The 56,711-nt window shown below is 64.1% G+C and carries 54 protein-coding genes and 1 tRNA gene (1 of these 55 running past the window's edge); 23 read left to right on the top strand and 32 right to left on the bottom strand.

Annotated features, from left to right (window positions below; translation table 11 throughout):
• The 3 genes in view from ABE571_RS13700 to ABE571_RS13690 are tightly spaced (at most 49 nt apart) and all read left to right on the top strand, a layout consistent with a single transcriptional unit that may run on beyond the window.
• Positions 1 to 74, top strand: the 3' end of a protein-coding gene (locus ABE571_RS13700; RefSeq protein ID WP_346493840.1) for a TetR/AcrR family transcriptional regulator C-terminal domain-containing protein. 559 nt of this gene lie to the left of the window's left edge; 74 of the gene's 633 nt are visible here — the last part of the coding sequence; its start codon lies off the left edge, out of view; its stop codon occupies positions 72 to 74.
• Positions 75 to 123: 49 nt separating this feature from the next.
• On the top strand, positions 124 to 1,224 hold the full coding sequence (locus ABE571_RS13695) for an efflux RND transporter periplasmic adaptor subunit (protein WP_346483222.1): 1,101 nt from the start codon (positions 124 to 126) through the stop codon (positions 1,222 to 1,224).
• Positions 1,221 to 4,298: an efflux RND transporter permease subunit gene (locus ABE571_RS13690; protein ID WP_346472796.1), complete on the top strand. Its 3,078-nt coding sequence runs from the start codon at positions 1,221 to 1,223 to the stop codon at positions 4,296 to 4,298. Before ABE571_RS13695 ends, ABE571_RS13690 begins: the two co-directional genes overlap by 4 nt.
• Positions 4,299 to 4,521: 223 nt before the next feature.
• On the opposite strand, the gene ABE571_RS13685 is transcribed toward ABE571_RS13690, so the two are convergent.
• From ABE571_RS13685 to ABE571_RS13620, 14 genes are all read right to left on the bottom strand, one after another.
• The gene (locus tag ABE571_RS13685; protein ID WP_346493839.1) at positions 4,522 to 5,019 is read right to left on the bottom strand and encodes a hypothetical protein; all 498 of its coding nucleotides are present in this window, start codon (positions 5,017 to 5,019) and stop codon (positions 4,522 to 4,524) included.
• Between the two features lie 342 nt (positions 5,020 to 5,361).
• A complete protein-coding gene (locus ABE571_RS13680; protein WP_313211092.1) occupies positions 5,362 to 5,694 on the bottom strand; it encodes a hypothetical protein in 333 nt (110 codons plus the stop codon).
• A 228-nt stretch (positions 5,695 to 5,922) separates the two neighbouring features.
• Positions 5,923 to 6,360: an RHS repeat-associated core domain-containing protein gene (locus tag ABE571_RS13675; protein WP_346493838.1), complete on the bottom strand. Its 438-nt coding sequence runs from the start codon at positions 6,358 to 6,360 to the stop codon at positions 5,923 to 5,925.
• Between the two features lie 164 nt (positions 6,361 to 6,524).
• On the bottom strand, positions 6,525 to 7,109 hold the full coding sequence (locus ABE571_RS13670; RefSeq protein WP_346493837.1) for a hypothetical protein: 585 nt from the start codon (positions 7,107 to 7,109) through the stop codon (positions 6,525 to 6,527).
• A complete protein-coding gene (locus ABE571_RS13665; protein WP_346481925.1) occupies positions 7,106 to 7,546 on the bottom strand; it encodes a D-Ala-D-Ala carboxypeptidase family metallohydrolase in 441 nt (146 codons plus the stop codon). Before ABE571_RS13665 ends, ABE571_RS13670 begins: the two co-directional genes overlap by 4 nt.
• A gap of 286 nt (positions 7,547 to 7,832) precedes the next feature.
• The gene (locus tag ABE571_RS13660) at positions 7,833 to 8,150 is read right to left on the bottom strand and encodes a hypothetical protein (protein WP_137188916.1); all 318 of its coding nucleotides are present in this window, start codon (positions 8,148 to 8,150) and stop codon (positions 7,833 to 7,835) included.
• A 5-nt stretch (positions 8,151 to 8,155) separates the two neighbouring features.
• On the bottom strand, positions 8,156 to 9,049 hold the full coding sequence (locus tag ABE571_RS13655) for an RHS repeat-associated core domain-containing protein (RefSeq protein WP_346466355.1): 894 nt from the start codon (positions 9,047 to 9,049) through the stop codon (positions 8,156 to 8,158).
• Between the two features lie 14 nt (positions 9,050 to 9,063).
• Entirely contained in the window at positions 9,064 to 15,123 is a 6,060-nt protein-coding gene (locus ABE571_RS13650; protein WP_346493836.1) for an RHS repeat protein, read from the bottom strand.
• A gap of 329 nt (positions 15,124 to 15,452) precedes the next feature.
• Positions 15,453 to 15,569, bottom strand: a complete 117-nt coding sequence (locus tag ABE571_RS13645) for a hypothetical protein (RefSeq protein ID WP_346493835.1) — start codon at positions 15,567 to 15,569, stop codon at positions 15,453 to 15,455.
• Between the two features lie 608 nt (positions 15,570 to 16,177).
• Complete coding sequence (locus tag ABE571_RS13640; RefSeq protein ID WP_346481927.1) at positions 16,178 to 16,693, bottom strand: hypothetical protein; 516 nt, start codon at positions 16,691 to 16,693, stop codon at positions 16,178 to 16,180.
• A 132-nt stretch (positions 16,694 to 16,825) separates the two neighbouring features.
• Complete coding sequence (locus ABE571_RS13635) at positions 16,826 to 17,575, bottom strand: Arm DNA-binding domain-containing protein (RefSeq protein ID WP_346481928.1); 750 nt, start codon at positions 17,573 to 17,575, stop codon at positions 16,826 to 16,828.
• A gap of 111 nt (positions 17,576 to 17,686) precedes the next feature.
• Entirely contained in the window at positions 17,687 to 17,953 is a 267-nt protein-coding gene (locus tag ABE571_RS13630; RefSeq protein ID WP_346466349.1) for a hypothetical protein, read from the bottom strand.
• Between the two features lie 29 nt (positions 17,954 to 17,982).
• Positions 17,983 to 18,798 (bottom strand): RHS repeat-associated core domain-containing protein, encoded by an 816-nt coding sequence (locus tag ABE571_RS13625; RefSeq protein ID WP_346493851.1) that lies wholly within the window; start codon positions 18,796 to 18,798, stop codon positions 17,983 to 17,985.
• Between the two features lie 371 nt (positions 18,799 to 19,169).
• Positions 19,170 to 19,245: transfer RNA gene (locus ABE571_RS13620), tRNA-Thr, on the bottom strand.
• 162 nt (positions 19,246 to 19,407) lie between these two features.
• Here ABE571_RS13620 and treA point away from each other — a divergent pair.
• Positions 19,408 to 21,036: an alpha,alpha-trehalase TreA gene (gene treA, locus ABE571_RS13615; protein WP_346493834.1), complete on the top strand. Its 1,629-nt coding sequence runs from the start codon at positions 19,408 to 19,410 to the stop codon at positions 21,034 to 21,036.
• A 24-nt stretch (positions 21,037 to 21,060) separates the two neighbouring features.
• Here treA and ABE571_RS13610 read toward each other — a convergent pair whose 3' ends face one another.
• The 6 genes from ABE571_RS13610 to murJ all read right to left on the bottom strand — a co-directional run bounded on the left by ABE571_RS13610 (position 21,061) and on the right by murJ (position 30,127).
• Positions 21,061 to 22,941 (bottom strand): peptidase M61, encoded by a 1,881-nt coding sequence (locus ABE571_RS13610; protein ID WP_346493833.1) that lies wholly within the window; start codon positions 22,939 to 22,941, stop codon positions 21,061 to 21,063.
• Between the two features lie 220 nt (positions 22,942 to 23,161).
• Positions 23,162 to 24,112, bottom strand: a complete 951-nt coding sequence (gene ispH / locus ABE571_RS13605) for a 4-hydroxy-3-methylbut-2-enyl diphosphate reductase (RefSeq protein WP_123728670.1) — start codon at positions 24,110 to 24,112, stop codon at positions 23,162 to 23,164.
• 53 nt (positions 24,113 to 24,165) lie between these two features.
• The gene (lspA, locus tag ABE571_RS13600; protein WP_313211085.1) at positions 24,166 to 24,672 is read right to left on the bottom strand and encodes a signal peptidase II; all 507 of its coding nucleotides are present in this window, start codon (positions 24,670 to 24,672) and stop codon (positions 24,166 to 24,168) included.
• Positions 24,672 to 27,503, bottom strand: a complete 2,832-nt coding sequence (gene ileS / locus ABE571_RS13595) for an isoleucine--tRNA ligase (RefSeq protein WP_346493832.1) — start codon at positions 27,501 to 27,503, stop codon at positions 24,672 to 24,674. The genes lspA and ileS overlap by 1 nt, the downstream gene beginning before the upstream one ends.
• Positions 27,500 to 28,447 (bottom strand): bifunctional riboflavin kinase/FAD synthetase, encoded by a 948-nt coding sequence (locus tag ABE571_RS13590; protein ID WP_346493831.1) that lies wholly within the window; start codon positions 28,445 to 28,447, stop codon positions 27,500 to 27,502. The genes ileS and ABE571_RS13590 overlap by 4 nt, the downstream gene beginning before the upstream one ends.
• A gap of 75 nt (positions 28,448 to 28,522) precedes the next feature.
• Positions 28,523 to 30,127, bottom strand: a complete 1,605-nt coding sequence (gene murJ / locus ABE571_RS13585; protein WP_313219157.1) for a murein biosynthesis integral membrane protein MurJ — start codon at positions 30,125 to 30,127, stop codon at positions 28,523 to 28,525.
• A gap of 116 nt (positions 30,128 to 30,243) precedes the next feature.
• Between murJ and rpsT the strand changes: the two genes are divergently transcribed.
• On the top strand, positions 30,244 to 30,513 hold the full coding sequence (gene rpsT / locus ABE571_RS13580; RefSeq protein ID WP_019184515.1) for a 30S ribosomal protein S20: 270 nt from the start codon (positions 30,244 to 30,246) through the stop codon (positions 30,511 to 30,513).
• 184 nt (positions 30,514 to 30,697) lie between these two features.
• Here the strand turns inward: rpsT and obgE are convergent, their stop codons facing one another.
• From obgE to rplU, 3 genes are all read right to left on the bottom strand, one after another.
• Positions 30,698 to 31,750 (bottom strand): GTPase ObgE, encoded by a 1,053-nt coding sequence (gene obgE, locus ABE571_RS13575; RefSeq protein ID WP_313217598.1) that lies wholly within the window; start codon positions 31,748 to 31,750, stop codon positions 30,698 to 30,700.
• 194 nt (positions 31,751 to 31,944) lie between these two features.
• On the bottom strand, positions 31,945 to 32,205 hold the full coding sequence (gene rpmA, locus ABE571_RS13570; RefSeq protein WP_019184517.1) for a 50S ribosomal protein L27: 261 nt from the start codon (positions 32,203 to 32,205) through the stop codon (positions 31,945 to 31,947).
• A 15-nt stretch (positions 32,206 to 32,220) separates the two neighbouring features.
• On the bottom strand, positions 32,221 to 32,538 hold the full coding sequence (gene rplU, locus ABE571_RS13565) for a 50S ribosomal protein L21 (RefSeq protein ID WP_019184518.1): 318 nt from the start codon (positions 32,536 to 32,538) through the stop codon (positions 32,221 to 32,223).
• A gap of 295 nt (positions 32,539 to 32,833) precedes the next feature.
• Here rplU and uvrA point away from each other — a divergent pair, with 295 nt between their 5' ends.
• Both uvrA and ABE571_RS13555 read left to right on the top strand, forming a co-directional pair.
• Entirely contained in the window at positions 32,834 to 35,809 is a 2,976-nt protein-coding gene (gene uvrA / locus ABE571_RS13560) for an excinuclease ABC subunit UvrA (protein ID WP_121043407.1), read from the top strand.
• Positions 35,806 to 36,213, top strand: a complete 408-nt coding sequence (locus tag ABE571_RS13555; protein ID WP_265309403.1) for a thioesterase family protein — start codon at positions 35,806 to 35,808, stop codon at positions 36,211 to 36,213. The genes uvrA and ABE571_RS13555 overlap by 4 nt, the downstream gene beginning before the upstream one ends.
• A gap of 100 nt (positions 36,214 to 36,313) precedes the next feature.
• Here ABE571_RS13555 and ABE571_RS13550 read toward each other — a convergent pair whose 3' ends face one another.
• On the bottom strand, positions 36,314 to 36,763 hold the full coding sequence (locus ABE571_RS13550) for a copper chaperone PCu(A)C (protein ID WP_346483233.1): 450 nt from the start codon (positions 36,761 to 36,763) through the stop codon (positions 36,314 to 36,316).
• 34 nt (positions 36,764 to 36,797) lie between these two features.
• On the opposite strand from ABE571_RS13550, the gene ABE571_RS13545 reads away from it, so the two are divergent.
• From ABE571_RS13545 to ABE571_RS13530, 4 genes are all read left to right on the top strand, one after another.
• Positions 36,798 to 37,577 (top strand): enoyl-CoA hydratase/isomerase family protein, encoded by a 780-nt coding sequence (locus ABE571_RS13545; RefSeq protein ID WP_313217594.1) that lies wholly within the window; start codon positions 36,798 to 36,800, stop codon positions 37,575 to 37,577.
• 140 nt (positions 37,578 to 37,717) lie between these two features.
• The gene (gene tesB / locus ABE571_RS13540; protein ID WP_088432131.1) at positions 37,718 to 38,626 is read left to right on the top strand and encodes an acyl-CoA thioesterase II; all 909 of its coding nucleotides are present in this window, start codon (positions 37,718 to 37,720) and stop codon (positions 38,624 to 38,626) included.
• A gap of 1 nt (position 38,627) precedes the next feature.
• Entirely contained in the window at positions 38,628 to 39,143 is a 516-nt protein-coding gene (locus ABE571_RS13535) for a DUF2007 domain-containing protein (RefSeq protein ID WP_346464658.1), read from the top strand.
• A gap of 130 nt (positions 39,144 to 39,273) precedes the next feature.
• Entirely contained in the window at positions 39,274 to 40,479 is a 1,206-nt protein-coding gene (locus ABE571_RS13530) for an RNA polymerase sigma factor (protein ID WP_313217590.1), read from the top strand.
• Positions 40,480 to 40,537: 58 nt separating this feature from the next.
• Here the strand turns inward: ABE571_RS13530 and ABE571_RS13525 are convergent, their stop codons facing one another.
• On the bottom strand, positions 40,538 to 41,143 hold the full coding sequence (locus tag ABE571_RS13525; protein ID WP_265309406.1) for an EF-hand domain-containing protein: 606 nt from the start codon (positions 41,141 to 41,143) through the stop codon (positions 40,538 to 40,540).
• 154 nt (positions 41,144 to 41,297) lie between these two features.
• Here ABE571_RS13525 and ABE571_RS13520 point away from each other — a divergent pair, with 154 nt between their 5' ends.
• Positions 41,298 to 42,053, top strand: coding sequence for an arginyltransferase (locus tag ABE571_RS13520; protein ID WP_346493830.1), 756 nt, complete (start codon positions 41,298 to 41,300; stop codon positions 42,051 to 42,053).
• A gap of 37 nt (positions 42,054 to 42,090) precedes the next feature.
• The gene (locus tag ABE571_RS13515) at positions 42,091 to 43,296 is read left to right on the top strand and encodes an endonuclease/exonuclease/phosphatase family protein (protein WP_346493829.1); all 1,206 of its coding nucleotides are present in this window, start codon (positions 42,091 to 42,093) and stop codon (positions 43,294 to 43,296) included.
• 243 nt (positions 43,297 to 43,539) lie between these two features.
• Here ABE571_RS13515 and purT read toward each other — a convergent pair whose 3' ends face one another.
• A complete protein-coding gene (gene purT / locus ABE571_RS13510) occupies positions 43,540 to 44,727 on the bottom strand; it encodes a formate-dependent phosphoribosylglycinamide formyltransferase (RefSeq protein WP_346463944.1) in 1,188 nt (395 codons plus the stop codon).
• Positions 44,728 to 44,858: 131 nt separating this feature from the next.
• On the opposite strand from purT, the gene ABE571_RS13505 reads away from it, so the two are divergent.
• The 5 genes from ABE571_RS13505 to ABE571_RS13485 all read left to right on the top strand — a co-directional run bounded on the left by ABE571_RS13505 (position 44,859) and on the right by ABE571_RS13485 (position 47,534).
• Positions 44,859 to 45,728, top strand: coding sequence for an SPFH domain-containing protein (locus tag ABE571_RS13505; protein ID WP_088432124.1), 870 nt, complete (start codon positions 44,859 to 44,861; stop codon positions 45,726 to 45,728).
• Between the two features lie 87 nt (positions 45,729 to 45,815).
• On the top strand, positions 45,816 to 45,995 hold the full coding sequence (locus tag ABE571_RS13500; RefSeq protein ID WP_313212733.1) for an Arc family DNA binding domain-containing protein: 180 nt from the start codon (positions 45,816 to 45,818) through the stop codon (positions 45,993 to 45,995).
• On the top strand, positions 45,992 to 46,171 hold the full coding sequence (locus tag ABE571_RS13495) for a DUF4177 domain-containing protein (RefSeq protein WP_123728652.1): 180 nt from the start codon (positions 45,992 to 45,994) through the stop codon (positions 46,169 to 46,171). The genes ABE571_RS13500 and ABE571_RS13495 overlap by 4 nt, the downstream gene beginning before the upstream one ends.
• A gap of 1 nt (position 46,172) precedes the next feature.
• A complete protein-coding gene (locus ABE571_RS13490; protein WP_346466766.1) occupies positions 46,173 to 46,715 on the top strand; it encodes a PH domain-containing protein in 543 nt (180 codons plus the stop codon).
• 9 nt (positions 46,716 to 46,724) lie between these two features.
• On the top strand, positions 46,725 to 47,534 hold the full coding sequence (locus tag ABE571_RS13485) for a M15 family metallopeptidase (RefSeq protein ID WP_346493828.1): 810 nt from the start codon (positions 46,725 to 46,727) through the stop codon (positions 47,532 to 47,534).
• Between the two features lie 15 nt (positions 47,535 to 47,549).
• Here ABE571_RS13485 and ABE571_RS13480 read toward each other — a convergent pair whose 3' ends face one another.
• From ABE571_RS13480 to ABE571_RS13460, 5 genes are all read right to left on the bottom strand, one after another.
• Positions 47,550 to 48,224: a DNA-3-methyladenine glycosylase gene (locus ABE571_RS13480; protein ID WP_313217581.1), complete on the bottom strand. Its 675-nt coding sequence runs from the start codon at positions 48,222 to 48,224 to the stop codon at positions 47,550 to 47,552.
• 1 nt (position 48,225) lies between these two features.
• Positions 48,226 to 48,597 carry a DUF423 domain-containing protein gene (locus tag ABE571_RS13475; protein ID WP_313212729.1) on the bottom strand — a complete coding sequence of 124 codons (372 nt, stop codon included), beginning with the start codon at positions 48,595 to 48,597 and terminating at the stop codon, positions 48,226 to 48,228.
• A gap of 103 nt (positions 48,598 to 48,700) precedes the next feature.
• The gene (locus ABE571_RS13470) at positions 48,701 to 49,780 is read right to left on the bottom strand and encodes an SRPBCC family protein (protein ID WP_346493827.1); all 1,080 of its coding nucleotides are present in this window, start codon (positions 49,778 to 49,780) and stop codon (positions 48,701 to 48,703) included.
• Positions 49,781 to 50,093: 313 nt separating this feature from the next.
• Positions 50,094 to 50,735: a response regulator transcription factor gene (locus tag ABE571_RS13465; RefSeq protein WP_019184539.1), complete on the bottom strand. Its 642-nt coding sequence runs from the start codon at positions 50,733 to 50,735 to the stop codon at positions 50,094 to 50,096.
• Positions 50,735 to 51,931 carry a sensor histidine kinase gene (locus tag ABE571_RS13460; RefSeq protein ID WP_088432115.1) on the bottom strand — a complete coding sequence of 399 codons (1,197 nt, stop codon included), beginning with the start codon at positions 51,929 to 51,931 and terminating at the stop codon, positions 50,735 to 50,737. Before ABE571_RS13460 ends, ABE571_RS13465 begins: the two co-directional genes overlap by 1 nt.
• Positions 51,932 to 52,069: 138 nt before the next feature.
• On the opposite strand from ABE571_RS13460, the gene ABE571_RS13455 reads away from it, so the two are divergent.
• From ABE571_RS13455 to ABE571_RS13435, 5 genes are read left to right on the top strand one after another with little or no spacing between them, the layout of a single operon-like run.
• A complete protein-coding gene (locus ABE571_RS13455; RefSeq protein ID WP_088432114.1) occupies positions 52,070 to 52,666 on the top strand; it encodes a GNAT family N-acetyltransferase in 597 nt (198 codons plus the stop codon).
• 15 nt (positions 52,667 to 52,681) lie between these two features.
• A complete protein-coding gene (minC, locus tag ABE571_RS13450; protein ID WP_346493826.1) occupies positions 52,682 to 53,464 on the top strand; it encodes a septum site-determining protein MinC in 783 nt (260 codons plus the stop codon).
• A 35-nt stretch (positions 53,465 to 53,499) separates the two neighbouring features.
• Positions 53,500 to 54,309: a septum site-determining protein MinD gene (gene minD, locus ABE571_RS13445; RefSeq protein ID WP_088432112.1), complete on the top strand. Its 810-nt coding sequence runs from the start codon at positions 53,500 to 53,502 to the stop codon at positions 54,307 to 54,309.
• Positions 54,310 to 54,311: 2 nt separating this feature from the next.
• Positions 54,312 to 54,572: a cell division topological specificity factor MinE gene (minE, locus tag ABE571_RS13440; RefSeq protein WP_017355894.1), complete on the top strand. Its 261-nt coding sequence runs from the start codon at positions 54,312 to 54,314 to the stop codon at positions 54,570 to 54,572.
• A gap of 47 nt (positions 54,573 to 54,619) precedes the next feature.
• The gene (locus ABE571_RS13435; protein ID WP_313217576.1) at positions 54,620 to 55,105 is read left to right on the top strand and encodes a hypothetical protein; all 486 of its coding nucleotides are present in this window, start codon (positions 54,620 to 54,622) and stop codon (positions 55,103 to 55,105) included.
• A 206-nt stretch (positions 55,106 to 55,311) separates the two neighbouring features.
• Here ABE571_RS13435 and ABE571_RS13430 read toward each other — a convergent pair whose 3' ends face one another.
• Positions 55,312 to 56,550, bottom strand: a complete 1,239-nt coding sequence (locus ABE571_RS13430; protein ID WP_313212725.1) for a DUF819 family protein — start codon at positions 56,548 to 56,550, stop codon at positions 55,312 to 55,314.
• Positions 56,551 to 56,711: the final 161 nt, after the last annotated feature.

Below are 56,711 nucleotides of genomic sequence, written 5' to 3'. Positions count from 1 at the left end.
TCGACGCCCGCTTCGAGCAGGGGCTGGGCCTGATGCTGGATGGCATCGCACTGCGCCTGTCCCGCGCATCCTGATTGCCCCATTCCTTTCTTTTCCCGCTGTTCCGACCCGGAAAGCCACTCCATGCGTGCACCCTCCTTCCGCAGTTTCTCCCTGATCCTGGTCGCTGCGCTGCTGTCCGCGTGTGGCGGCAAGGACGACAAGGCCTCCGCCGAGGCCGCGGCCGCCAGTTCGGCGCTGCCGGTCTCACTGGCGCCCGCGCAGCAGCAGACCATGGCGCGCACGGTACTGGTCTCCGGGCCGGTAACCGCCTATGAAGAAATGCAGCTGGGCGTGGAGATCAGCGGCCAGCGCGTCACCGCGTTGCTGGTGGATGTGGGGCAATGGGTCAAGCAGGGCCAGGTGTTGCTGCAGGTGGACCATCGCACGTTGGACAGCGAGCTGGCGCAGGCCGACGCCTCGTTGCGGCAGGCGCAGGCCTCGCAGGAGCTGGCCCGCATGAACTACGAACGCAGCGCCAAGCTGGCCGCCCAGCAGCTGATCAGCGAAAGCAGCCTGGATGAGCTGCGCGCCTCGCGCATCAATGCCGAAGCGCAGACCGCCACCGCCCGTGCCGCGCGCGACGCGGCCAAGCTGCGCCGCGATTTCGCCGACCTGCGCGCACCGGCCGACGGCCTGATTTCCAAGCGTCTGGTGCAGCCGGGCCAGGTGGTTTCCGCCGGTACCGAACTGCTGCGCCTGATCCGCGACGGCCGCCTGGAGTGGCGCGCGGAACTGCCGGAGAACCAGCTGGCGGATGTCGCCGTGGGCAACACCGTGGAGCTGCCGTACGGCGGCCAGGTCGTCAGCGGCCGCATCCGCGCGGTCACCCCGGGTGTCGATGGGCAGACCCGCACCGGCACCATCTACGCCGACCTGCCCACGCCCGGCCCGCTCAAACAGGGCATCTATGTGGATGGCCGCATCGTCACCGGCGACGGCCCGGTGCTGACCATCCCGACCGCGGCGATCGTGCAGCGCGATGGCCACAACTACGTGTTCACCGTGAATGACAAACAGCAGGCCACCCGCCACCGCGTCAGCACCGGCCAGGCCGTCAAGGGCCGTACCGCGATCCTTGAAGGATTGAAGGCGGGCGATCAGGTGGTGGTGGATGGCGCCGGTTTCCTCGGCGAGGGCGACCGCGTGCGCGTGGTGGCCGATACCAAGGCCGCCGCCCGATGAACATCTCCGCCTGGGCGATCAACCGCCCCCTGCCCGCGCTGCTGATCTTCTTCGTGCTGTGCGTGGCCGGCCTGTGGGGTTTCCATCAGCTGCCGGTGGCGCGCTTTCCGGACATCGCCTTCCCGATGACCACCGTCACCGTCACCCAGCCGGGCGCCTCGCCCAGCCAGCTGGAGGCCGAGGTGACCCGCAAGGTCGAGGACTCGGTGGCGACGGTCAACAACGTCAAGCGCGTGATGTCCTCGGTCAGCGAAGGCGTCAGCACCACCACCATCGAGTTCCAGCTCGAGGCCGATCTGGCCACCGCGCTGGATGACACCCGTGATGCGGTCACCCGCATCCGTACCGATCTGCCGCAGGACATCCAGGAACCGGTGATCTCCAAGGTCGATATCGGCGGCTCGCTGATGACCTACGCGCTGGTCGCCCCGCACATGACCACCGATGAGGCCAGCTGGTTCGTCGACCGTGATATCTCGCGTGCGATGTACGGCGTACCCGGTGTCGCGCGCGTCACCCGCGTGGGCGGCGTGCAGCGCCAGGTACGGGTGGACCTGGATCCCAATGCCCTGATCGCGATGGGCATCACCGCCGGCGATGTCTCCCAGCAGCTGGCCCGCATCCAGGTCGAGCGTGCCGGCGGCAAGACCGAGGTCGAAGGCGCGCAGCAGACCATCCGCACGCTGGGTACCGTCGGTGACGCACAGGCGCTGCGCGACTACTCCATCGCGCTGCCGGACGGGCGCGCGGTGCGGCTTTCCACGCTGGCTACGGTGACTGATGGCGCTGCCGATCCCACCGAGGCCGCCCTGCTGGACGGCAAGGGCGTGGTGGCCTTCTCGATGTCGCGCACGCGCGGCTCCAGCGAGGTCAAGGTGGAGGCCGGCGTGCATGACGCGCTGGACAAGATCAAGGCCGAGCATCCGGGCATCGACTTCCGCCTGGTCACCACGGCGATCGACGAGACCCACCGCTCCTACGATTCCTCGATGACCATGCTCTGGGAAGGTGCGCTGCTGGCACTGCTGGTGGTGTGGCTGTTCCTGCGCGACTGGCGCGCGACCTGGGTGTCGGCGCTGGCGCTGCCGCTGTCGATCATCCCGACGTTCGCGGTGATGTACTTCTTCGGCTTCACCCTCAACATCATCACGCTGCTGGCGCTCTCCGTAGTGGTCGGCATCCTGGTGGACGATGCGATCGTGGAGATCGAGAACATCGTGCGCCACCTGCGCATGGGCAAGCCGCCGCTGGAAGCTGCACGCGAAGCGGCCGGCGAGATCGGCAACGCGGTGATCGCCACCTCGCTGACCTTGGCGGCGGTGTTCGTGCCGGTCGCCTTCATGCCCGGCATTGCCGGCAAGTTCTTCCGCGAATTCGGCTGGACCGCCGCCACCGCCGTGCTGTTCTCGCTGCTGGTGGCCCGCCTGCTCACCCCGATGATGGCCGCCTACCTGCTCAAGCCACATGGCGAGGAGAAGCCGGAATCCAGGCTGATGACGTGGTACCTGGGCTGGGTGGACGCCGCACTGCGCTATCGCGGCCGCACCCTGTGGCTGGCCACCGGGTTGTTCGTCGCGTCGCTGGCGCTGGTGCCGTTCATCCCGGCCACCTTCATCCCGCAGTCCGATCTGGGCCGCAGCAACCTCAATCTCGAGCTGCCGCCGGGCACGCGCCTGCAGGAGACCGTGGCCGTCGCCGAACACGCGCGCGGACTGCTCAAGGACATGCCCGAACTCAAGCAGGTCTATACCGCCGTCGGCAGCGTGCTCGACCTGGGCGACCCGGGTGCGACCGGCGTCGGTGAGCCGCGCAAGGCCACCCTGGTGCTGGACTGGGGCAGCGCCGACGGGCGCGACCGCGACCAGCGCGTGCTGGAACGTGAGGCGCGTGAACGCCTGGCCGATCTGCCTGGCGTGCGCGTCAGCTATGTCAGCTCCGAGCCCGGCAACCTGCTGCAGCTGGTCCTCTCCGGTGACGACCCGCAGCGCCTGCAGGATGCCGCCACCGCACTGGAGCGCGACCTGCGCGGCATCCAGGGATTGGGCAGTGTCACGTCCACCGCCTCGCTGCTGCGCCCGGAACTCCAGATCGTGCCGAATCCCGCCCGCGCCGCGGACCTGGGCGTCGCGACCGCCGATATCGCCGAAGCCGCCCGCATCGCCACCGCCGGCGATTACGAGCAGCGCCTGGCCAAGCTCAACCTGCCCGACCGGCAGGTACCGATCCGGGTCGGCTTTGCCGAAGCCACGCTGGCCAACCCGGGCCTGATCAGCCAGCTGCGCGTACCCGGCCGCAATGGCCCGGTGCCGCTGGCGGCGGTGGCCGACATCCAGCAAGGCAGTGGCCCGTCGCAGATCTCGCGCTACCAACGCCAGCGCAACGTGACCCTCACCGCCGAGCTCAACGGTCGCCCGCTGGGCGATGTGATGACCGAAGTGCAGGCGCTGCCGGGCGTCAAACAGCTGCCGCCGGGCGTGACCTTCCTCAACACCGGCGATGCGGAAGTGTTCGTCGAATTGTTCATCGGCTTCATGCTCGCCATGGCCGCCGGGTTGATCTGCATCTACATGGTGCTGTTGCTGCTGTTCAACCACGCGCTGATGCCGGTCACCATCCTCGCGGCGGTGCCACTATCCGCCGGCGGTGCGTTCGGCGCCCTGCTGATCACCCAGAACATGCTCTCGCTGCCGGCGCTGATCGGCCTGCTGATGCTGATCGGCATCGCCACCAAGAACTCCATCCTGCTGGTGGACTACGCCGTGATGGCCGAAGACGAGCACGGCATGAGCCAGCACGACGCGCTGATCGATGCCTGCCGCAAGCGTGCACAGCCGATCATCATGACCACGCTGGCGATGGGCGCAGGCATGATGCCGATCGCGCTGGGCTTTGCGGGTGACTCCAGTTTCCGGGCCCCGATGGCGATTGCCGTGATCGGTGGCTTGATCACCTCCACGCTGCTGAGCCTGATCGTGATTCCGGCGGCCTTCACCGTGGTGGATGATGCGGGGGATTGGCTCTCGCGGAAGTTCCGGCGGCGGTCGTCGCATCCCGTGGGGAGTGGTGCGGAGTGAGGTGACTGGCTGCTTCGCCACAAACAAGTAAGCCCCGGCCTTGGCCGGGGCTTTTTGCTGCATCTGGTGTCCGGGGCAGAAAATTGAGCCTGCTGCCAAGCTGAAGCTGGCTGCATCACCTGCTGCATAGATACGGTTGCACTTCAAAATACAGCATGTACAGATGCGCCATTCGCCATCAAAGTCTCATCGACAAACTTATGGCAAGGCACTTACGAGCATGTCAACGGCGCAGCTCATCTGTGATGTCAGACAGAAATCTTTGCAACCCAACCGGATCGTCTTCTCCAGGGTCAAAATCCTCGATCATTCGATCCATGACACTGTTCAAACCATGAAGACGGTCGATTACCTCGCGCATGAAATCTCGCTCTGCCGCAAACAGTGTCACGTCCTGATCGAGGCGAACCACCCAGTTGAACGAGGACGAAAACAGGTAGTGATCGCGCAGAAACCGCTCACCTTCCATCCAATACCGGCGCAGCGAGTCAAGATCGGGCTCCACGCTGCATTCTTCTTTGCCGGCAGCCAGGTCTTCAAAGGACGCAATCCCTATTGCGCCAGATGAGCGGGACTGCCGTATATGCACATCCAACCAAGCATTCCAAACGTCTGTCGGGGCAAGATCCGCATAGCAATTTCTGTCAAATGCAATCCCCGCCCAGCCATTAGCAATAATCGGATTGTCTGGCGGTTGCGCATCCGACAGAACCGAGAGCAACTTCAGCTTCCGCAAACAACCAGTCATCATATCTAGTCCCACCCCACCCCCCGTGATGAGTCTTCGTTTTGCTGGATGTTCCCGCCACGATTATCTAAAGGCAAAGTGATAATGCAAGGGATAGGCATCTTAAGTGCCTGCCGCCCATCCGGATCAGTGAACCTGTAAGGATTGCCATTCGCATACCGATAGCGATTGAACTGATCAACCGGCTTCTGATAAGCCGTCACCGCGCCCACGCACGGGCAAGTTCACTGAAACCGCATGCAGCTAAGATGCGTTCGTCCTTGCCCTTCATTATCTTCAGAAATGCGCTATTCATCATTATCTGAAGAAGCAGGCTCAGCCCCAGATAACGATGCTACCGTCGGGCCCGTTAAGCTGCATGGCCTCCGGCCCGGAGTATCCGTCGTCCGTCAAGTCGACGGTGAGAAATTTATCGCCCGAAAACATCATGGTCATTTTGACGTCATCGACCAGGCAATCGACCAATTTCAATCGGAGCGACGCATGTGTCAGTGCGCCCATCCGCACGCCGCAGGAGAGCGTGTATCCGTTATAAATATGAAGCGACCATCCATCATCAGTTCCAACCCGAAGCTGCTCATCCTCGACGGTCAACGTTACATACTTGCCTTTTAGATGTTGAAAAGTGTCTGATCGATGCTCGTTCATGTGACGTTTCTCACGCTACTTGATTGGAAAATGCGACTTGGAATTGGGCAGGGTCTTTCCTGAATATGGATCAACACCTTGCTTACCTGCGTTCTCATATTTGATGTAGCCCGCCGGCGACAATACCCGCCCCCACGTTGCCTTGGCTAAAGCGCTGATCGTACTCGTCGCGATGTTGGCAATGTCCCATACGATCTCGACAATGCGACCGTCAGGGTCTTTGAACTTTTACAGATTGCCATTCGCATACCGATAGCGATTGAACTGATCAACCGGCTTCTGATAAGCCGTCATCGGATCAACCGACAGGAACATCCCTAGCTGCGGATCCATGTACCGCTGCTGCATGTAAACCAGACCTGTTGCCGAATCGCTCACATGCCCGGTGTAGCCAGGCCCATCCTTGACCTGCCCACCCAACTCGTCACCATACGGCTCAATCCGGCCGCGCTCGACAACGCTGCCTGTGCGATCCGTGACAGCGACCGGGCTGCCCAACGCATCCACATGCGTCCAGCTAACACCTGTCGAGCTGCGGGTCGCCAGCAGTCGACCACCTGCATAGATGTACTCCGAGGCGCCCTTTCCTCGTCGCTCTTCGTGCACCACCTTTCCGGCCAACGAATACATCGCGCGCAGGCGTTGCCCCTGGGCATCGTGCGCCACCGCACTCCGCCTATAGGAATTGTAGGCCTAGCGCTCCGCCTCCTCCTTCACTTCACGCAGCCTATTGCCAAAGTTGAAGTCGGACTTCCGCCCATTGCGTAGCTGGAGATGGCCTTGAACATCCCAGGCCAGTCCAGTCACTAGACTTGCCTGGAACACCTGCCCTACGTGCTTGGACCGGAATACAGGACAACGCCATGCACACGCAAGTTCGGATGCACCTCGCATTCCTTGCTTTCATCGTGGAAACACGCTTGTGGAAGCCCAGCCATGTCCATCTCGAAGACCACTCTGGAGCGGTTGACGAAGTTCGCATAGCGCCTGCCGTCTTCATTTCCCGTGACAAGACGACCGTCCGGATAGGCAGCCTTCAGCGCCACCAACGTGGAGCCAACACCAACTCCCTTCTCATCTAACAATCCCTCGGAGATGGTCCGCAGCTTCTCTATCCTGCCTTGGTCGAACCAGCATTCGACAACCAGACCATCGGGTAACGAGACATCCATGACTATGTAATCGTCTCCTTCCTGCATAACCGAACGTTTAATGATGGGATTGCCGGCTGCGAAAAGCTGGTCCTTGGTCATCCCAATACGCAGGCCCGCAAGGGAGCCACTGCTGGCATCAATGCCTGCCACCAAGGGGACAGCTTCAGTAGGCGTCTGCTTGGCCAGATCCCTTACGTCGGAGGGAGCAGGGCTGCATGCCACTAGCATCATGAGCCAAGCTCCGCCGGAGATGATCTTCATTTTTTGGGTTTCCAGTCAGTGAAACGTCCCTGCGTTCCATCCTGCTTAAGATCCACATGAACGCCGCGGCCATCAGTATATTGATTGACCCGGTTGAATTCGCCGGAACCATGGGCCGCATCAGCGGTCCGCTTAGCTGTGCTCCCATTGATCCGTGCGTCTGCCGCGTTGTCCTGTAAGTGCTGGCTCCGACTAGCGCCACCCACCGTTCGGTTTTGCTCCACCGTTCTTCGGCCACTAGTCGCTTCGACATTCTTGCCGGATTTATCACTGAAGTTGAGCAGTTTGGTCGTCACTTCAGATCCGGCAAAGGCCGGGTCCACAACTGATAGCCCATTGCTGCTTTCTCCAATCGCCTGGCGACTAAAGGCGAGTCTAGGGGATTGATGCCGCACTTTGCTGCATTCGCTCTTGCAAACTAAAGCTCCAAGCTTCATGTCTTCGAGCTATTTGGTCAGGGTCCGACCCTGCTCAGTCATAAGTGCTCTGGAAGCCAGGCTTCCGAATGCGCCCCTCAACACCCATACGGATGCAAACCTTCCGCAACGAGCAGCATTGATGCTTGCGACGATCGGCTCGCAACGAATCCCTCACCAATCAATGAGTTCCACGCCGCCCCAAACAAAAAGCCCCGACCAAGGCCGGGGCTTTCTGCTGTATCTGGTGCCGGAAATAGGAATCGAACCTACGACCTACCACATGCGCACCAGGTACAAAGCGTACCTAGGCTCGTTCAAGGTTGATCTCGAATATTTCGCCATCTTCAATGTACAGCACGACATTTCTGTCGGAAGCCAAGCGAATGTCAAGGATCCAGACCTGGGGAGCACCTTCCAAAGCCTCGCATAACCCTGCGGTAGAAATGCGAGAACCTTGTTCAGAGAGCTTTTCTCTTAGTACATCGAGCGACGGAGCTTTCAATTCTCCAGATGGAACATCCAAGGAGGACAGCTCCCAGATATCCTCCGGGCTGAAGTGCCCTCTGAGCACCTGGCTGACTTTTGATCCGGTTATCGGAAAACCCCATTCGTCAGTATTCATCGCGATCAGCCTCCATTGAGTGGCCGGGCCTTCGCCCGGGATGGTGTCCCACCAGTACCGTTAGACTCGTAAGGATGCTCATGGGGACTTGTATGGCTTCCAGGTCTCCCATGGTCAGTAAAGTCGATTGTCTTGACCGGCCTGCCCTGCCCATCGAACTCACGGGCCTGGTCATACTTTCCGTTTCTGCCTTCTTTCTGTCCCAATTGAGTATGGGGCCCGCCCGCATCAGGATCAGGCGCTGGCTCGCCACTAGGCTTGGTTGGCAGCGCTCGATCAGGAAATCGATTCCCCGAGGCGCCCTCAGACGCTATCGATCCATCGCCCTGAAGAGCTGGTTGCTGCGGGGTCGACTCGGACTTCTGGAACACCCCCCTTACAGCGCTTTCCAATTTATTGCCGAGATCTGCACGCTGTTCTGAACTTGTCGTAGCGTAATAGGTGGTTGCGACTACGATCGGGATAACCACGATAGGGATGAGAAGCGTGGCACTCTGCCCGTCTGGATCCGTGAACTTGTAAGGGTTCGAGTTCGCATACCGGTATCGGTTGAACTGACCCACCGGCTGCTCATACGCCGTCACAGGGTCGATCGAGAGGAACATCCCCAGCTGCGGATCCATGTACCGCTGCTGCATCTGGCTTAGTCCAGTAGCAGCATCACTCACATGCCCCGTATACCCCGGGCCATCAGCAACCGGCGCACCTACGACAGCGCCATAAGGCTCGTAACTGATGCGCTCGATCACTTTGCCGCTCGCATCGCTCTTGGCTACTACCGAGCCCAAGGCATCGGTATGGATGTAGGTGACCGTTTGTCCCTGCGCCTGTAGCGACGCTATTGCGAGCCCACACAGAACCAGCGCCGTCAGGCCAGTCAGCCTCAGCAGCCGGTGCAATATCGCTCCCCGCATCATGGGATCACCTCGCCCGGCTTACGTGGCGGCTGTCCCGGATCGCCGTCGCCCGGGTGTGGCTCTTGTTCGAACGTGCCGGTATAGGGCTGCGACCACCCCGAACAGCCTGCTGCGTTGCACGCGCGCACGATGTAGCTGGGCGCACAATAGCTGGCCGAGTACATCGGCGATGTCACCGATGTCGCCGACCCCGAATAGAGCAGCCTGAGCCCACCAGGCGCGCTCAGCTCGTATCGATCTGCATATGGCGATGACGACCAGCTGACCGTGCACAGGGAGTACTCGCTGTTATGCGGCCCCGCGTAGTAGTTGCGTTGATGCGCGTAGCCCACATTCGTGCCGCGGGGCGGCTTCAGGACCGTCACTACCTTGGTAGCTGAGTAATTTCCGCAGCCAGAACCGTTGCACGCCTTTACCCGATAACCGTACTTGCCGGAGGTGGCAGGATCGCGGGCGATACTTGTGGCGGCCGTGTCCTGCTGCGCGCTCCACGCCCCACCGTCGATGTTCTGTTCCAGCACATAGGTGCCTGCGGTGGCTACAGTGGTCCAACTAACCGTATAGGCAGCACTGGTGCCGGTCGGAGCGGTAAGGGTCGGCGTGCCACTCGGCTTCAGCAGTACTGTGGTGGCCGCCGTCGGCGACCAGGTGCCACAACCGCCATCATTGCAGGCCTTTACTCGATATCCGTAGGTGCCATTTCCCTTACCACTGAAGGCAATGCTGCGCTCGTTCGTAGACTTCACTGACGACCAAGCGCCCCCGTTTGACTGCTGCTCGATCAAGTAGCTGGTTGCCGTCCCTACACTCGCCCAAGAGAGCGTATAGGCGCCGTTGGTGCTGCTTCCCGGAAGAGTCAGAGAGGGCGCACTGCTGGGCGGCAGAGTTACCACCGTGGAGACGGATGCCGAGTAGCTACTGCATCCACTGGTATTGCATGCCTTCGCACGGTAGCCATAGGTGGCCGAACCACGACCGGTGGTGGCCCAGCTCAAGCCGGCGGAGGTTTGCGCGCTTTTCCACGCAGCCCCATTAACACTTTCCTCCAGCTGATACGACGTTGCCGTAGACACAACGGGCCATGTAACCATCCATGCCCCGGTATTGTTAGTCGCTGGCGTCGTGAGGATTGGCCCAACCGGAGCACGCAGTACTGTAGTTGTTTTTTCCGCCGACCAGCCGCTGCAACCACTGCTGTTGCAGGCGCGCACGCGGTAGCCATAGGCGCCATTGCCCCTGCCTGTGGCAGCGTAAAGGGTGGCCGCCTCCGATTGCAGCTGAATCCAGCTTTCACCGTTGATCCTTTCCTCGAGTACATACTCTACCGAACCCGGGACGGCATTCCAGGTGACCTGGTATTCGCCGCTCCCGTTGTTGGTGGGCAAAGAGATTGCCGGAGCCGCCGCGGGCGGCAGCAGCACAATCGTAGTCACGGTGTTCGACCAAGGGCTGCAGCCGGCCGCATTGCAAGCACGAACCTGATACCCGTGACTTCCCGTCTGCTTGCCGGAAACCGCGAGCGACTCTACCGTCGTCGCCGAGATGTTGGTCCAGGCTCCGTCCCCCAGGCGCTCCTGCGGTTCGTAGCGTGTGCTGCCCGCCACTGTCGACCAGCTCACCGTATACGCACCCGTACCGCTATTGGTCGGTGCCGTGATGGCAGGCGCGGAGGCAGAAGGGTAGATAACAGTCATCGCGTGCTCTACTGACCAGCCGCTGCAGCCGGAGGCATTGCATGCCCGCCCCCGGTACGCATATGCACCAGCCGCGCGACCAGTCAATGAAACGCTGGTGCTACTGGCGCCATGAACGGATCTCCATGCAGCTGAGCCCGCACGCTCCTCGATATCGTAACGCGTGGCGCCGGCAACGGCCGCCCACGAGACCGTGTAGCTTCCGTTGAGACCCGCCGCAGGTACAACCAGCGCGGGCGCACTTGACGGTATCGGTAGAACTTGAACCACCAGAGCAATGCTCCAGCCGCCGCAGGTTGAACCCTGACAAGCCCGGACTCTATAGGAGCGGGCCCCAGTGGAAGCGCCCGTCACGGTGTAGGAGGCAGCCGGACCGCTGTAAACCGCTGTCCATGAGGCACCTCCGTTGATGGAGCCATGCAGCTCGTAGCGACTTGCATTGCCAACGCTGGTCCAAGCCGCTGTGTAGGTGCCGGTAGCTACAGTGGCTGGGCCACTTAGAGAGGGAGTCCCAAGGACCACCAGACTCTCCAACTCGGCGACCAAACTTCCGCCAAGACTGATGTACTCCAGCTCTTTCCCGGTTCGCTTGTTGTGCTGGCGACGCAGCACGCCATCATTTCCGTAGAAGGAAAGAATGTCGCCCAATGCTGCACTGTAGCTGCCAACGCGGCGACCTTGCGCATCGTAGGCGTAGCTCTCTCGACCCGCACCGTCCCTCAGACGATTGCCGTAGTCGAAACTGAAAACATCGCCGTTCTTTTTTGCCAAATTTCCCTGCGCATCATAGGCGATACCGATGACGGCACTCCCGTCATCCAGATTCACCGTCGTCATTCGATTACGTGCGTCATACCAGTAATTGTGCTGCTTTACACCACCGAGTTTGGCGCTGCGAATGTTGTCCAGTACGTCGTAGGTGTATCGGTACGTACCATCCCCACCGAACGACGAAGACTTCGCATAAGTCAGGCGATCCAGCGCGTCATACTGCATCTGCCTGGATTTGGCAGGCTCGACAGCGTCCACCGTAGCGGTGACGTTACCGTTGCTGTCATAGCTGAAGGTTGTATCGAGGACGGTTGTATCAATTGCTCGTGCCGGCATGCCCCGTGCGTTCTGAACCATGTTGCGCACGATGCCATTCCCATAAGTGAATGATCGCAACCCCCCGTTCGGGTAATAGCGAGCTCCTGATGCGTAAGGTCCCGCCTGCGTCGCCTGCCCCAACGCATTCGGCGCCAGAGCGATGACCTGACCGCTTGGATACTGCAGGCTGGCCAGCGCCGCGTTGCCGTTGTAGCCATAGCCCATTGTCCATATGCCCACGCCCTGCTGCTGCATCGTTTCACCGACTATCAGCCCGCGCTTGTTGTAAGCATAGGTATTGATGACCTGCCGACCGCCACTATTCGCTGTAACCACCTGCGATGGCTTGCCGTCTGCGGTGTAGCTCCAGTCCTGGCTGCCGTTGCCGTCCGGGAAACTCAGCCGACTGAGCCGGTTGCGACTGTCGTAGCTGCGATCCACACGCCGTCCAGATGATTGCGCGACCGATGTTTCGCAATCACTCAAAGAGGTCAATGTCAATCCCGCAGCACTCCAAAACAGATTGCCTGCCGGGTCGTACGTCATGACCGTTGCGCCGGATTCGGGCTCCACTGATTTGCAAAGCTGTTGGAAGCTGTCGTACACGTACGAACGCGTCAGCGAGGTACTGCTGTCAGCGTTACGCCGCTTGATCGAGAGAACCTTGCCGAACCGGTCGCGTGCAATTTCGGTAAAGGCTCCAGCGGGATGCTCGATACGAGTCGGGGCGTCATAGTTTGGATTGTCAAACACCTGATGGCTGGTAACTGACTTCTGACCACGCGGATTGGTCGTTCGCACGCGCAGCCCCGACAAGTACTCAGTCACTGTCGTCAAGAGCCCCAGCTCGCTATCGGCGGAAATGGATGTTGGCCGGCCGAGCGCATCGAACTCACTCCATTCGCCGGCGGTCGGGCTCGCGCTGCTGCTGGGGTAAGACTGGAACGTGGCTCGCCCAGCATGATCATATGTGAAGCGCTGGTAGCGCTCCGTCTCCGCCAAGGTTGCATCAAGCTCACGGGTCAGCACCGGGCGCCATAGAGCGTCGAACCATGTGAACCTGCGATGGTTCCCGGTGCTGCTGGTCAGCCGCCAGTGTCCCGATGCGATGCCATGCTCCACCGCGTGCACCCGCTCAAAGACCTGTGTCGTCGGATTCCAGGCTACGCTGTCGCCCGCTCCATGTGTCTTCGCGGTGATGCGCCCCATTGCATCGTAGTCGTAGCTGGTCTGGTAACCCTGTTCATTGGTGACGGCGCGGATCCAGCCATTGTCATCTACGCTGGCACTGAGCGAAGTGCCATCTGCAAATCCAATGGACTGAGGTGTCCCGCGCTTCCAGTTGTTCAACGCTGTGCTGTTACCACGCCCGTCGACGAAGCTGGCAACACTGCCATCGGGGTGGTAAGTCAGCGATTGAACGAGCTTGCCGAATTGGTGCTTCTGCTGCGGCATGCCCAGTACGTTGAAACTCGTTTGGGATTCCACCAGCCCCGTGTTTACGTTGGTGGTCTTGGCAGTCTGTCCTAACAACCAACGCGCCGTATCATCGTAATAGGCGGTCACGTCGGTTCGACTGTCGCCCAGCGAGCTACTGCGCACTACCTGCAGCGGGCGGGCCTTCGCATCAAACGAGGACACGTTCCAAGACATGGTAACGCCATCACGCGTAATCACCTTCTTCGCCAACGGACGCACCAGCACGGATGACTCGTCATTCCCACCCCAGCGCGAGCCATAGCGGTCGGGAAACGGCATGGAGTTGGCCTGGGCGGAAGTTACATATGTCAGATCCTCCTGCTCAAGCTTGGTACCGTTGGCCGCCACCGTACTGCGCCCCAGTAGTTTGCCCTCATCGCGCGAGTAGACCGTTCCGTAGTGCTCCAGCAGGACGCTGCCATCCGGCTGCACGACGGCGACGCTCTTTCCACCAGTACAGGCGGTGCAGGGCGGGACCACACCTGACCAGAGGGCCGTTTCACCGTTGGCACCTTCATAGCTCCAGACCAGAGGCGCCGGCAGTCCGGGACCTTCGATGGTCTTACGCGTCAGCCCCAGTACATCGAAGTGTATTGGTACGGCCAGATGGTGGACCATGGCAGAGTTGTTTTCTGCCGAGCCGCTGACCGCTTCACCTTGGCAAAGAACGCTTGGCACACCGTCGCGATAGTGACGCTGATGATCAAAGCGGAAGGTGCCTACAGCTCCGGATGGGTGCTTCATCTGTACGCTGTAACTCTTGGGTGACAGCGGTGCGACGTTTCCACAGCCCGGGCCTGGATCTTCGGTCCAGGTCATGTATGAAACGCGCATATCCGACAGATGGTTGATTTCCCATGCCGCCTGGTCGGGCTGCACGATGCGTTGCAATAACTCGCCGTTGTAAGCGTAGATCCAGCTTCTACCATGTGCGCTGGCACTGGCGAGTCGATTGTTAGCATACTGGAGCGTTATGGCTCGGCCATCGCTCGCAGTGATGCTTGTGGGGTGGCCATTGCTGTTGTAAGCAATCGCGACCGAGTTTCCAAAACGATCTTCAATTCGGCTGGCAAGCAGAAAAACCTCGACGCGGGGCCGCGCACCGCCATTCTTGACGTCCTGCCCCATGTTGCCTGCGTAGCGTGTGGTCCCGATGTTGAACGTGTAGGTGATGCCATCGGTTGTCTGCAGTACGAAGCCCTCGCCCTCATAGCCAGCAACCATTGGCGTGCAGGTGATCGAATCCAGCGCACTGGTCGTCCATACACTTGCCTGGCGGTTGTCTGGTTTGAATTGTGCAGGCGGCAATGCGATGAGCGATCGAGCCCCTTGGCCAGGAAGATTTACCGAGTACCCGGACCAGATATCTTCTATGCGATGTGGTGGAAGCGTATAAGGATAGAAAATGTCCGTACAGCGTGGTTTGCGCATGCCAACCGTGACGTTCCATCCGTAAGCTGAGTCAAAGACACCCGAGATGTAGGGAACGTCGATGTTCCAGTCGCCGACTCCTCCGTAAATATGCGGAGCTATACCCGCAAGCGGCGTTGGCCTGATGACCAGCTTCCGGGTCAGCTTCACCGGAAGCGTGTTGGTGCCAGGAATATCGATGTCGGTTTGCTCAAACGCGACGCTCTGATCGAACATATTGATCGCGTCGCCAAACAAATCCGACTTCAGCGCACCAACCTGCTCGGCCGTGCGCAAGCGCTTGTCGTACTCCTGATAAGGCTGCATCGCCTGGGCATATGCGGCTCCGACGCTGCCTCCCATCAACAGCGTAGCCAGACCCACGCGTACAGCTCCCTTGACCGCGCTATGGCAGCCTGACTTCCTGTCCTGCATCCGTACATCCCCTGTTATCGGCGACGCCGATATTCACCTAACTTTCACCCCTGTCAAGCGCGGCGATCTCTCCGCTTCGATAGCTCTTCCGAGCAAGCCCCGAGTTCAGACGCGCTGCACTGAGACGAGCCAATTGGAGTTGACGCCATACGTCCAAGCCATGACGATCCCCAAACAAAAAGCCCCGACCAAGGCCTGGGCTTTCTGCTGTATCTGGTGCCGGAAATGGGAATCGGACCTACGATCTACACATTACGGACCAAGCCGAGTGAACCGTGCTAGCGATTGACCGGCTGCTCATACGTCGTCACCGGATCCACCGACAGGAACACGCCCAACTGCGAATCCATATACCGCTGCTGCATGTAGCTCAGGCCAGTGGCAGAGTCACTCACATGCCCCGTATACCCCGGGCCATCAGGAACCGGCGCACCTATGACAGCACCTTAAGGCTCGTAAGTGATGCGCTCGATCACGTTGCCATTGGCATCACTTTTGGCTACAACCGAGCGTAGGGCATCGGTATGGATGTAGGTGACCGTTCGTGCGCTTGCGGTTGCACAGCAGCCAGACTCAGCAACAGCACAAAGCATAGCGATGCGTCTACGGCACCAAGCTTCCGAACTGGATCCTTAAATCTCCCGAAGCGGGTGGACACGCCGCTTGCAGTTTCCCCGATCCTGCGCATCCTTCCAATCCCTGAAAGAGCTTGAAGCAAGGCAGGGTATTCATAGCACAGGAATAACGCGCCATGAATCCAACGGGGCGATTGAGGCCACCCACACCATCCTGACGTGAGCAACGCCCTTGGCGCTAAGCGCCGGCGAGGCCGAACCGGATCGAGGTGCCGATGTCAGTCCGGGGTGCGTCGAACGGACCTGAGGTTGCCGGCCGCTGGCCGGCACTACCACCAAGCGAGCCACAAACAAAAAGCCCCGGCCAAGGCCGGGGCTTTTTGATGTATCTGGTGCCGGAAATAGGAATCAAACCTACGACATACGCATTACGAATTACTGAAAAAGAACAACTCATACGGATGAAATGCGTCGCTATCCACGTACTTACCGATACGCCCGTTATCGGAAATGACAAAGAATGCCCTGATGGGTCGCATGAACACATCATCGGCAATCGGACAGGAACTCGTCATCTCGCTCCAGGACACATCTAGCGGATACGCAAATCGGAAAAACGATCGAGATGAAAAATCCACCCACTCGCTTTGCCCAATATACTCAATCACTGCGAAACTCTTGGCACCTAGATCAATAGACAGCCGCTTGAAGTCGAGGAACTCCTGCTCAGTAAATAGGACGCCCCCGGGCCGGTACTCCATATTTGATTGGCATCGGATTTCAGGACCGTCGCGATTCACAATGAAAGCCTGATCAAGCAACCCCGCCCAATAACTTACCAAGCTTTCTAGATTCAACCAGTATTTCTCTAGGTAATAAATATCCAGCTCATCGAGAGAAACCTCGCCGTATCCCACAATGCCGCTTGACTGAAAGTCGATCATCACTCCACCCCCCGAACCTACTTAAGCGCATCGATTCTTATCTGTAAATTTGGCCAGACTTGTTGATGTCAATAGTCGCCACGCCAGTAGTTTTTGACGTGTGGCTTCCTATGACTATTCCGTCCGGGATTCTCACCCGACCGCCAGAGGTCTTAGTGCCGCCATCGGTGATTGCATCAAATAGCTTGCCTGCGTCTCCTTCCACCCGCCCTTGGCACGGGCCGCCCTTGGCACGCGCCCCCCTTTACCCGCTCCAGCTTTCCAGCTGCATCGATCAGATGGTCCGCGCTCCACCTTGCGGCTTGCTGCTGATCGGTGATGAATGCCCATCAAAGGATTTTTGTCGATCAGCTTCCACTCAACTGCACGAGACAAGGCAGACCGCAGGCAAGCAAAGTCGCGCGCTGCGGTAGCCTTTGTGACGGCATCGGGGCCAGTTATACGCCCGCGCCACCAGCGCTCCATCGTGGGCACATCAATCTCGATAATTTGACGGCGTAACAGCCACGGAAACACGGATCGGATGCGATCCGGGTACTGGCGACCACCCTTGAGTTCGGCAACCGCCCAAGGCTCGAAATGCTCGTTGAGGAGCGTTTCGAGCGTGCAACTAGTGGGCTTGGATTTTGCGAGCGTCGGCAATCCGGACTGAACGTATTCAGCGACTGCTTGCCGGGCTTGATCGCGGGCTTGATCAAGTGACAGATGCTCGACCGACCCCAAGGTACGACGCTTACCGTGCGCCCAAGTCACGATCCAAGCCTTGTGCCCAGAGGGCTGCACGCGCAGGATCAGGCCGCGAACCTGGGCATCCCTAAGCTCATAGGGGCGATCCCGGGGCTCCGACGTAAGGACGATGCGCTTGGTGAGGACGGATGACATCGGGCGGAGGGTCCGTAAGTGGCGATAAGGCCAACTTAGGACAGGATGCGAGGCGATGTTTGGATGCGGAGCGTCCGCAGCGCTCTACTCCTCCAAATAACGAGTTTAAGCTCACTCATTCATCAGACCTGTGCCTGAGTCCGGCCCGATAAAATCAATCAACGCTTCGATTTCCAGCCCACGCTCATTAGGTTCATCGTCCAATTTCAGGCCAGTATCGGAGAGCTCTCGAACAAGCGCATCAACCAACCACTCCCGATCATTGCCATCGAATAAACACTCGTCGCCCTCCAGCTTCTCAAATGACAGATCACGGCCATTTTTGGCGCAAATCTCCACAAGCAGCATGCGCAAATGCAACGGCACCTTTCCACTCATTTCACTTCACCTTTGGGTCTCTCACACCATTACTTTCGTGGAATTGTAGTTATCACTTTTCCATCACCGTTCAGAACAACCTTGGCATCCCTCCCCGTGTATACCGTCTTGCCTCCGGCCTGCTCCGCTACCTTTAAGGGCTCTCTAACTGCCGACAAAATTGCTTTTGGAGATACACCCCTGCCGCCATCACGTGAAATCGCCTGATTCAGACCGTGCTTGGTGTATCCCGTTATCCTCCCAGCAACTGCGCCGGTCCCTGTCACTCCCGCAGCGCCAGCCCCGATTTCGGTCGCGGTAGCTACAGCAGCAGGATTGGCTAGCGCTGCCATGCCCACCTCAACTACCACGGGGGCAAGCATTACACCTGTTACGGCAATCGCAAAGGGCTGTAACGGCTTGTACACATCGCCATTGCCAGCCTCCATGTCCTTACGATGCTGTTCGACAAAACGCTCTGCTGCTTGTCGCCCATCCGGATCAGTAAAGCGATACGGATTGCCGTTCGCATACCGATACCGATTGAACTGCCCCACCGGCTGCTCATACGCAGCCACCGGATCAACAGACAGGAACACACCCAACTGCGGATCCATGTACCGCTGCTGCATGTAACTCAGCCCAGTAGCTGCATCGCTCACATGCCCTGTGTACCCCGGTCCATCCGTGACCTGACCGCCTACCACGGCACCGTAGGGCTCGTAGTCATAGCGCTTGATCACGTTGCCGTTGGCATCGCTCTCGGCCACTACCGAGCCCAAGGCGTCGGTATGGATGTAGGTGACCGTCGTCTGGGCGATTGCGGATGGTGGCATGCCAAGGCCAATCAGCAACACACAGAACATCCAGGCGCCTACCGCACCCAGCTTCCGAATTCGATCCTCAAATCCCCTGAAGCGGGTCGACACACCGCCTGCAATTTCCCCGAACCTGTGCATCCTTCCAATCCCTGAAAGAGCCTTGAAGCAAGGCTGGGTATTGATAGCACAGGAATGATCCGCCATGAATCCAACGGGGCGATTGAGGCCAACCACTCCATCCTGACGTGAGCAACGCCCTTGCCGCTAAGCGCCAGCGAAGCCGGATCGGATCGAGGTGCCGATGTCAGTCCGGGGTGCGTTGAATGGACCTGAGGTTGCCGGCCAGCGGCCGGCACTACCACCAAGCGAGCCACAAACAAAAAGCCCCGACCGAGGCCGGGGCTTTTTGCTGTATCTGGTGCCGGAAATAGGAATCGAACCTACGACCTACGCATTACGAATGCGCCGCTCTACCAACTGAGCTATTCCGGCGAGGTCGTGAATTCTAGGGGGTGCGGACCACTTTGGTCAATCAGGGAAGCGGCCGCATCGGCAAACGGCCGCGCCCCAATGACCTCGAGCGACCTGCCCCGGAAGTACCAGCCCTTGACGCACCAGCCTCTACAGTGAATCCCCCACCTCCGGAGGCATCCCATGCGCCCCTGTCCCCGCTTGGCCGGTCTGCTGCTGTCATCCCTGTTGTTCAGTGTCCCCGCGCTGGCACAAGGCACGGGGCCGATGCCGCAGACGCCGGACCAGCAGTGGCAGCCGCTCTTCCAGCAGGTCCAGGGCGCACACCTGTTCAAGGATCAGAAGACCTTCGCGGATGCAGTGCCCCACCAGCCCAGCGCTGCCCTCCTCACCCAGTGGCAGCGCGCGAGGACTGGGCCCGGGTTCGACCTGGCAGCCTTCGTAGCCGAGCACTTCACCGTGCCCGGCGACACCCAACCCTACGTGCCACCCGCGGGCGAGACACTGCGCGCGCACATCGATGGGCTATGGCCGGTGCTGACCCGCACCACCGGCACCGTGGATCCGAACGGCTCGCTGCTGCCGCTGCCCAAGCCCTACGTGGTGCCCGGCGGTCGCTTCCGCGAGGTGTACTACTGGGACAGCTACTTCACCCTGCTCGGCCTGGCCTCCAGTGGCCGCTGGCAGCAGGTGCGCGACATGGTGGACAACTTCGCGTTCCAGCTCGACAGCTACGGCCATATTCCCAACGGCAATCGCAGCTACTACCTGAGCCGCTCACAGCCGCCGTTCTTCAGCCTGATGGTGGACCTGCTCGCTACCCACGAAGGCGATGACGCCTACCGCCGTTACCTGCCGCAGCTGCGCATCGAGCATGCATTCTGGATGCGCGGCGCGGAAACGCTGGCAGCGGGGGAGGCGCGCGAACGCGTCGTGCGGCTGGCGGACGGGCAACTGCTCAACCGCTACTGGGACGACCGCGCGGTGCCGCGTACCGAATCCTGGATGGACGACCTGGCCACGGCTGCGCAGGCACCGCAGCGCACGCCCTCACAGATCTATCGCGATCTGCGCGCCGGCGCGGAGTCCGGCTGGGATTTCAGCTCGCGCTGGCTCGCCGAGCCGCCTGCATTGGCGAGCATCCACACCACCGCGATCGTGCCGGTGGATCTGAACAGCCTGCTGTTCCATCTGGAAACGACCGTAGCCCGCGCCAGCAGGGCTGCCGGCGATCGCAGCGCTGCGCGCGCCTTCACCGGACTGGCGAAGGCACGTCAGCACGCCATCAACCAGCTGCTCTGGGATGACCAGCAAGGCTGGTACGTGGACCGCGACCTGGAGCGTGGCCAGACCCGCCCTGCCCTGACCGCGGCGGCGTTGTTTCCCTTGTGGCTGGACGTCGCCGGCCGCACGCAGGCCCGCCGTACCGCCCAGGCAGTCGATTCGCAGCTGCTCCGCGACGGCGGGCTGCTGACCACCACCGTGGCGACCGGTCAGCAATGGGATGCCCCGAATGGCTGGGCACCGTTGCAGTGGGTCGCGGTAGACGGGCTGCAGCGCTATGGGCAGGACACCCTCGCCCGCCGGATCGGCACGCGCTTCCTGCGCACGGTGCAGACGGTGTATGACCGCGAGGGCAAGCTGGTGGAGAAATATGTGGTGGACGGTTCGGCCACCGGCGGCGGTGGCGGCGAGTACCCGCTGCAGGACGGTTTCGGCTGGAGCAACGGCGTCACGCTGGCCCTGCTGGATCGACTGTGCGCGCCGAAGCGGGTATGCAACAGTGCAGAGGAGGTGGAGACCGCAGACTGATCCGGCGGCCTCCACGCAGCGCACTCACCGCGCCTTCCACATCTCCGCCAGACGATCCGGCTTGCCTGCGATGCGCTCCAGCGAGGGGTACTTCAGCCCATCGTGGTAATCCAGCGTGACCGTATCGATGCGGTCGAAGCTCTTCACCAGCAGCGTCAGCGGCGCCTTGTCGCTCTTGGCCGCGGTGATCGCCTCCTTCAACTGCTCGGCCTTGAACACGCGGCCATTGAGCGCGACCACGCTCATGCCGGGAATCAGGCCGGCATTGAACGCCGGGCTGTCCCACAGCACGTCGCCGATGTAACCGGACTCGCTGACGGACAGGCCAATCGAGTAAAGCAGGTTGCTGTTCTTGCCGCGGGTTTCCTGCGCCTTGAACGCTTCGTTCGGCGTATCGGTGTAGACCAGCTTCCAGCCGGCCGCTTCCAGACCGCCGGTCAGCGGCCCGTGCCCGTCCAGGCGCTCGCGCAGGAAGCTGGCCCAGTCGAACGGCGCCACGCCATTGAGCGTGCTCACCACCTCTTCGAAGGTGTACGGATGGACGTTCCAGTCACCGTCGTTCATGCCGAAGAACGCCTTGGCGAAATCATCCAGGCCGCGCTTGTTGCCGGTCAGCGCGCGCAGCTTGCCCTCCACCTCCAGCCACACCATCTGGCCGCCGGAGTAGTAGTCCTCGCTCATCTGATAGTTGCGGAACGCCAGCGCGCGGCGCTGGGCGATGGTCGGGTCGTTGGTGGTGTCCTGCAGGTTGCGCCAGGCCAGGCCGGGGCGACCGCGGTCGTAAGTGCCCGCCACATTGGCCAGCACGTCGCGGGTCTGCTGCGGGCTCCACAGCCCGGAGCGCGCGGCCAGCACCTGGCCCCAGAACTGGGTCTGGCCTTCGTACAGCCACAGCAGGCTGTCGCCCATCGGCACGTTGAAGTTGGCCGTGGTCAGATCGGCGCCACGACGGTACTTGCCGTTCCAGGAGTGATTGAACTCGTGCGGCAGCAGATCGCGGCCCAGCCAGGTCTTGTCCCACTCGGTGAAGTAGCCGGTGTCGCCGCTGTTCTCACTGGAGCGCTGATGCTCCAGGCCGATGCCGCCAAGCTTGTCGGTCAACGCCAGCAGGAACTCGTAGCGGTCGAAATGGCGTGCGCCGTAGAGCTTGTACATCTGCTGCACCAGCGCGCGATGCGCCTGGATCTGCTCGGGCTTGGCCGCCAGCGATTTGGCCTCATCGGCGAAGACATTCAGGTGCACCGGCACCTTCGCACCGGGATCCAGATCAAAGCGCTGGAAGTGGCGCCCGGCGAACAGGGGCGAGTCGACGAGGTGGTCATAGCTGATCGGCTTGAACACCACCGTGTCCCCCTCGCGGCGCTCGGTATCCAGCGCGGTGGCATATGACCAGCCCGGCGGAAGAGTGACGGTGGCCTGCGCCTGGATGTTGCGGGTGATCACCCCGGCCGGGTACAGCGAATTGGCATTCCACTGCAGGTTGAGCATGTCCGGGGTCATCACCACGCGGCCCTGGGCGCCCTGCGAAGAGAGGAACTTGAACTCGGCCACCACTTCGCTGGCGCCCTGCGGCACCTGCACGGTGAAGGCATAGACGTCGTACGGATCACGCGTCCACTGCAGCGGCGTGCCGTTGGCGGTGACGACCAGGCCGGCGAGCTTGTCGATCGGGCCGCTCGGTGAATGCGCGCCGGGCAGCCACTGCGGGTACAGCAGGGTCAGCGGGCCAGGCTTGGCCGGCACCGTGGCCTTGACCTTGAAGATGCGTCGCCCGATGTCGCGCGCGTCCACGTCGATGCGCAGCAGGCCCGGGAAGGCCACGTCCTGCGGCGGCGGTGTCTGCGCCTGCACGCCGGTGGCGGACACGGCCAGCAACACGGACAGGGCAATGGCACGCATCTTCATCAGGCAGGCTCCGGCGGGGGAAGCTCTTGATCCTAGCCCTCCGCCTGCGCCCTGCCCCATGGCCAAAGGTCATGCGTCGCGTTGCGGCCATGATTGGCACAGCGGCGTGCAGTGACGTTCTGTCTGCCGGTCGGGATCAGGGCCAACCGGGGTGCGCTGCCGGCCAGCGGCCGGCACTACCGGGGCAGCGCCATGGCATGCGTGGCGGAATGCTGCGCGGTCAGTCGACCAAGCGCAGCCGCAATTCCTTCGGCAGCGCGAACACCATCGATTCGGGCTCGCCCTCCAGTTCACCGACGCCGGTAGCGCCGAGCTCCTTCAGGCGCGCGATCACACCATCCACCAGCACCTGCGGTGCCGAGGCGCCCGCGGTCAGGCCGATGTGCTTCTTGCCGGCCACCCACGCCGGATCGATCTCGTCGGCACCGTCGATCAGGTAGGACTCCACGCCATCACGGCGCGCCAGTTCACTCAGGCGGTTGGAGTTGGAGCTGTTGGGCGAACCGACCACCAGCACCAGATCACAACGCTTGGCCAGATCGCGCACAGCGTCCTGGCGGTTCTGAGTGGCGTAGCAGATGTCGTCGTTCTTCGGGCCCTGCATCGCCGGGAAGCGGGTGCGCAGCGCGTCGATGATGCTGCGGGTGTCATCCACCGAGAGCGTGGTCTGGGTGGTGTAGGCGAAGTTCTCCGGCTGGTCGATGACCAGCGTGGCGACGTCTTCCACATCCTCCACCAGGTAGATCTGGCCGGTGCCGCGCTCGCGGCTCCACTGGCCCATCGTGCCTTCCACTTCCGGGTGCCCGGCGTGGCCGATCAGCACCACGTCGCGGCCGGCGCGGCAGTGGCGGGCCACTTCCAGGTGCACCTTGGTGACCAGCGGGCAGGTCGCGTCGAACACCTTCAGGCCACGGCGGTCGGCTTCCTGGCGCACGGCCTGGGACACGCCGTGGGCGCTGAAGATCACCGTGTTGTCGTCCGGCACTTCGTCGAGCTCCTCGACGAAGATCGCGCCGCGGGCCTTGAGGTCATCGACCACGAACCGGTTGTGCACGACCTCGTGGCGCACGTAGATCGGCGCACCCAGGGTCTCGATCGCGCGCTTGACGATCTCGATCGCACGATCGACACCGGCACAGAAACCACGCGGATTGGCGAGCAACACATCCATCGGTCAGATACTCCGGCCGGCGTAAGCCGGGTTGTTACGGATACAGGAGGGAATTATCCCGCTTTTTTGGCCGCCTTGCCGTCGAACAGGCCGAACAGGGCGATACCCACCGCGCCGACCACGATCGCCGAATCAGCGATGTTGAACGAGGGCCAGTAATGGTCCCCGATATGCCACTGGATGAAGTCGACCACGTGACCGTGCATCAGGCGGTCGATCACGTTGCCGATCGCCCCGCCGATCACCAGCGCGTAAGGCACGGCGCTGCGCCAGGCACCGCGCGCGGTGCCCCACATCCAGTAGGCCATCAGGCCGCTGATGCCCACTGCCAGTGCGGTGAAGAACCACAGCTGCCAGCCACCGGCATCGCTCAGGAAGCTGAATGCCGCACCGGTGTTGTAGGTGCGGTACCAGTTCCAGAAGCCCTCGATGACCACCACCGGCTCGTACTCGGGCAGGCTGGACAGCACCCAGGCCTTGCTCCACTGGTCGGCGATGATGATCGCCGCCGACAGCAGCAGCCAGATCAGCGCGTTCGGACGCGGACGGGCGGCGGCCATCAGAACCACCGCCGGTCTTCGCCGGCACCGTCGATGTTGGTCACGCAGCGGCCACACAGTTCCGGGTGCGCCGCCACCGAGCCGACATCGGCGCGGTAGTGCCAGCAGCGCACGCACTTCTGCTTGCCGGTCGGCTGGGCGCTGACGAACACCTCGTCGGTGGTCGCCGGGCGCACCTGCACGTCACCGCTGATCAGCAGGAAGCGCAGCTCCTCGGCCAGCGGCTGCCAGCGCGCGGCGGTCTCGGCATCGGCGGCGACGGTGATCTCCGCTTCCAGCGCCGCACCGATCGCACCGTTGGCACGCATCGGCTCGAGCACCTTGGCAACCTGCTCGCGCAGGGCCAGCAGCTGATCGAAGTCGGCGGCGTTGAGCGGTGCATCGGCCGGCAACGGGGCCAGGCCTTCGTACCACGTGGCGAACAGCACGTTCTCCTTGCGCTCGCCCGGCAGGTACCCCCACAGCTCATCGGCGGTGAAGCTTAGGATCGGCGCGATCCAGCGCGTGAACGCTTCGGCGATGTGGTACATCGCGGTCTGCGCCGAGCGGCGGCCGCGCGAGTCCACCGGCATGGTGTACAGGCGGTCCTTGGTGACATCCAGATACACCGAGCCCAGATCCACGCTGCAGAAGTTCAGCAGCAGCTGCACGATCTCGGCCATGTTGTAGCCGGTGTACGCCGCCTTGATCTTCTCCTGCACCTCGAAGGCGCGGTGCACGATCCAGCGGTCCAGCGCGACCATGTCGGCCGGGGCCACCAGGTGCTGGGCCGGGTCGAAGCCATCCAGGTTGCCGAGCAGGAAGCGCGCGGTGTTGCGCAGGCGCCGGTAGGCATCCGCGTTGCGCTTGAGGATTTCCTGCGACAGCGACATTTCATTGCTGTAATCGGCCGAGGCGATCCACAGGCGCAGGATGTCCGCGCCCAGGGTCTTCATGATGTCCTGCGGCTCGATGCCGTTGCCCAGCGACTTGGACATCTTGCGGCCCTTCTCATCCACGGTGAAGCCATGGGTGAGGCACTGCTTGTACGGGGCCTGCTTGTCGATGGCCACGCCGGTCAGCAGCGAGGACTGGAACCAGCCGCGGTGCTGATCCGAGCCTTCCAGGTACAGATCGGCCGGCTTGCCGAAGCCACGCGCCAGCAGCACGCCTTCATGGGTCACGCCCGAGTCGAACCAGACATCCAGGATGTCGGTGACCTTCTCGTACTGCGACGCTTCCTCGCCCAGCAGCTCGGCGCTGTCCAGCGAGTACCACACGTCGATGCCTTCGGCCTCCACGCGGTCAGCAACCTGCTGCATCAGCTCGACGGTGCGTGGGTGCGGCTCACCGGTTTCGCGGTGGGTGAACAGCGCGATCGGCACGCCCCAGGTGCGCTGGCGGCTGATGCACCAGTCCGGGCGGCCATCGACCATCGAGCCGATGCGCGCCTTGCCCCAGCTCGGGAACCAGCCGACGCTGTCGATCGCGGCCATCGCGTCGCGGCGCAGGTTGGCCTTGTCCATCGAGATGAACCACTGCGGGGTGGCGCGGAACACGACCGGGGTCTTGTGGCGCCAGCAATGCGGGTAGCTGTGCACGATCTCAACGAAGGCCAGCAGCGCACCGGAGGCGCGCAGTACATCGATGATCAGCGGCTGCGCCTTCCACAGGTGCACGCCGGCCAGCTCGACATCGCCGGCCGGCGGGGTCGAGGACAGGTACACGCCACGGCCGTCGACCGGGTTGATCTGGCCGGCGTTGTACTTGTCCATCAGCCCGTACTGCTGGCTGACCACGAAGTCTTCCTGGCCATGACCCGGGGCGGTATGCACCGCACCGGTGCCGTCTTCATCGGAGACGTGGGCGCCGTTGAGCAGCGGGATGTCGCGCTGGGGGTAGAACGGATGGGCCAGCAGCAGGTTTTCCAGCGCGGCGCCGGTGGCACGACCGTGCACGACCAGACCGTCCACGCCGTAGCGCTGCAGCGAACGCTCGGCCAGCGCGGCGGCCAGCACCAGCCAACGACGCTTGCCGTTGTGGGCCGGGCCTTCGGCCAGCACGTATTCGATCTCCGCACCGAGCGACACCGCCAGCGAGGCCGGCAGCGTCCACGGGGTGGTGGTCCAGATCGGCACCGCCACCTCGACATCAGCCGGCAGCGTCACGCCGAAGCGTTCGGCCAGCTGCTGCGCGTCACGCGAGACGTAGGCCACGTCGATCGCCGGCGAGGTCTTGTCCTGGTATTCGATTTCGGCCTCGGCCAGCGCCGAGCCACAGTCGAAGCACCAGTGCACCGGCTTGGCCCCGCGCACGATGTGACCGTTGGCGAACACCTTGGAAAGCGCACGGATTTCGTTGGCTTCGAAATCGAAGCTCAGCGTCTTGTACGGGTTGTCCCAATCGCCGATCACGCCCAGGCGCTTGAAATCGCGGCGCTGCAGTTCGATCTGCTCTTCGGCGAACTCGCGGCACTTCTGGCGGAACGCGACCGCATCGAGCTTGACGCCGACCTTTCCCCACTTCTTCTCGACCGCGATCTCGATCGGCAGGCCGTGGCAATCCCAGCCCGGCACGTAGGGCGCATCGAAGCCGGCCAGGTAGCGCGACTTGACGATGATGTCCTTGAGGATCTTGTTGACGGCGTGGCCGAGGTGGATCTGGCCATTGGCGTAGGGCGGGCCGTCGTGCAGCACGAACAGCGGGCGGCCCTGCGCGTTGTCGCGCAGGCGGGCGTAAAGGCCCTCGTCCTCCCAGCGCGACAGAATGCCCGGCTCGCGCTTGGGCAGGTCGCCGCGCATCGGGAATTCGGTTGCCGGCAGATGAAGGGTGGCTTTGTAGTCCTGGCTCACGCAGTGGCTCGCAATCTGTGTTCGGAAAGGATGTGACGGGCCTGTTCGGCGTCACGGTGCATCTGGTCGGTCAACGCAGCCAGATCGTGGAACTTTTCTTCATCGCGCAGTTTGGCGACGAACTCGACATCGATGTGGCGGCCGTACAGGTCGCCCTGGAAATCAAACAGGTGCGCTTCCAGCAGCGGCTCCACGCCATCCACGGTGGGACGCGTACCGAAGCTGGAGACCGACGGCCACGGCTGGTCGAACACACCGTGGACCCAGGTCGCGTAGATCCCCGACAGCGCCGGCGTCTTCGGAAAGCGCAGGTTGGCGGTCGGGAAGCCCAGCGTACGGCCCAATTGGCGGCCGCGCACTACCCTGCCCCCAATCGTATACGGCCTGCCCAGCAGATCGCCGGCATGGCTGAAATCACCGGCGCGCAGCAGCTGGCGGATGCGGGTGCTGGAGATGCGCTCGCCATGCAGGTCGACCGGCTCGATCTCACCGGCACTGAAGCCACGCTCGCCGCCCATCGCCTGCAGCAGGGCCAGATCGCCCTTGCGGCGGTTGCCGAAGCAGAACTCCGGCCCGATCCACACTTCACGCGCGCTCAGCCGGTGCACCAGCAGCTGCTCGACGAACGCCTCGGCCTGCATCGCGGCCATGCGCGCATCGAAGCGCAGCAGGCCGACCGCATCCACGCCGAGCTCGCGCAGCATGGCGACCTTGTCGCGGGCCAGGGTCAACCGCGGCGGCGGCTCACCCTGGGCGAAGTATTCGCGCGGCAGCGGCTCGAAGGCCACCGCCACGGCGGCCACGCCCAGCGCGCGCGCGCGCGAAACGGCGTGGCGCACCAACGCACGATGACCCAGGTGCAGGCCGTCGAATGCGCCGATGCAGACCACGCTTCCGTGCGGGAACAGTTGCCCGCCTTCGACGCTTCTAAACAGCCTGCTCATCTACGTGGAATGCGACCCACCAGGGCCGATGCTTTGCAAGAGATAGCCATGAAGTATAGCCGGGCTGCCCCCGGATCAATGCTCCCGCAGGTGGCGCGGACGGAAGCCCATGGCGACCAGGGCCACCAGATAGGTCAGACCGCCACCGCCGACCAGCAGCGCGAGGTTGCCGATCCGGTGCCATTTATCCATGCCGGTGAAGTCCGCCATCCCGTAGCGCAGGCCCAGCAGCACCGCCACCATGGCCAGGCAGGCCAGCCCCAGCTTGGTCGCATAGCCGCCCCAGCCCGCCTTGGGCTGGTAGACATCGGTCTTGCCCAGCCAATACCAGAGCAGGCCAAGGTTCAGATAACTGGACAGCGCGCTGGCGATACCCAGCGCGAGATGCAGGCCCGGCTGCTTGCCCAACGCGACCCAGACACCCTGCGCTTTCAGCGCCTCCGGCACCATCACGTGGTACAGCACGGCCAGCAGGATGAAGTTGAAGACCATGTTGGCCACCAGCGCGACCACACCGGCGCGGACCGGGGTGCGGGTGTCCTGGCGGGCATAGAAGGCCGGCAGCACCACCTTGAGCAGCGCGAAGGCTGGCAGGGCGAAGCTCAGGCCGTACACCGACAGCGCGGTCATGCGGGTATCGAACGCGGTGAAGCGGCCGTACTGGAACACGGTGGCGATCAGCGGCTCAGCCAGCAGCAGCAGGCCCAGCATGGCGGGGATGGCGATCAACAGCGTGGTGCGCAGGCCCCAGTCCAGCGCACTGGAGAAGCCGGCCTTGTCGGTACTGACATGGTGGCGGGCCAGCGCCGGCAGGATCACCGTGCCCAGCGCCACGCCGAACACGCCCAGCGGCAGTTCCAGGAAGCGGTCGGCCAGCGACAGCCAGGACTGCGAGCCGTCGGTCAGCTTGGCCGCGATCACCGTATCCAGCAGCAGGTTGATCTGCGCGATCGAGGAACCGAACAGGGTCGGCACCATCAGGGTCAGCACCTTGCGCACCCCCGGGTGCTGCCAGCCCCAGCGCGGCAGGGTCAGCAGGTTGATGCCCTTCAGCGACGGCAGCTGGAACAGCAGCTGCAGCAGGCCGGCGGCCAGCACCGCCCAGCCCAGGGCCAGGATCTGCTTCTCCGGGGTGCCCCCCAGCCGTGGGGCCAGCCACAGCGCACCGGCGATCATGCACAGGTTGAGGATCACCGGGGTCAGCGCCGGCATCGCGAACTTCTGGAAACTGTTGAGCGCCCCGCCGGCCAGCGCGGTCAGCGACACGAACAGCAGGAACGGGAAGGTCAGCCGGAACAGGTCCACCAGCAGGCCGTGCTTGGCCGGGTCGGTATCCACTCCGCTGGAGAACAGGGTCGCCAGCTGCGGCGCGAAGATCAACGCCAGTGCGGTGACCAGCAGCAGGACGCCGCCCAAAGTGCCCGCCACGCGCGACATCAGTTCGCGCAGTTCGGCATGCGAGCGGGTTTCCTTCACCTCCGTGAACACCGGGACGAACGCGGTGGCGAACGAGCCCTCGGCGAACAGCCGGCGCAGGAAATTGGGCACCCGGAAGGCGACCCAGAAGGCGTCCGTCACCGCATTGGTGCCGAACGTGGTGGTGATGACCAGGTCGCGAACCAGCCCCAACACCCGCGAAATCATGGTCATGCTGCTGAAAGACAGCAGGCCCCGCAACATCCTTGGTGAACTCACCCGTGTTCCCTCTTGACAATTGACTTGACGTACATTTTTCGAGCCATCATACTTTCCAGCTTGCTGTTCCCATTACACCGATTTTTCAGGAAACCACCACTGTGGCCAATATCAAGTCCGCCAAGAAGCGCGCCAAGCAGACCGTCGTGCGCAACGCGCGCAATACGGCTCAGCGTTCGATGCTGCGCACCGCTGTCAAGAAGGTGATCAAGGCTCTGGATGCCAATGACGCCGCCGGCGCCGAGGCAGCCTTCGCTGTTGCCCAGCCGATCCTCGACCGTTTCAGCTCGCGTGGTCTGATCCACAAGAACAAGGCTGCTCGCCATAAGAGCCGCCTGACCGCGCGCATCAAGGCCATCAAGGCCGCCTGATACGGCGCTGCGGGTGTCGTAGAGCCACGCCCCGCGTGGCTTCGATCCAGCCGCAGAAAAAAACCCGGCCCCGGCCGGGTTTTTTGTTGCCTGCGATCTGCGACGTCCAGACCGGCTGGCGGCGACGGCGGCACCACAGAAAAACCCGGCCGGAGCCGGGTTTCTCAGGGGCGCGCGGGTGCGCTCAGTACGCATCGCGCGCTTGCGCCTCGTCTTCCTTCTGGCGATCAAAGAAGGCCATGATGTTGTTCATGATCGGCCAGGTGCCTTCACGGCCGAGGGCCGAGACCAGGTACCACGGCTGGGTCCAGCCCAGCTCGGCAACGATCTTCTCGGCGGCGGCCTTGGCCTCGTCCTCGAACATCAGGTCGGCCTTGTTCAGCACCAGCCAGCGCGGCTTGTTCAGCAGCTCCGGGTCGTGCTTTTCCAGCTCACGCTCGATCGCCCGGACCTGCTCGATCGGCGAGACACCTTCCACACCACCTTCCATCGGGGAGATATCCACGAGGTGCAGCAGCAGGCGGGTGCGCTGCAGGTGGCGCAGGAACTGCGCGCCCAGCCCAGCGCCGTCGGCCGCACCCTCGATCAGGCCGGGAATGTCGGCGATCACGAAGCTGCGGTAGTTCTCCACGCGCACGACACCCAGATTGGGGTACAGCGTGGTGAACGGGTAATCGGCCACCTTCGGGGTCGCCGCGGACACGGCGCGGATCAGGGTGCTCTTGCCGGCATTCGGGAAGCCCAGCAGGCCCACGTCGGCCAGCAGCTTCAGCTCGAGCTTGATCAGGCGCTCTTCACCCTCTTCGCCCGGCAGCGCCTGGCGCGGCGAGCGGTTGGTGGAGCTCTTGAAATGCATGTTGCCCAGGCCGCCGCGGCCACCTTTGGCCACCAGCAGGCGGTCGCCATGGCTGGTCAGGTCGCCGATCACTTCGTCGGTACTGACGTTCATGATCACGGTGCCGATCGGCACGGTGATGACCAGGTCTTCGCCGCCCTTGCCATAGGCCTGGCGGCCCATGCCGTTCTCGCCGCGCTGCGCCTTGAAGATGCGGTCATGGCGGAAATCGACCAGGGTGTTGAGGTTCTCGTCGGCGCGGATCCACACGCTGCCGCCATTACCGCCGTCGCCACCGTCCGGCCCGCCCAGCGGAATGAACTTCTCGCGACGGAAACCGATGCAGCCGTTGCCGCCATTGCCGGCGATCACCTGGATTTCTGCTTCGTCTACAAGTTTCATGATTCTGGATGCCAATCTGGAGGCGGCGGGCGCGAGGTGCACCCCACCGCAGAGTCTAACGGCCCCGGTACGATCCAGGGCCGGCGGCGGGAAATGTCCCGCCCGATAGTTGATACCAACGAAAAACCCCGCCGAAGCGGGGCTTTCGTCAGCGACCCCACGCCGTGGCGTGGGCGCCTGCGTACCGCTGAAGATCAGGCTTCGGCGACGACGCTGACGGTACGACGCTTCTTCGGGCCCTTGACCGAGAACTCCACCTTGCCGTCGACGAGCGCGAACAGGGTGTGGTCACGGCCGAGGCCAACGCCGGTACCCGGATGGAACTGGGTGCCGCGCTGACGCACGATGATGTTGCCGGCATCGATGGCCTGGCCACCGAAGATCTTGACGCCGAGGTACTTCGGGTTGGAGTCGCGACCGTTGCGCGATGAGCCTACGCCCTTCTTATGTGCCATGACTGCTTCTCCTTATTACTTGCTGCCACCGGCAATGCCGGTGATCTCGATTTCGGTGTAGTACTGACGGTGACCCTGGCGCTTCATGTGGTGCTTACGGCGACGGAACTTGATGATCCGGACCTTGTCGGCACGACCCTGGGACACGACCTTGGCAGTGACCGAAGCGCCGCTCAGCGCGTCGCCCAGCTTGATGCCATCGCTGTCGCCCAGCATCAGGATGTTGTCGAACTTGATCTCGTTGCCGACTTCGACTTCGAGCTTTTCAACGCGGAGCGTTTCGCCCTGCGCCACGCGGTATTGCTTACCGCCGGTTACCAGTACTGCGTACATGACCAGACTTCCTCTGTAGTTATTGTGGTCTATGGACTGCCGCCATCGAGGGCGGACAGAAGCGGAATTTTAATGACTTCAACCACTTCGGGTCAACCCACCCCCTGCTCTGACCCGGATTTGGCTGAATACGGTTCAGGAAACCGGCTGGCGGGGTCTCAGGGAATGAGACATGGGGGTGGCAAAGTCCGCGATTGCCCCCAAATCCCAAGCTCGGTAGGCTGACCGATTGCCGTTTCCGATTGCCCCACCCGCTTGCCGGCTCCCTGAGCCGAAGCCCCACAACGGATCCCCCATGGCGATGGATTTCATCCGCATCCGCGGCGCGCGGACGCACAATCTCAAGAACATCGATCTCGACCTGCCCCGCGACAAGCTGATTGTCATCACCGGCCTGTCCGGCTCGGGCAAGTCCTCGTTGGCGTTCGACACCATTTACGCCGAGGGCCAGCGTCGTTACGTGGAGTCGCTGTCGGCCTATGCCCGCCAGTTCCTCAGCGTGATGGAAAAGCCGGACCTGGACCACATCGAGGGCCTGTCCCCGGCGATCTCGATCGAGCAGAAATCGACCTCGCACAACCCGCGCTCGACCGTCGGCACGATCACCGAGATCTACGACTACCTGCGCCTGCTGTACGCCCGCGTCGGCAGCCCGCGCTGCCCGGACCACGGCTACCCGCTGGAAGCGCAGACGGTCAGCCAGATGGTCGACCACGTGCTGACCCTGGATGCCGAGCAGCGCTACATGCTGCTGGCCCCGGTGATCCGCGAGCGCAAGGGCGAGCACGCCCAGGTGTTCGACCAGCTGCGCGCGCAGGGCTATGTGCGCGTGCGGGTGGACGGCCAGCTGCATGAAATCGATGCGGTGCCGCCGCTGGCACTGCGCCAGAAGCACACCATCGAAGCGGTGATCGACCGTTTCCGCCCGCGCGAGGACATCAAGCAGCGCCTGGCCGAGAGCTTTGAAACCGCGCTGAAGCTGGGCGACGGCATGGTCTCGGTGCAGTCGCTGGATGTGGAGGATGCGCCTGCGCATCTGTTCTCTTCCAAGTACAGCTGCCCGGTCTGCGATTACTCGCTGCCGGAGCTGGAACCGCGCCTGTTCTCGTTCAACTCGCCGGTCGGCGCGTGCCCGGGCTGCGATGGCCTGGGCATGGCCGAGTTCTTCGATCCCTCGCGCGTGGTGGTGCACCCGGAGCTGTCGCTCTCGGCCGGCGCCGTGCGCGGCTGGGACCGTCGCAATGCGTACTACTTCCAGCTGATCGCCTCGCTGGCCAAGCACTACAAGTTCGACACCGATGCCCCCTGGCAGAGCCTGCCCGAGGACGTGCGCCAGGCCGTGCTGTACGGCAGCGGTGAGGAGACGATCACCTTCACCTACTTCACCGAAGCCGGTGGCCGCACCCAGCGCAAGCATCGCTTCGAGGGCATCATTCCCAACCTCGAACGCCGCTACAAAGAGACCGAATCCTCGGCCGTCCGCGAAGAGCTGGCCAAGTACATCAGCGAGCGCAACTGCCCCGAGTGCCAGGGCCAGCGCCTGAACAAGGCCGCGCGCAATGTGTTCGTGGCCGACCGTGCGCTGCCCGAACTGGTGGTGATGCCGATCGACGATGCGCTGAAGTTCTTCAGCAGCATGACCCTGCCCGGCTGGCGCGGCGAGATCGCCGGCAAGATCGTCAAGGAGATCGGTGAACGTCTCGGCTTCCTGGTCGATGTCGGCCTGGATTACCTCACCCTGGAGCGCAAGGCCGACACCCTGTCCGGTGGCGAAGCCCAGCGCATCCGGCTGGCCTCGCAGATCGGTGCCGGCCTGGTCGGCGTCATGTACGTGCTGGATGAGCCGTCGATCGGCCTGCACCAGCGCGACAACGAGCGCCTGCTCGGCACCCTGACCCGCCTGCGCGACCTCGGCAACACGGTGATCGTGGTCGAGCATGACGAAGACGCGATCCGCCTGGCCGACTACGTGCTGGACATCGGTCCGGGCGCGGGTGTGCACGGCGGCGAGATCGTCGGCCAGGGCACGCTGCAGGACATCCTGGATGCGCCGCGTTCGCTGACCGGCCAGTACCTGTCAGGCAAGCGCGCCATCGAGATCCCGGCGCGCCGGCACAAGCCCAACCCGAAGATGACGCTGCACCTGCGCGGTGCCAGCGGCAACAACCTCAAGGGCGTGGACCTGGATATTCCCTCGGGCCTGCTGACCTGCATCACCGGCGTGTCCGGCTCGGGCAAGTCGACCCTGATCAACGACACCCTGTTCTCGCTGGCCGCCAACGAGATCAACGGTTCCTCGCACCCGATCGCGCCCTACAAGGAAGTGGACGGGCTGGATCTGTTCGACAAGGTGGTGGACATCGATCAGTCGCCGATCGGCCGCACCCCGCGCTCGAACCCGGCCACCTACACCGGTCTGTTCACGCCGCTGCGCGAGCTGTATGCGCAAGTGCCCGAAGCGCGTGCGCGCGGTTATTCGCCGGGCCGTTTCAGCTTCAACGTGCGTGGCGGCCGCTGCGAAGCGTGCCAGGGCGATGGGCTGATCAAGGTGGAAATGCACTTCCTGCCGGACGTGTACGTGCCCTGCGATGTCTGCCACGGCAAGCGCTACAACCGCGAAACGCTGGAGATCCTCTACAAGGGCTACAACATCAACGACGTGCTGCAGATGACCGTCGAAGATGCGCTGAAGCTGTTCGAGCCGGTGCCGAGCATCGCGCGCAAGCTGGAAACGCTGGTCGATGTGGGCCTGAGCTACATCAAGCTGGGCCAGAGCGCGACCACGCTGTCCGGTGGTGAAGCGCAGCGCGTGAAGCTGTCCAAGGAACTGTCGCGCCGCGATACCGGGCGCACGCTGTACATCCTGGATGAGCCGACCACCGGCCTGCACTTCCACGACATCGAAGCGCTGCTCGGCGTGCTGCACAAGCTGCGCGACGAAGGCAACACGGTGGTGGTGATCGAGCACAACCTGGATGTGATCAAGACCGCCGACTGGATTGTCGATCTGGGTCCGGAAGGCGGCCATCGCGGTGGCACCATCCTGGTCACCGGTACGCCGGAAGACGTGGCGGCCTGCCCGACCTCGTACACCGGCCAGTTCCTGGCCAAGATGCTGCCCTCCACCAGCGCGCGCCCGGAACAGCCGGCGGCCGTGGCCAACAAGCCCGACGCCCGCCCGCCGCGCAAAGCCAAGCCGGAACCGAAGAAGGCCGTGCGCAAGACCGCCGCGACCAAAGCCCCCAGCAAGACCAAGAAGAAGACCGCATGAGCAACGAGCACAAGATCCTCGCCCGCGTGCCGATCAGCGTCCGCTGGCGCGACATGGACAGCATGGGCCACGTGAACAACGCCAAGTACATCTCCTACCTGGAAGAAGCGCGCGTGCGCTGGATGCTGGGCGTGGAAGGCGTTTCGATGACCGACCGCATCGCCCCGGTGGTGGCGGCCACGAACGTCAACTACCGCCTGCCGATCGTGTGGCCCAACGACATCGTGGTGGAGCTGTTCGTCGAGCGCCTCGGCAACAGCAGCGTGACCATCGGCCACCGCATCGTGGACGAGAAGAACGACAGCACGCTGTATTCGGATGGCAACGTGGTGGTGGTCTGGATGGACACGCAGACCGGCAAGAGCGCGCCGTTGCCCGAGGCGATCCGCACCGCGTCCACCTGAGGGGTAGTGCCGGCCGCTGGCCGGCAACCTCATGACGCCGGACGGATGTGCATGGGTGCCGGCCAGCGGCCGGCACTACCGTTCCATACCCCATGGGGCCTTACGGTACCGCGCTGCGCACCTGCATCATCCCATCCACCTTGCGCCCATCTTCCAGGCTCAGCCGCAACGGCAGCTGTGCGCCTTCCTTCAGTGCCACCTCCGGCTGCATCAGCATCAGATGCAGTCCGCCAGGTTTGAGCTCGACCGTCGCCCCCGCCGCGATCGGCAATCGCTCCACCGCGCGCATCCGGCTGACCCCGTCGACCAGCGTGGTTTCATGCAGGGACACATCGCCGAACGCCTTGCTGCCTGCGGCGATCACCACGACCGCCTCGCGGCAGTCGTTGCGGATCCGCCCGTAACCGGCGGCCATCGGCATCGCGGCCGGCGGCAACCGCAGCCAGCCGTCGCGCAGTGACACACAGGAAGGTTCTGCGGCCACTGTCGGCGCCGATGCTGCGAACGCACACAACCCCAACAATACGCACACGAATGGTTTGGTTATCATCGGCTTCGTTCCCTGTCCGCAACGAGACTGCAGCATGACGACGCTCATCGAGGTGATCAACCATGGCCCCATCCGCGAACTGCGGCTGGCGCGTCCGCCGGTCAATGCGTTGGACACCGAGCTGTGCCGGCACCTGATCCAGGCGATCAACCAGGCCATGTCCGAGGACGTGCACGGCATCGTGCTGTCCGGGAGCGAGCGCATCTTCAGTGCCGGCATGGACGTGCCGCACCTGCTCGGCCATGGCGATGACAGGCACAAGCTGCTGGACAGTTGGCAGGCCTTCTTCGGCGCCGTGCGCACCCTGGCCGAATGCCGCGTGCCGGTGGTGGCGGCCATGACCGGGCACGCCCCTGCCGGCGGCTGCGTGCTGGCGCTGTGCTGCGACTACCGGATCATCGCGCGCAGCCCCGATGCCGCCCATCCCACGGTGATCGGCCTGAACGAAGTGCAGGTCGGGCTGGTCGCGCCGGAAGGCATCCAGCGCCTGATGCGCCGCGTAGTCGGCCACCATCGGGCCACCACCCTGCTGGTCGGCGGCGAGATGGTGCCGGCCGAGCGTGCACTGCAGATCGGGCTGGTCGATGAGGTGGTCGATGCGGATCAGGTTGTCGCCCGCGCCGTGGCCTGGCTGCAGAGCCTGCTGAAGCTGCCGCGCCAACCGATGCTGCTGACCCGCGCCATCGCCCGCGCCGACCTGCATGAGGCGCTGCACGCCGACCTCATCCAGCTCGACCGCTTCGTGGACGCCTGGTACGCCCCGGACGCCCAACAGGCGCTGCACGGGCTGGTCGCCAGACTCGGCAAGGCCTGAAGTCCGGCAAACGCCAACGCCCCGGTAGTGCCGGCCGCTGGCCGGCAACCAGACAATGAACGATCGAAGTGGTGCGGGGTTGCCGGCCATGGGTCGGCACTACCCTATAATTTGCTTTCGCCCACCCCAGGTTGCTTCCCTTGTCCGCCACGCACGAACCCGTCGTTTCCGAGCTGATCGACCTGCTCTCGCTCGAACGCCTGGAAGACAATCTGTTCCGCGGCCAGAGCCGCGATATCGGCACCAAGTACGTTTTTGGCGGCCAGGTGCTGGGCCAGGCGCTGTCCGCCGCCCAGAAGACGGTCGAGAACGGCCGTCACGTGCATTCGTTGCACGCCTACTTCCTGCGCGCCGGCAACATCGACCATCCCATCGTCTATGACGTGGACCGCACCCGTGACGGCGGCAGCTTCTCCGTCCGCCGGGTCACCGCGATCCAGCACGGCAAGGTGATCTTCTTCTGCGCCGCTTCGTTCCAGCAGGCCGAGACCGGCGCCGAGCACCAGCACAAGATGCCGGAAGTGCCGCAGCCGGAAGACATCGAGCCGAACCAGCCGCTGCCGCAGGCGGTGCTGGATCGTCTGCCGATCAAGGTGCAGCGCTGGCTCTCGCGCGGCGGCCCGTTCGAGTTCCGCCATGTCTACCCGCGCGATGAACTCAATCCGCCCAAGCGCCCGCCCTACCACCAGGTCTGGCTGCGCCTGAACGAGACCGTCGGCGATGCTCCGGAGCTGCATCAGGCCCTGCTCGCCTACGCCTCGGATTTCCACCTGCTCGGCACCGCGACCTTCCCGCACGGCATCAGCTACTACCAGCCGCACGTGCAGATGGCCTCGCTGGACCATGCGATCTGGTTCCACCGCCCGTTCCGCGCCGACGACTGGCTGCTGTACTCGCTGGACAGCCCCAGCGCGCAGGATTCGCGTGGCCTGGCGCGTGGCCAGTTCTTCACCCGCAACGGCATCCTGGTCGCCAGTACGGCGCAGGAAGGCCTGATCCGCGTGGTCGATGACAGTGCCGCGGCCGCCGCCGTGCCGGCCAAGGACTGACATGAGACAGATCTTCAACAGCCAGCGCGTAGAGACCGTGGAAGGCGTGGCCCAGCTGCTGCGCGACGCCGGCATCGAGGTGCGCATCACCAACGGCCGCTCGTACCACAGCAAGCGCGGCAGCCAGTTCAGCTATCTGGACAAGGAAAAGGCCACCACCCACCCGACCCTGTGGGTGGTGCACGCCGATGACCAGCCGCGCGCCCGCGAGATCCTGCGCGATGCACGCCTGCTGGAAACCACCCGCCGCGACCACCCGACCGCGCAGTTCGCGTTCCGCGACGAGGTCGCCCAGAACGATGCGCCGCGCAACTGGGCCTGGCGCATCCGTATCGGGCTGCTGCTGGTGATCGCTGCCGTGGCGATGGTGGTGGTCATGCGCCACCGCGGCGGCCCGGTCGTGGCGCCCGCCCCGGCATCAGCACCGGCCGTGCAGCCGACGGCGTCGCCGACCGCACCGGCCGCCACCCCGCCGGAAGAAGAGGAAGTGCGGGTCCGGATCCAGCCCACCGAGTAACGGGTAGTGCCGGCCGCTGGCCGGCTCCTCGTGCGGTTGGAATCCTGCAGAGCCGGCCAGCGGCCGGCACTATCCGGTCACATTCGGGTTGAGGCATCGTCATACTCGGATCACCGCCGGGGAACGTGCCATGACGCATCCGCTGACCACTACGCTCGAACGCGAGCTGCCCGCTGCCACAGGCGGCTGCCAGCAGTCCTACGGGCGCATCGTGCTGGCCTGCCAGAACACGGTCACCGCGATCGCGCTGGCGATCACCCGCGACGTGCATGCCAGCGAGGACATCGCACAGGAGGCTTTCATCAAGGCCTGGCAGCAGCTTAACCAGCTGCACAACCACGCCAGCTTCCTGCCGTGGCTGCGCCAGATCACCCGCAACCTCGCCCGGGACTGGCTGCGCGCCAACCGCGGCCGCCCGCTCTCAGGCGAGGCCGCCGAGATCGCCATCAACATGGCCGCCGACCCCAGCCCCAGTGCCCCGGAACACCTGCAGCGGGTGGAAGAAGAACTGGCCGCCGAAGAGATCATCTCTGCGCTGCCCGAAGACAGCCGTGAGACGCTGCTGCTCTATTACCGCGAAGGCCAGAGTTCGCAGCAGGTCGCCGATCTGCTCGGGCTCAGCGATGCCGCCGTGCGCAAGCGCCTGTCGCGCGCGCGCGCCACCGTCCGCGAGGAAATGATGCGTCGCTTCAGCGACTTCGCGCGCAGCAGCGCGCCGAGCGCTGCGTTCGCGACCACCGTCGTGTCCATGGTGCTGGTCGCCGCCCCCGGTACCGCCAGTGCCGCGATCCTGCTCGGCACCGGGCTTGGCACCAGCAAGCTCGGCCTGGGCGGTGCCAGCGTTTCCGGCGGTGCCGCCCTGGGGTCGTTGACGGCAGCGGCCAGCCAGACCCACGTGTTGCCGCCGGATTTCGCGTGGGGTGCGATCCTCGGCAGCATGGTCGGTGGCGTGCTGGGCAGCTACCTGGGCGGCCGCTATCTGCTCTCGTATGCCGAGAGCCATGACGAGCGCACGGCCATCCGCGGCTTCGTGCACTACAGCACCTTCACCGCCATGGTGACCTGCGTGGCCGTGTTCGCCCTGGGCTTCCTGCCGCTGGCCTGGTACTGGCCGGTGGTGGCGTTGGCCATCGGCCTGGCCGTGATCAACTATCAATGCCTGGTTCCGCTGCAGCGGATCATGGCCCCGATGATCGCTCGCGATGCAGCGCGCCATGGCCGCACCGGCCCGAACTGGAAGTACGAGTCGCTGTATGGCCGCAAGGCGCTGTGGGTAATGAACCTGTTCGTGATCGGCACCATCGCCTGGGCGATGTACAGGAACGGCCGCATCTGATGTAGAAAAAGCGCCGGTCGACGACCGGCGCTTTCGTTGTGCAGCTTCAGCGTATCGCTTACTTCGCGGCCGGTGCCTTCGGCGGCATCGGCGGCTTGCCATCGCGGTGCTTGCCATCGCGATGATCGCCACGCGGGCCACCGAACGGGCCCTTGGCCGCATCGAACTCAGCCTTGCTCAGCTGGCCGTCCTTGTTGGTGTCGGCCGCGGCAAACCAGGCATCACGATGCTGCTTCATGCGCAGCTCGCGGTCGGCCTTGTCCAGGTAACCATCCTTGTTGACGTCCATCGCATCGAAGCGCGCGGCCAGGCGCGGGTCGGCCTTGGCCTCTTCGCGGCTGATGCGGCCGTCCTTGTTGGTGTCCAGCTTGGCCATCCAGTCGCCATGCCCACCCGGGCCACGCCCATGGCGCTTGCCGTGCCAGCGCGGCAGTTCCTCACGGGACAGCTTGCCGTCCTTGTTGGCATCGAGCGTGTCGAACTGCGCGGCCAGACGCGGCGACCTGGCCGCCTCGGTGCGGTCGATGAAGCCATCGCCATTGGTATCCAGCTTGGCGCGGGCGGGTTTGTCGGCGGCGGCGGGGGTATCGGCAGCGACCGCCAGGCCGGCAGCACCGGTGGACAGCAGCAGGGCCAGCAGCAGGAGGGATTTGCGGTTGCGCATGGGTAACTCCGGTTGGTGAGGGAAACTGCGTGCGGTGCGTGGCACCCACACCGGTAACAACGCGTGGGCGCTAGCACCGTTGACAGCCCGGCAGGCCGTGTTCATTTGGCAGACAGTCGCGCCGGCTGCGACGGCACGGGGCTATGCTGTGGGCATGGCAATACACGGCGACCGCGACGACGAGCTCCGACTGTTCCAGACCGGTGACCACCCCTGTGGCTACTGGCCGGAACGGGCCGCGCGCGATCTGGTGCTCGATCCCAACGATCCGCGCCTGGGCACGCTGTACCCGATGGCACTGGGCTGGGGCTTCCGCCGCTCCGGCGATCTGGTCTACCGCCCGCACTGCGCGGACTGCCACGCCTGCGTGGCCGTGCGCATCCCCGTGGCCCGCTTCGCACCGGACCGCAGCCAGCGCCGCTGCCTGGCCCGCAACGCCGATCTGGAAGTGCGGATCGTTGCCGCCGAACAGACCGAAGAGCAGTTCGCGCTGTACCACCGCTACCTGACCCATCGCCACGCGCAGGGCGGCATGGACGAACACGGCCCGCACGAGTTCGATCAGTTTCTGATCGGGCGCTGGTCGCAGGGGCGTTTTGTCGAAATCCGCGGCCCGGCCGAGGACGGCCATCGCGGCCCGCTGCTCGGCGTCGCCGTAACCGACGTCACCCCGCAGGGGCTCTCGGCGGTCTATACCTTCTTCGAACCGGACCAGGCCCATCGCGGCCTGGGCACCTTCGCGATCCTGCAGCAGATCGCCTGGGCCCAGCGCGAGCAGCTGCCGCACCTGTACCTGGGCTACTGGATCCGCGACCACCGCAAGATGGACTACAAGCGCCGGTTCCGCCCGCTGGAGGCCTACGATGGCCGCCGCTGGCATGCCTTCGATGACGAACTGGACGGCCGCTGACGCATCACTGACACCGCGACGGGTGCAAAATAGGCGGATGAAAGCCCATCCCCTGATCCTTGCCCTGGCCCTGCTCTGCGGCGCCTGTGCCCAGACCCCCGCCAAGACCGCCGCCATGCCGGATACCGCTTCCGCACCGCTGCGGATCGCCACCTACAACACCTCCCTGTACAGCGACGAGACCGGCGGCCTGATCGCCGAGCTTGAAGGCGACAGCGAACACGCGCGCAAGATCGCCGCCGTCCTGCAGCGGGTCCGTCCGGATCTGGTGCTGCTCAACGAATTCGATTACGACGACGCCCACCGCGCCGCCGACCTGTTCCAGCAGCGCTACCTGGAAGCCGCACAACCGGGCGGCGGTGCGCCGCTGCACTACGCCTACCGCTACCTCGCCCCGGTCAACACCGGCGTGCAGAGCGGCCTGGACCTGGACAACAACGGCGAGATCGGCGGCGAAGGCCGCGCCCGTGGCAACGATGCCTGGGGCTACGGCCTGCACCCGGGTCAGTACGGCATGCTGGTGCTGTCGCGCTACCCGATCGATGAAGCCAAGGTCCGTAGCTTCCAGCTGCTGAAGTGGAGCGCGATGCCCGGTGCCCTGCGCCCGATCGACCCGCGCACCGGGAAATCCTTCTACAACGACCACGTCTGGTCGCAGCTGCGCCTGTCCTCCAAATCGCATTGGGACGTGCCGGTGACCACCCCGAACGGCACCGTCCATGCCCTGGTCTCGCACCCGACCCCGCCGGTCTTCGACGGCCCGGAGAAGCGCAACGCCGCCCGCAACTACGACGAACTGCGCCTGTGGCAGGACTACCTCAAGGACCGCGACACCTCCTGGCTGTGCGATGACCGCGGCCAGTGCGGCGGCCTCCCGCAGGACGCGCGCTTCGTCATCCTCGGCGACCTCAACAACGACCCGGTCGACGGCGACGGCCGCCACGACGCGATCGTCGAACTGATCGAAAACCCCCGCGTCCTGCGCTACCCCACCCCGCGCAGCGTCGGCGCAGAGCAGACCAGCCTGGCGTATGCCGAAAAAGGCATCACCCGCAAAGGCGCGCCCTTCCACGCCACCGGCGACTTCGGCCCGAAGTCGGGCACGATGCGGCTGGACTACGTCCTGCCCTCGGTCGGCTTCAACTACATCGGCAGTGGCGTTTTCTGGCCGGCCAACGAAAGCCCGGACGCGAAGATCGCCGATGGCAGCGACCACCATCTGGTGTGGGTGGACGTGAAGTAAGTTCTGCTTCGCTTTCAACGAAAAACGGCGAGCCAAGGCTCGCCGTTTTTTTTGTCCTGCCATTTTCTGCCGCGCCGTTGGATCCGCCCAACCGACCCTCCGCGAGGAGGTGATCGGGCAGCCCGATGAAGGACCGTGTGCGGCATGGATGCCGCACTACGAGCCCCCAGGGATGGGTTTACGGCGGGTCCTGCATCGGGCTGCCCGATCGCCTCACACCGGCAGCACCCAAGGCGCCCTGCCTCACGACCGCAGCTCGATCCCGATCGCCTCAGCCGCCTCACGCGCAATCTTCCGCGCCTCATCGACATCCGCCCCCCGCGCCAGCGTCACCCCTACCCGGCGATGCCCGTGCACACTCGGCTTGCCGAACAGGCGCAGCGCCGAATCCGGCTGCACCAGCGCTTCGGCCACATTGCTGAAGAACGGCACGCCTTCGCCGTGGGCCAGCATCGCGCACGACGCCGACGGACCACTCTGGCGGATCACCGGGATCGGCAGCCCCAGGATCGCGCGCGCATGCAGCGCGAACTCACTCAACTCCTGCGAGGCCAACGTCACCAGACCCGTGTCATGCGGCCGCGGTGATACCTCGCTGAACCACACCTCGTCGCCCTTCACGAACAGCTCGACCCCGAACAGCCCCCAGCCACCCAGCTCATCGGTGATCGCCTGCGAAATCTCCTCCGCCCGTGCCAGTGCGCGCGGCGACATCGGCTGCGGCTGCCAGCTTTCTCGGTAGTCGCCGTCTTTCTGCCAGTGCCCGATCGGCGCACAGAACGAGGTCCCGCCTGCGTGACGCACGGTCAGCAACGTGATTTCGTACTCGAAATCGATGAAGCCCTCCACGATGCAGCGCCCGGCACCGGCGCGGCCACCGGTCTGCGCATACTCCCAGGCCGGCGCGATGTCGGCGTCCTGGCGCAGCGTGCTCTGGCCCTTGCCCGAGGAGGACATTACCGGCTTGACCACGCACGGCAGGCCAATCGCGGCCACCGCCGCGCGGTACTCGGCATCGGTATCCACGAAACGGTACGGCGAGGTCGGCAGGCCCAGCGTCTCGGCGGCGAGCCGGCGGATGCCTTCACGGTCCATCGTCAAGCGCGCGGCACGCGCGGTGGGCACCACGCGCAGGCCCTGCTCCTGTTCCAGCTGGACCAGCGTCTCGGTATGGATCGCCTCGATCTCAGGCACCACCAGATGCGGCTTCTCCAGTGCAATCAGCGCGCGCAGCGCCATCGCGTCGAGCATGTCGATCACGTGCGAACGGTGTGCCACCTGCATCGCCGGCGCGTTGGCGTAGCGGTCAGCAGCGATTACCTCCACCCCCAGCCGCTGCAGCTCGATGGCGACTTCCTTGCCGAGTTCGCCGGATCCCAGCAGCAGCACACGGGTGGCGGAAGGAGACAGCGGCGTACCGAGCGTGGACATGGCAGTGTTCCGGACAACAGGGGCGGGAGGGCATTCTAGCCGGTGCCGCCGCCGCGTGGCCGGCCCGGGCGGCACTTGCAGAGTGATATCAATTTGATATCTTCCAATCAACTACCCAAGGACGCCCCGCCATGAAAGAGAAGTCGATCCGCTCGCTGTCCGGCCTGCCCTTCCTGCTGCTGGTGCTGGCCCTGACCGCGGTGGCCGTGTGGATGTTCGTGGTCGGGGTGGACAAGGGCAACCGCAACCCGGCGCTGATCGTGGGCAGCCTGGTGCTGGCCACCACCGCCCTGCTCAGCCTGGTCGGCCTGTACACCGTGCAGCCCAACCAGGCCGTGGTCGTCAGCCTGTTCGGCAAGTACGTCGGCACCGTCAAGGAGAACGGCCTGCGCTGGAACAACCCGTTCTTCACCAAGGTCAAGGTGAGCCAGCGCGTGCGCAACTTCGAAAGCGGCAAGCTCAAGGTCAATGAGCTCGACGGCAGCCCGATCGAGATCGCCGCGGTGATCGTGTGGCAGGTGGTGGATGCTTCCGAAGCTGTCTACAACGTGGATGACTACGAGAGCTTCGTGCACATCCAGTCCGAATCTGCGTTGCGCGCGATGGCGACCAGCTATCCGTACGACCAGCACGAAGAAGGCCAACTGTCGCTGCGCAGCCATGCCGCCGAGATTTCCCAGCACCTCAAGGACGAGCTGGCCGAGCGCCTGGCCGATGCCGGCGTGCAGGTGATCGACGCGCGCATCAGCCACCTCGCCTATGCGCCGGAAATCGCCCAGGCGATGCTGCAGCGCCAGCAGGCCAATGCGGTCATCGCCGCGCGGACGCGGATCGTCGCTGGCGCGGTCGGCATGGTCGAAATGGCCTTGGCCGAACTGCAGAAGAACGGCGTGGTCCAGCTCGATGAAGAGCGCAAGGCGCACATGGTGAGCAACCTGCTGACCGTGCTGTGTTCGGATCGTGGCACCCAGCCGGTGGTCAACGCCGGTTCACTGTATTGATGCAACAGCGTGCCGACCCATGGTCGGCACCTACCAACGCAACGCGGCGCCGAGGGGACGGCACGCGTTGTAGATAAAGGACCCCGCATGACCGAAAAGAAAGCCTACCCGCTGCGTATCAATGCCGACGTTCTGGCGGCGGCGCAGCGCTGGGCCGACGACGAGCTGCGCAGCCTCAATGCACAGATCGAATACGTGCTGCGCGATGCGCTGCGCAAGGCCGGACGCCTTCCCAAACCCACCCCCGACAAGGAGAGCAAGCCATGAGCAGGCGCTGGAGCTACCTGACCGTTGAAGTAAAGCCGGGCATGATGGGCATTGTGAAACCCAAAGACATACAGGACGAGCTGACCCGGCACGGCAACCTTGGCTGGGAACTGGTCAACCTTGTCTTCGCGCCGCCCCTCAATACGGCGTTGCTGATCTTCAAGAAGGAGGATTGAGATGTCTGAAGCTCAATCCTTCGAGGTTGCCCCATCGCCGGTCCGGCGACTGCTGTGGCTGTGGGTTCCGCTACTGCTCGTCGCCGGCCTGATGGTGGGCACCGCGCTGGACGCGCCGGAGCGTTCACACACCGAACTGTTCATCACCCTGCCGTTCCTGGCGGTGCTGGCGGCCGCGCTGACCTGGGCGTACACTCGCCGCCGCATCGTGCTCCACCAGGACACGCTGGACGTGCAGTCGACCTTTTACCGCAAGCGCGTGCCGGTGAGCGACATGCGTCTGGACGAAGCGCGCATCGTCGATTTCGCCGAGCATGGCCGTTACAAGCCCTCGATCAAGACCAATGGCTACGGCGTGCCGGGCTTTCAATCCGGGCATTACCGGATGGCCGACCGCAGCAAGGCGTTCTGCCTGGTCACCGACAGCAGCCGTGTGCTGCACCTGCCGCTGCGCGATGGCAGCGCCCTGGTGATCAGCCCGGACCGCCCACGTGCACTGCTCGATGCCCTGAAGGCGCTGGCCGCGCGGCCGGGCGCGCACTAAGCTGGCAGCATGCGCCGATCCCCTGCCCTGCTGATCAACACCGCCGAGATCGAACTGTGGCCCGGCGGCCTGCTGCGTGCACGCGGCTCTGCCGACGCCCGCGCCTTGGCTCGCGCGCAGTGGGTACTGCGGCGCAAGCGCGATGGGCGCTACCTCGCCGTCGCTACCGCCCACGGCGTGCTGCCGCTGGTGCCGCGCCTGATGCGCGAGCCGGGCATCGAGGAGGCACTGGATGCGCTGGACCGCCAGCTGCTGGATCGCCGTCGTGGCAACGCGCCTGATGCGGTGCTGCCCCTGAGTGGACTGCAGCATCGCCTCGAAACCCTCGGGATTGATGCCGATGCCTACGAGGCCGCGACCGGTCTTGCGCTGGAGGCCGAACCGGCTCAGCTGCACCTGGCCGGCTTCGACCGCTACCGGCGCCCGCTATGGCTGCAGCGCGAGGCCGCACGGGGCTGGCAACGCCTGCGCCAGCAGGCCGCCGCCGATGGCATCGCGCTGGATGCGATCTCCGGTTACCGCAGCCACGACTATCAGCTGGGCATCTTCGCGCGCAAACGCAGCCGCGGGCTGAGTGTGGAGGACATACTGAAGGTCAACGCCGCGCCCGGTTACAGCGAGCATCACAGCGGCTACGCGCTGGATATCGGCACCCCCGGCGAACCGCCGGCGGAAGCATCGTTTGAGTCGACGGCCGCGTTTGCGTGGCTGGCCGAGCATGCGGGCCGCTTCGGCTTCCAGCTGAGCTACCCGCGCGACAACCCGCACGGGATTGTCTACGAACCGTGGCATTGGTGCTGGCGCGACGCCGAACCCTGACCGGGGCGAACCGCCTCACCCCTGCGAACGATTGGTCGTCGCCTTCGGATCCACCGTGAAATCGGCGATACGCCACAGGTACAGACTGGCGTAGGTCCGGAACGGGCCCCACCTCTCGCCCCGGGCGAGCAGCTCCTTCGGGGTCGGCATCCGCTCGGCCTTGTCCACGCGCTGCGCTCCCTTGCGGATACCGAGGTCGTCCACCGGCAGGATGTCCGGGCGACCCAGCCGGAACATCAGCATCATCTCCACCGTCCAGCGGCCGATGCCGCGGATCGGAACCAGCGCATCGATGATCGCATCATGGTCCATCACCGACATCCGGCGCAGGTCGGGAATCTCGCCTGCTGCCTCGCGCCTGGCCAGGTCGCGCAGGGCCAGCGCCTTGTTGCCGGAGACACCGCAGACGCGCAGCCCGGGGTCATCGATACGCGCAAGCGTATCGGCGTGCAGCCGGGTGCTGCCGATGGCCGTCTCCACCCGCCCAACGATGGTCGAGGCGGCCTTGCCGCTGAGCTGCTGGAACAGGATTGCCCTGGCCAGCGCATCGACCGGATCGAACGTCTTCGCCCACCCGGGCTGCGCCTGGATCGGGCCGAGCCGCTTCATCCACATGCCCAGCCGCCGGTCGCGCCGGCTCAGCCAGGCATGCGCCTCATCGACATCAAAGCCGCGGCGGTATCGGGGCATGTCAGCGCCTCAGCGCGTTCAGCCCGTAGGCCAGCCAGCCCACCATCAGCGCGGTGCCACCGACCGGCGCCAACGAGGTGCTGAGCTTCCACAGCGCGCCCGCCACCAGGCTGCCGGAGAACAGCAGCGTGCCGATCAGCAGGATGTACAGGGCCAGCCGGCCCAGCGTGTTCTGCTGGGTCGGGCCGAGTACGGCCAGCGCCACCCCGTGCCCGAAGGCGTACAGCGCCGCGGTGGTCACATGCGACTGCGCCAGCGGGTCGGCGATGCCATGGGAGGCGTATGCCGACAGGCCCACCGCCGTGGCCGCGAGCAGCCCGCCCAGGCCGGCCAGCAGGGAGGGTTTGCGCGTGCGTCGTTCCAGGTTGAGCATGCTTGCGTCCTTCAGACAGTGCCCCGTGGCCGGAGCCAAAAAAAAACGCGCCGCAGGAAGCGGCGCGTTTCAGGTCGTGCGTTACATCACGGCAACCGTCGGATTACTTGACGGCCCAGTAGATGTCGTACGTGCCTTCCGGAGTGAACGACTTGTCCACGCCGTCCTTCCAGGACTCGTACGGACGATCGATCACTTCGTTGCCGCCGGTCACCGACCACGCACGCAGGGCGTTACGGGCGATGTCCAGGCCGGCCATGTGGCCGGTGTAGGCCGCGTGGGCCGAACGATGCGGAGCCACATGCACGTACTTGACCGGTGCGCCATCGTCGATCTTCACCGTCAGGGCTTCGGCCGTCGCGGCCTCAACACCCTTCTTCTTGACCGGCTGGGCCACGTCGAAGGCGTACTTCTCGGCGCCGAAATCGGTGGTGATGATGCGGAACGGACCGGCGGCTTCGAGGTTGTTGGCCTCCATGACGCGCTTGATCCACTCCTGGTTGTCCTTGATGGACTTGGTGATGGTCTCCTGGCCGCGGTCCACGTTGCCGGCGGTGACGACCAGCAGGTCCTCGGCCGGGACGTCCACGATGGCCAGATCGGTCAGCGGGGCTTCGGCGGTGCGGTAGTCGATGTTCGGCACGGTGGCCAGCATGTTGGCCATGCGCGACAGACCCAGCTTCAGGTCGTCACCGGCGTGACGGCTGACGTACAGACCAGCGTAACGACCGAACAGGTTGAAACCGTACTTGACGCTGTAGTCCTGCGTGATCTTGACGTTGCGGCCACCCTTGCCGGTCGGCTCCAGGGTGAAGCTGGTGGTCTTGTCGTGACCCTTGGAGGCGTCCTCGATCGCGATCGCCACGTGCTTGTTCTGCTCGGACTCGGTGATCACCCAGCTACCCTCGCCCAAGGAGCTTTCCTTGGAGGCGTAGTCCAGGCGTGCGCCGACGCCGGCAGCGGGGCCGGAGTACTTCAGTTCAACGGCGGGATCGCGCAGCAAGAGCGGGTTCCAGTCCTTGAAGCGGCGCAGGCTGTTGACCGTGTCGTACACGATCGTCATCTTGCGGTTGGTCTCGATGCTTTCGGAAATATGGCGCTCGCCCGGCAGACATACGCCAATGATGACGAACAGGCCAGCCACGATCCCCAAGGCGATCAGGAACTCGATAATACGGGTCATTCAGGAGTCTCCGGGGCCGATCCCACGGCCGGGTTGATTGAAGCGAAGCGCCAATCCTAGCAGGCTTCGCCGGTGTTGTTGATCAGGGTTGGCACACCGGTTTCCATGTCGGCAGCGGTTTTGCATAGACAAGGAGCGGAAAGATAACGCATCGCGCGTGTCAGCACGTAGCGGATGGACAATATTTCTTTGCCGGATTCGGCTGTCGAGACCGAAAATCCCCCTGCATCGCTTGCGCTGCAAGGGTTTCGCAGAATTCAGAAATTACCTGCAAACCCGTCACCGCCCGAAGGCCGGCGCCGGGTCCACCGGCTCAGACCAGCTGCAGCTCGAAGGCCTTGAGCACCGCCCGGGTGCGGTCGCGCACCCCCAGCTTGGAGAGGATGTTGGACACATGGTTCTTGATCGTGCCCTCGGCCACGCCCAGTGAATTGGCGATCTCCTTGTTGGAGAAGCCGCTGGCCATCAGCCGCAGGATCTCGGTTTCGCGGTCGGTCAACGGGTCCGGCCGGTCCAGGCTCACGAACTCGTTGCGCATGTGCTCCAGGCCCGACAGCAGCCGCTGGGTGACCGCCGGCTGCACCAGCGAGCCGCCATCGGCCACGGTCCGGATCGCGCCCACCAGCTGGTCCAGGGTCACGTCCTTGAGCAGGTAGCCCTTGGCCCCGGCCTTGAGCCCGGCCAGGACGAGCTGGTCGTCGTCGAAGGTGGTCAGGATGATGGTCGGCGGCAGCTGGTTCAGCCGCGACAGCATCTGCAGCGCCTCCAGGCCGGACATCACCGGCATGCGCATGTCCATCAGGACCACGTCCGGGCGGACCTGGGGAACCACCTCGACTGCCTGCCGGCCATCGGCGGCCTCGGCGACCACCTCGATGCCGTCATCGAGCGCCAGCAGTGAGCGGATCCCCTGCCGCACCAGGGTTTGGTCGTCGACCAGGCAGACGCGAATCATCAACGCACTCCTTCAATGACAGCGGTCAGCATCAATACTGGCACGCCGGGTACCGAGGCACGAAGGCGGAAGCCCTGGCCCCGGCGGGTTTCGATCTGCAGCTCACCACCGCATTGTTGCAGGCGCTCGCGCATCCCGCGCAACCCGTTGCCGACCACGATCCCGTCGGCGCCCACCCCGTCATCATGCGCTTCCAGCACCACGATGCCCGGCGCCTCGCGCCGGACCTTGATCCAGAGGTTGCGCGCGCCGGCGTGCCGCACTGCATTGGTGATGATCTCCTGGGTGCAGCGCAGCAGCACGTGGGCCCGCTCGGGGTCTTCCACGCTCAGCGGCTCGTCGATATCCAGGTGGATCTCCAGCGAGGGGACCTGCTCGGTCAGCGGGCGCAGCGCGGCGGCCAGATCGATCGCGCCACTGTCCCGCAGCTGGCTGACCGCCTCGCGCACGTCGGTCAGCAGCAGCTTGGCCAGGGTATGGGCCTGATGGACGTGTTCCTGCGCCTGCCCTTCGGTGATGTGGCCGGCCACTTCCAGATTCAGGCTGAGCGCGGTCAGGTGATGGCCCAACAGATCGTGCAGCTCCCGGGAAATGCGGGTGCGTTCGTTGACGCGGGCGCTTTCGGCCAGCAGCACGCGGGTGGCGCGCAGCTCGGTATTGAGTCTTCGCTGCTCTTCACGGGCATCGGTCTGCTGCCGCGCCACCAGGCTGGTCACGAAGATGAACATGGAGAAGCCGCCATACAACAGCGACTGCATCACCGCTTCGAACAAAGAGAAATTCAGGATGAGGTAGTAGACCGGCAGCACCGCCAGCTGGCTCAGCAGCAGCCAGATCACGCCACCGCGCACCGGCAGCATCCACGGGATGACCCCGGCAGCGACCATCATCAGGATGCTGCCCAGCCCGGAGCCGCTCAGATAGCTCACGCCCAGCGCCGACGCGGTCAGCAGCACCAGCATGACCCGGTCATACCAGCGCGAGTGGCCGCCGTTGCGCAGCCCGCGGGTCAGCCAGAAGTAGCCGGCGCCGAAGGCCAGGTACGCAGCAAACAGCCACAGCGCCCACGCATCGACGCCTCCGCCGCGGCGCAGCAGCGCTTCGTACTGTGAGTAAACCAGGGGAAGTCCGACCATGACCCAGGTGAACAGGCCGGCCAGTCGCAGTACTCGGGTGTGGCTGAGGTATCCCAACATGGACGCATAGTAGGCTGAACCTGTTCCCCTGCACTCCCACAGAAGTCATGCCTGTCCGCTCGCGGGGGGAAGCCACCCATGCAATAATCGGACCGAGGGCCCCTCGATGGGCCAACCGCGTTACCCCACGGAGTCACAATGTCGATTGTCATCCGCGACGTGCGCGAGCACGAGCTCGATTCCGTCCTGGCCCTGAACAACAATGCCGGCCTGGCCATCCTGCCGTTGGATGCCGCCCGCCTGCGTCTGTTCTATGAAAGCGCTGAGTATTTCCGCGTCGCCGAGCGCGACGGCAACCTGGCCGGTTTCCTGATCGGCTTCGGCAGCGACAGCCAGCACGACAGCAGCAACTTCGCCTGGTTCAAGCAGCAGCTTGACAGCAAATTCTTCTATATCGACCGCATCGTGGTCGCCAGCCGCCGTCGCGGCGGTGGCGTTGGCCGTGCGTTCTATGCCGATGCGCAGAGCTACGCCGAGCTGCGTTACCCGCAGCTGACCTGCGAGGTGTTCCTCGATCACGGTGCCGATGCCGCCCTGCTCTTCCACGGCAGCTTCGGCTTCCGCGAGGTCGGGCAGAACAACATGGCCCACGTGGATGTGCGCGCCAGCATGCTGCTCAAGGACCTGTGCAGTTACCAGTGGGTGCACGACACCTACGGCGACCAGTTGCCGGATGTGCCCTGGGTGGGCCATCGCCGCGAGCCGCTGCGCGTGCAGCAGCAGACGGGGACCTGATCGGTGGCAGCGAACATGGATTTTGAACAGGCCGGTGAACTGAAGATCGGCCAGGTCGGCATCGCGAATCTGCGTATCCGCACCCTCGATGTCGAGCGCCTCACCCGTGAAATGCAGGAACGTGTCGCGCGTGCGCCGAAGCTGTTCGGGCGTGCAGCCGTGATCCTGGATTTCGGCGGACTCAGCAGGATGCCGGACGTGGCGACCGCCAAGGCGCTGCTGGACGGCCTGCGCAAGGCCGGCGTGCTGCCGGTTGCGCTGGCCTACGGCACCACCGAAACCGACCTGCTTTCCCAGCAGCTCGGCCTGCCGCTGCTGGCCAAGTTCCGCGCCCAGTACGAGCGCGCCGAGGCCGAACCGGCCCCTGCGCCCCTGCCGGTCGCCGAACCGCCGCCGCGCCGTGCGCGTGCCGCCGCTGCCGTGCCTGCGGCACCGGCGCCGAGTACGGTGGCCACCGGTGGCGCGCCCAAGCCGGGCCGCATGCAGACCGCCAATGTCCGCTCGGGCCAGCAGCTGTATGCGGAAAACTGCGACCTGACCGTCATGGCCACCGTCGGCGCGGGCGCCGAGGTGATCGCCGACGGCAGCATCCACATCTACGGTACGCTGCGGGGCCGTGCCCTGGCAGGTGCCCAAGGCAACACCACGGCGCGTATTTTCTGCCGTGAATTCCACGCTGAACTGGTCGCCATTGCCGGCCATTACAAGGTACTGGACGATGTTCCGGACTCCCTGCGCGGCAAGGCCGTGCAGGTGTGGCTGGAACAGGACCAGATCAAGATCGCTGCGCTGGACTGACGCAGCCCCCAAACAGAAGAATCAGGAGAAATCCTTTGGCTGAAATCATCGTAGTCACCTCCGGCAAGGGCGGCGTCGGCAAGACCACCAGCAGCGCCAGCCTGGCCTGCGGGTTGGCACGTCGTGGCAAAAAGGTGGCGGTGATCGACTTCGACGTCGGCCTGCGCAACCTGGACCTGATCATGGGCTGCGAGCGCCGCGTGGTGTACGACTTCGTCAATGTCGTGCACGGAGAAGCGACCCTCAAGCAGGCCCTGATCAAGGACAAGCGCTTCGACAACCTGTACGTGCTGGCTGCCTCGCAGACCCGCGACAAGGACGCACTGACCCAGGAAGGCGTGCGCAAGGTGCTCGACGATCTCATCGCCGACGGCTTCGAATACGTCATCTGCGACTCCCCGGCCGGTATCGAGAAGGGCGCGTTCCTGGCGATGTACTACGCCGACCGTGCGGTCGTGGTGGTGAACCCGGAAGTGTCTTCGGTGCGCGACTCGGACCGCATCATCGGTCTGCTCGATTCGAAGACCCACAAGGCCGAATCCGGCAAGAACGTGCCGGCCTTCCTGCTGCTTACGCGCTACAGCCCGGTACGGGTGGAAAGCGGCGAAATGCTCAGCATCACCGACGTGGAAGAAGTGCTGGGCCTGAAGGCCATTGGCGTGGTGCCCGAATCGGGCGACGTGCTCAATGCCTCCAACAAGGGTGAGCCGGTCATTCTGGACCCCGAATCGGCGGCGGGCCAGGCATACGAAGATGCGGTTGGCCGCATCCTTGGCGAAGAGCGTCCGATGCGCTTCACCACCGTGGAGAAGAAAGGCTTCTTCAGCAAGCTGTTCGGAGGGTAAGCATGGGACTGTTCGATTTCCTGAACCGAAAGAAGACCACTGCCGAAACGGCCAAGAACCGCCTGCAGATCATCATCGCGCAGGAACGCAGCCACCGCGGCGGCCCGGACTACCTGCCTCTGCTGCAGCGCGAGCTGCTGGAAGTGATCAAGAAGTACGTCAACATCGACGCTGATGCGGTCAAGGTCGATCTGGTCAAGGACGGGGAGCACGATGTGCTCGATATCTCCGTCGCCTTGCCGGAAGGCCCGCAGCAGCCCTGATCGACATCGCCCCTTCCGCGTTGGAAGGGGCGGTTGAGCGGTAACCCATGAACGACGCTGCCCCCACCGCCGAACCGCAGGTCACCTGTGTCGGCGATATCCGTTTCGACGATGCCCTCGCCCTGCTCGCCACCCACGATCTGCACCTGCATCGTGTGGCCGACGGCGCGCCGATTCCGGGCAGCTATTGGGGTGAACCCGAAGCCGGCATCATCGGCAGCGACGTGTATGTCCGCGATGACACGCCCGTGCACTCGATGCTGCACGAAGCCTGCCACCTGATCGTGCTGCCGCCGGAGCGGCGTGCGCTGGTGCACACCGATGCCACCGATTCGGTGCCCGAAGAAGACGCCACCTGTTACCTGCAGATCGTGCTGGCCGCGCAACTGCCAGGCGTGGGCAGCGCGCGCTTGATGCTGGACATGGATGCGTGGGGGTATACGTACCGGCTGGGGTCTACGAAGGCGTGGTTCGAGCAGGATGCGGAAGATGCCAAGGCGTGGTTACTCGAACGCGGCCTTCTTCCTGCGTAAATCCGCATGTCCGGCTGGTCCCGGGCGCGTGGCGACGCGCCAAGCGTATAGGCGCCAGGGTGTTCACTCGGCGCGGTTCGAGCAGGACGGTGAAGATGCACTTGCCTGGTTGATGTAGCGCAGGTTGCTTCTGCCGTAGAGCCGACCGTTGGTCGGCTGTCGTGCGCTGTGACGCGACGTCAGGAGCAGCCGACCAACGGTCGGCTCTACCCGGCCATCGCGCGCAGGGTGATGCCCACGATGTAGGCCAGATACGTGCCCGTAGCGTAGCCCATCGTGCCCAGCAGCACGCCGACCGGGGCCAGCGAGGGATGGAACGCCGCGGCCACCACCGGGGCCGACGCCGGCCCACCGATATTGGATTGCGAGCCGATCGCGAAGTAGAAGAACGGCACCTTCAGCGCGCGCGCCAGCGCCCATAGCAGCACGATGTGCACGGCGATCCAGATCAGGCCGAGCAGGAACAGCCACGGGCGGTCGAGCAGCGCGAGCAGGTCCATCTGCATGCCGATGCAGGCGATCAGGAAGTACAGCAGCAGCGAACCCAGTTTGGAGGCACCGGCGCCTTCCAGGTTGCGCGCACGGGTGAAGCTCAGCGCCAGACCGCAGGTAGTGGAGATCACCACCACCCACACGAACGGCGCGTCCAGACTGAACTGCGAGGCCCAGGCGACATGCCCCTTGAACCACGCCGAGACCGGCCCGGCAATCGCATGCGACAGGCCCACCACGCCGAAGGCAACGGCGACGATCAGCATCAGGTCGGTCAGGCTGGCCACGCGCTCATGCTGTGCCTGGAAGGCCTGGATGCGCAGCTTGAGGGCATCGATGCCGGAGGTGTCGGCACCGCTGCGCGCATCGATCTTTGCCGCGCGCCCGGCCATGAAGATCAGCACCGCCATCCACACATAACCGACACCGACATCGACCACCGCGAACTGCCCGAAGGTGGTCGCGTTGACATCGAAGACTTCGCGCATCGCCAGCATGTTGGCGCCGCCGCCGATCCAGCTGCCGGCCAGCGCCGCCATGCCCGCCCAGGTATCGCCGGCGACCGTCGCCGGATGCAGCCACTTCATCAACTGGAAGGCGACCACGGCGCCGATCATGATGCTGAGCGAGGCGCCGAGGTACATCACGATCAGTTTTGGTCCCAGCCGCAGGATGCCCTTGATGTCCACGGCCAGGGTGAGCAGCACCAGGGCGGCGGGCAGCAGGATGTCACGAGCGACCGGGTTATAGAGATGGGTGTTCTGGCCATCGATCAGGCCGACGGTGTTGTACACACCGGGAATCAGGTAGCACAGCAGCAACGCGGGCACGTAGGTATAGAACCGCTTCCACAGCCCCTGCTCGCGCGAGGCGGTCCAGAACACGGCACCGAGGGTGGCGGCGATCAGGCCGAAGACGACGATGTCGTTCTGGATCAGGGCGGGAGCTTTCACGGGTGTGGAGTACCTGGAGGAGGGGCGTGCGATTCCACACGTTTCGGGAAAACAATCACCGGTAGAGCCGACCCTTTGTAGGCTGGGTTTTTAAGCAGCCCCACAAACGTCCGCGCAAACGGGTTAAACCCCCCCCAAGACCGGGTTACCCCCCCCCGATG

The organism is Stenotrophomonas sp. TWI273 (assembly GCF_039674765.1).
Lineage (GTDB): Bacteria > Pseudomonadota > Gammaproteobacteria > Xanthomonadales > Xanthomonadaceae > Stenotrophomonas.
This window is presented reverse-complemented; position numbering and strand designations above follow the sequence as displayed.

Excerpts from the sequence above, each read along its gene's own strand:
- ABE571_RS13590 (WP_346493831.1), bottom strand. The coding sequence starts at position 28,447 with ATGAGCAGGCTGTTTAGAAGCGTCGAAGGCGGGCAACTGTTCCCGCAC.
- ABE571_RS13465 (WP_019184539.1), bottom strand. The coding sequence starts at position 50,735 with ATGATTCGCGTCTGCCTGGTCGACGACCAAACCCTGGTGCGGCAGGGG.
- ABE571_RS13545 (WP_313217594.1), top strand. The coding sequence starts at position 36,798 with ATGACGACGCTCATCGAGGTGATCAACCATGGCCCCATCCGCGAACTG.
- ABE571_RS13455 (WP_088432114.1), top strand. The coding sequence starts at position 52,070 with ATGTCGATTGTCATCCGCGACGTGCGCGAGCACGAGCTCGATTCCGTC.
- ABE571_RS13695 (WP_346483222.1), top strand. The coding sequence starts at position 124 with ATGCGTGCACCCTCCTTCCGCAGTTTCTCCCTGATCCTGGTCGCTGCG.
- ABE571_RS13500 (WP_313212733.1), top strand. The coding sequence starts at position 45,816 with ATGACCGAAAAGAAAGCCTACCCGCTGCGTATCAATGCCGACGTTCTG.
- ABE571_RS13515 (WP_346493829.1), top strand. The coding sequence starts at position 42,091 with ATGAAAGCCCATCCCCTGATCCTTGCCCTGGCCCTGCTCTGCGGCGCC.
- ispH (WP_123728670.1), bottom strand. The coding sequence starts at position 24,112 with ATGGATGTGTTGCTCGCCAATCCGCGTGGTTTCTGTGCCGGTGTCGAT.
- ABE571_RS13670 (WP_346493837.1), bottom strand. The coding sequence starts at position 7,109 with ATGAAGATCATCTCCGGCGGAGCTTGGCTCATGATGCTAGTGGCATGC.
- ABE571_RS13610 (WP_346493833.1), bottom strand. The coding sequence starts at position 22,941 with ATGAAGATGCGTGCCATTGCCCTGTCCGTGTTGCTGGCCGTGTCCGCC.
- ABE571_RS13505 (WP_088432124.1), top strand. The coding sequence starts at position 44,859 with ATGAAAGAGAAGTCGATCCGCTCGCTGTCCGGCCTGCCCTTCCTGCTG.
- minE (WP_017355894.1), top strand. The coding sequence starts at position 54,312 with ATGGGACTGTTCGATTTCCTGAACCGAAAGAAGACCACTGCCGAAACG.
- ABE571_RS13525 (WP_265309406.1), bottom strand. The coding sequence starts at position 41,143 with ATGCGCAACCGCAAATCCCTCCTGCTGCTGGCCCTGCTGCTGTCCACC.
- ABE571_RS13555 (WP_265309403.1), top strand. The coding sequence starts at position 35,806 with ATGAGCAACGAGCACAAGATCCTCGCCCGCGTGCCGATCAGCGTCCGC.
- ABE571_RS13475 (WP_313212729.1), bottom strand. The coding sequence starts at position 48,597 with ATGCTCAACCTGGAACGACGCACGCGCAAACCCTCCCTGCTGGCCGGC.
- ABE571_RS13535 (WP_346464658.1), top strand. The coding sequence starts at position 38,628 with ATGAGACAGATCTTCAACAGCCAGCGCGTAGAGACCGTGGAAGGCGTG.
- ABE571_RS13495 (WP_123728652.1), top strand. The coding sequence starts at position 45,992 with ATGAGCAGGCGCTGGAGCTACCTGACCGTTGAAGTAAAGCCGGGCATG.
- ABE571_RS13665 (WP_346481925.1), bottom strand. The coding sequence starts at position 7,546 with ATGAAGCTTGGAGCTTTAGTTTGCAAGAGCGAATGCAGCAAAGTGCGG.
- purT (WP_346463944.1), bottom strand. The coding sequence starts at position 44,727 with ATGTCCACGCTCGGTACGCCGCTGTCTCCTTCCGCCACCCGTGTGCTG.
- ABE571_RS13530 (WP_313217590.1), top strand. The coding sequence starts at position 39,274 with ATGACGCATCCGCTGACCACTACGCTCGAACGCGAGCTGCCCGCTGCC.
- treA (WP_346493834.1), top strand. The coding sequence starts at position 19,408 with ATGCGCCCCTGTCCCCGCTTGGCCGGTCTGCTGCTGTCATCCCTGTTG.
- ABE571_RS13625 (WP_346493851.1), bottom strand. The coding sequence starts at position 18,798 with ATGTTCTGTGTGTTGCTGATTGGCCTTGGCATGCCACCATCCGCAATC.
- ABE571_RS13520 (WP_346493830.1), top strand. The coding sequence starts at position 41,298 with ATGGCAATACACGGCGACCGCGACGACGAGCTCCGACTGTTCCAGACC.
- lspA (WP_313211085.1), bottom strand. The coding sequence starts at position 24,672 with ATGGCCGCCGCCCGTCCGCGTCCGAACGCGCTGATCTGGCTGCTGCTG.
- ABE571_RS13460 (WP_088432115.1), bottom strand. The coding sequence starts at position 51,931 with ATGTTGGGATACCTCAGCCACACCCGAGTACTGCGACTGGCCGGCCTG.
- ABE571_RS13485 (WP_346493828.1), top strand. The coding sequence starts at position 46,725 with ATGCGCCGATCCCCTGCCCTGCTGATCAACACCGCCGAGATCGAACTG.
- uvrA (WP_121043407.1), top strand. The coding sequence starts at position 32,834 with ATGGCGATGGATTTCATCCGCATCCGCGGCGCGCGGACGCACAATCTC.
- minC (WP_346493826.1), top strand. The coding sequence starts at position 52,682 with ATGGATTTTGAACAGGCCGGTGAACTGAAGATCGGCCAGGTCGGCATC.
- ABE571_RS13680 (WP_313211092.1), bottom strand. The coding sequence starts at position 5,694 with ATGAACGAGCATCGATCAGACACTTTTCAACATCTAAAAGGCAAGTAT.
- ABE571_RS13490 (WP_346466766.1), top strand. The coding sequence starts at position 46,173 with ATGTCTGAAGCTCAATCCTTCGAGGTTGCCCCATCGCCGGTCCGGCGA.
- ABE571_RS13470 (WP_346493827.1), bottom strand. The coding sequence starts at position 49,780 with ATGACCCGTATTATCGAGTTCCTGATCGCCTTGGGGATCGTGGCTGGC.
- ABE571_RS13435 (WP_313217576.1), top strand. The coding sequence starts at position 54,620 with ATGAACGACGCTGCCCCCACCGCCGAACCGCAGGTCACCTGTGTCGGC.
- ABE571_RS13550 (WP_346483233.1), bottom strand. The coding sequence starts at position 36,763 with ATGATAACCAAACCATTCGTGTGCGTATTGTTGGGGTTGTGTGCGTTC.
- ABE571_RS13480 (WP_313217581.1), bottom strand. The coding sequence starts at position 48,224 with ATGCCCCGATACCGCCGCGGCTTTGATGTCGATGAGGCGCATGCCTGG.
- ABE571_RS13690 (WP_346472796.1), top strand. The coding sequence starts at position 1,221 with ATGAACATCTCCGCCTGGGCGATCAACCGCCCCCTGCCCGCGCTGCTG.
- ABE571_RS13635 (WP_346481928.1), bottom strand. The coding sequence starts at position 17,575 with ATGTCATCCGTCCTCACCAAGCGCATCGTCCTTACGTCGGAGCCCCGG.
- rpmA (WP_019184517.1), bottom strand. The coding sequence starts at position 32,205 with ATGGCACATAAGAAGGGCGTAGGCTCATCGCGCAACGGTCGCGACTCC.
- obgE (WP_313217598.1), bottom strand. The coding sequence starts at position 31,750 with ATGAAACTTGTAGACGAAGCAGAAATCCAGGTGATCGCCGGCAATGGC.
- murJ (WP_313219157.1), bottom strand. The coding sequence starts at position 30,127 with ATGTTGCGGGGCCTGCTGTCTTTCAGCAGCATGACCATGATTTCGCGG.
- ABE571_RS13640 (WP_346481927.1), bottom strand. The coding sequence starts at position 16,693 with ATGATCGACTTTCAGTCAAGCGGCATTGTGGGATACGGCGAGGTTTCT.
- rplU (WP_019184518.1), bottom strand. The coding sequence starts at position 32,538 with ATGTACGCAGTACTGGTAACCGGCGGTAAGCAATACCGCGTGGCGCAG.
- ABE571_RS13660 (WP_137188916.1), bottom strand. The coding sequence starts at position 8,150 with ATGAATACTGACGAATGGGGTTTTCCGATAACCGGATCAAAAGTCAGC.
- ABE571_RS13630 (WP_346466349.1), bottom strand. The coding sequence starts at position 17,953 with ATGAGTGGAAAGGTGCCGTTGCATTTGCGCATGCTGCTTGTGGAGATT.